52 protein-coding genes, 1 tRNA gene and 1 pseudogene (1 of these 54 cut by a window edge) are annotated in these 56,142 nt (G+C 62.8%); 25 read left to right on the top strand and 29 right to left on the bottom strand.

Annotated features, from left to right (window positions below; genetic code table 11):
• Nucleotides 1-75 precede the first annotated feature (75 nt).
• Nucleotides 76-357, top strand: coding sequence for a BolA family protein (locus tag FAA86_RS07955; protein ID WP_113461457.1), 282 nt, complete (start codon nt 76-78; stop codon nt 355-357).
• A 12-nt stretch (nt 358-369) separates the two neighbouring features.
• Here FAA86_RS07955 and FAA86_RS07950 read toward each other — a convergent pair whose 3' ends face one another.
• Genes FAA86_RS07950 through FAA86_RS07940 form a run of 3 tightly spaced genes read right to left on the bottom strand, consistent with a single transcriptional unit; the run spans nt 370 to nt 3,385 of the window.
• Nucleotides 370-1,674 carry an HlyC/CorC family transporter gene (locus FAA86_RS07950; RefSeq protein ID WP_113461458.1) on the bottom strand — a complete coding sequence of 435 codons (1,305 nt, stop codon included), beginning with the start codon at nt 1,672-1,674 and terminating at the stop codon, nt 370-372.
• The gene (gene aroB / locus FAA86_RS07945) at nt 1,671-2,798 is read right to left on the bottom strand and encodes a 3-dehydroquinate synthase (RefSeq protein WP_136539572.1); all 1,128 of its coding nucleotides are present in this window, start codon (nt 2,796-2,798) and stop codon (nt 1,671-1,673) included. Before aroB ends, FAA86_RS07950 begins: the two co-directional genes overlap by 4 nt.
• Entirely contained in the window at nt 2,795-3,385 is a 591-nt protein-coding gene (locus FAA86_RS07940; protein WP_113461460.1) for a shikimate kinase, read from the bottom strand. Before FAA86_RS07940 ends, aroB begins: the two co-directional genes overlap by 4 nt.
• Before the next feature lie 144 nt (nt 3,386-3,529).
• On the opposite strand from FAA86_RS07940, the gene FAA86_RS24540 reads away from it, so the two are divergent.
• The 5 genes from FAA86_RS24540 (at nt 3,530) to FAA86_RS07920 (ending at nt 7,320) form a co-directional block, all read left to right on the top strand.
• Entirely contained in the window at nt 3,530-3,682 is a 153-nt protein-coding gene (locus FAA86_RS24540; protein WP_167494918.1) for a hypothetical protein, read from the top strand.
• A 12-nt stretch (nt 3,683-3,694) separates the two neighbouring features.
• Nucleotides 3,695-4,636: a site-specific tyrosine recombinase XerD gene (gene xerD, locus FAA86_RS07935; protein ID WP_136539570.1), complete on the top strand. Its 942-nt coding sequence runs from the start codon at nt 3,695-3,697 to the stop codon at nt 4,634-4,636.
• A gap of 62 nt (nt 4,637-4,698) precedes the next feature.
• On the top strand, nt 4,699-5,652 hold the full coding sequence (locus tag FAA86_RS07930) for an acetyl-CoA carboxylase carboxyltransferase subunit alpha (protein ID WP_113461462.1): 954 nt from the start codon (nt 4,699-4,701) through the stop codon (nt 5,650-5,652).
• A gap of 182 nt (nt 5,653-5,834) precedes the next feature.
• Nucleotides 5,835-7,082 (top strand): L,D-transpeptidase family protein, encoded by a 1,248-nt coding sequence (locus tag FAA86_RS07925; RefSeq protein ID WP_136539568.1) that lies wholly within the window; start codon nt 5,835-5,837, stop codon nt 7,080-7,082.
• A 4-nt stretch (nt 7,083-7,086) separates the two neighbouring features.
• Nucleotides 7,087-7,320 (top strand): sulfurtransferase TusA family protein, encoded by a 234-nt coding sequence (locus FAA86_RS07920; protein ID WP_136539566.1) that lies wholly within the window; start codon nt 7,087-7,089, stop codon nt 7,318-7,320.
• Between the two features lie 4 nt (nt 7,321-7,324).
• Here FAA86_RS07920 and FAA86_RS07915 read toward each other — a convergent pair whose 3' ends face one another.
• Both FAA86_RS07915 and FAA86_RS07910 read right to left on the bottom strand, forming a co-directional pair.
• Nucleotides 7,325-8,488: a CobW family GTP-binding protein gene (locus tag FAA86_RS07915; RefSeq protein WP_136539564.1), complete on the bottom strand. Its 1,164-nt coding sequence runs from the start codon at nt 8,486-8,488 to the stop codon at nt 7,325-7,327.
• A gap of 8 nt (nt 8,489-8,496) precedes the next feature.
• Entirely contained in the window at nt 8,497-9,576 is a 1,080-nt protein-coding gene (locus tag FAA86_RS07910; protein ID WP_136539562.1) for a D-alanyl-D-alanine carboxypeptidase family protein, read from the bottom strand.
• Between the two features lie 188 nt (nt 9,577-9,764).
• Here FAA86_RS07910 and FAA86_RS07905 point away from each other — a divergent pair, with 188 nt between their 5' ends.
• The 3 genes from FAA86_RS07905 to FAA86_RS07895 all read left to right on the top strand — a co-directional run bounded on the left by FAA86_RS07905 (nt 9,765) and on the right by FAA86_RS07895 (nt 11,426).
• Complete coding sequence (locus FAA86_RS07905) at nt 9,765-10,931, top strand: M20 aminoacylase family protein (RefSeq protein WP_136539560.1); 1,167 nt, start codon at nt 9,765-9,767, stop codon at nt 10,929-10,931.
• Between the two features lie 60 nt (nt 10,932-10,991).
• A tRNA-Arg gene (locus tag FAA86_RS07900) sits at nt 10,992-11,068 on the top strand.
• Nucleotides 11,069-11,198: 130 nt separating this feature from the next.
• Entirely contained in the window at nt 11,199-11,426 is a 228-nt protein-coding gene (locus FAA86_RS07895) for a hypothetical protein (RefSeq protein WP_136539558.1), read from the top strand.
• A 12-nt stretch (nt 11,427-11,438) separates the two neighbouring features.
• On the opposite strand, the gene FAA86_RS07890 is transcribed toward FAA86_RS07895, so the two are convergent.
• The 3 genes from FAA86_RS07890 to FAA86_RS07880 all read right to left on the bottom strand — a co-directional run bounded on the left by FAA86_RS07890 (nt 11,439) and on the right by FAA86_RS07880 (nt 12,393).
• Nucleotides 11,439-11,627 (bottom strand): hypothetical protein, encoded by a 189-nt coding sequence (locus FAA86_RS07890; RefSeq protein ID WP_113461468.1) that lies wholly within the window; start codon nt 11,625-11,627, stop codon nt 11,439-11,441.
• Nucleotides 11,628-11,702: 75 nt separating this feature from the next.
• Nucleotides 11,703-11,891: a hypothetical protein gene (locus tag FAA86_RS07885; RefSeq protein WP_136539556.1), complete on the bottom strand. Its 189-nt coding sequence runs from the start codon at nt 11,889-11,891 to the stop codon at nt 11,703-11,705.
• Nucleotides 11,892-12,006: 115 nt separating this feature from the next.
• Nucleotides 12,007-12,393, bottom strand: a complete 387-nt coding sequence (locus FAA86_RS07880) for a hypothetical protein (RefSeq protein ID WP_246035021.1) — start codon at nt 12,391-12,393, stop codon at nt 12,007-12,009.
• 88 nt (nt 12,394-12,481) lie between these two features.
• On the opposite strand from FAA86_RS07880, the gene FAA86_RS07875 reads away from it, so the two are divergent.
• From FAA86_RS07875 to FAA86_RS07865, 3 genes are all read left to right on the top strand, one after another.
• A complete protein-coding gene (locus FAA86_RS07875) occupies nt 12,482-12,745 on the top strand; it encodes a hypothetical protein (protein ID WP_136539554.1) in 264 nt (87 codons plus the stop codon).
• Nucleotides 12,746-12,845: 100 nt separating this feature from the next.
• Nucleotides 12,846-13,373 (top strand): sigma-70 family RNA polymerase sigma factor, encoded by a 528-nt coding sequence (locus tag FAA86_RS07870; protein WP_136539552.1) that lies wholly within the window; start codon nt 12,846-12,848, stop codon nt 13,371-13,373.
• The gene (locus FAA86_RS07865; protein WP_136539550.1) at nt 13,370-14,461 is read left to right on the top strand and encodes a DNA topoisomerase IB; all 1,092 of its coding nucleotides are present in this window, start codon (nt 13,370-13,372) and stop codon (nt 14,459-14,461) included. Before FAA86_RS07870 ends, FAA86_RS07865 begins: the two co-directional genes overlap by 4 nt.
• A gap of 63 nt (nt 14,462-14,524) precedes the next feature.
• Here the strand turns inward: FAA86_RS07865 and FAA86_RS07860 are convergent, their stop codons facing one another.
• On the bottom strand, nt 14,525-15,025 hold the full coding sequence (locus FAA86_RS07860) for a YciE/YciF ferroxidase family protein (protein WP_113461472.1): 501 nt from the start codon (nt 15,023-15,025) through the stop codon (nt 14,525-14,527).
• Nucleotides 15,026-15,190: 165 nt separating this feature from the next.
• Here FAA86_RS07860 and FAA86_RS07855 point away from each other — a divergent pair, with 165 nt between their 5' ends.
• Entirely contained in the window at nt 15,191-15,940 is a 750-nt protein-coding gene (locus FAA86_RS07855; RefSeq protein WP_246035020.1) for a BON domain-containing protein, read from the top strand.
• A gap of 6 nt (nt 15,941-15,946) precedes the next feature.
• Here FAA86_RS07855 and FAA86_RS07850 read toward each other — a convergent pair whose 3' ends face one another.
• A complete protein-coding gene (locus tag FAA86_RS07850; RefSeq protein WP_136539548.1) occupies nt 15,947-17,794 on the bottom strand; it encodes a heavy metal translocating P-type ATPase in 1,848 nt (615 codons plus the stop codon).
• Between the two features lie 108 nt (nt 17,795-17,902).
• Between FAA86_RS07850 and dxr the strand changes: the two genes are divergently transcribed.
• Nucleotides 17,903-19,081: a 1-deoxy-D-xylulose-5-phosphate reductoisomerase gene (gene dxr, locus FAA86_RS07845; RefSeq protein ID WP_136539546.1), complete on the top strand. Its 1,179-nt coding sequence runs from the start codon at nt 17,903-17,905 to the stop codon at nt 19,079-19,081.
• 8 nt (nt 19,082-19,089) lie between these two features.
• On the opposite strand, the gene FAA86_RS07840 is transcribed toward dxr, so the two are convergent.
• From FAA86_RS07840 to FAA86_RS07820, 5 genes are all read right to left on the bottom strand, one after another.
• Nucleotides 19,090-20,208, bottom strand: a complete 1,119-nt coding sequence (locus tag FAA86_RS07840; protein ID WP_136539544.1) for a serine hydrolase domain-containing protein — start codon at nt 20,206-20,208, stop codon at nt 19,090-19,092.
• A 78-nt stretch (nt 20,209-20,286) separates the two neighbouring features.
• Nucleotides 20,287-21,501, bottom strand: a complete 1,215-nt coding sequence (gene hemA, locus FAA86_RS07835; protein WP_136539542.1) for a 5-aminolevulinate synthase — start codon at nt 21,499-21,501, stop codon at nt 20,287-20,289.
• 220 nt (nt 21,502-21,721) lie between these two features.
• Nucleotides 21,722-22,522 carry an FAD binding domain-containing protein gene (locus FAA86_RS07830; protein WP_136539540.1) on the bottom strand — a complete coding sequence of 267 codons (801 nt, stop codon included), beginning with the start codon at nt 22,520-22,522 and terminating at the stop codon, nt 21,722-21,724.
• 11 nt (nt 22,523-22,533) lie between these two features.
• Entirely contained in the window at nt 22,534-24,900 is a 2,367-nt protein-coding gene (locus FAA86_RS07825) for a xanthine dehydrogenase family protein molybdopterin-binding subunit (protein ID WP_136539538.1), read from the bottom strand.
• A gap of 114 nt (nt 24,901-25,014) precedes the next feature.
• Nucleotides 25,015-25,503, bottom strand: coding sequence for a (2Fe-2S)-binding protein (locus FAA86_RS07820; protein ID WP_054149870.1), 489 nt, complete (start codon nt 25,501-25,503; stop codon nt 25,015-25,017).
• 320 nt (nt 25,504-25,823) lie between these two features.
• Here FAA86_RS07820 and FAA86_RS07815 point away from each other — a divergent pair, with 320 nt between their 5' ends.
• The 3 genes from FAA86_RS07815 to FAA86_RS07805 all read left to right on the top strand — a co-directional run bounded on the left by FAA86_RS07815 (nt 25,824) and on the right by FAA86_RS07805 (nt 32,357).
• The gene (locus FAA86_RS07815; RefSeq protein ID WP_006724501.1) at nt 25,824-26,087 is read left to right on the top strand and encodes a glycine zipper domain-containing protein; all 264 of its coding nucleotides are present in this window, start codon (nt 25,824-25,826) and stop codon (nt 26,085-26,087) included.
• 145 nt (nt 26,088-26,232) lie between these two features.
• Complete coding sequence (locus tag FAA86_RS07810; protein WP_136539536.1) at nt 26,233-28,167, top strand: autotransporter assembly complex protein TamA; 1,935 nt, start codon at nt 26,233-26,235, stop codon at nt 28,165-28,167.
• A gap of 26 nt (nt 28,168-28,193) precedes the next feature.
• Nucleotides 28,194-32,357, top strand: coding sequence for a translocation/assembly module TamB domain-containing protein (locus FAA86_RS07805; RefSeq protein WP_136539534.1), 4,164 nt, complete (start codon nt 28,194-28,196; stop codon nt 32,355-32,357).
• Between the two features lie 25 nt (nt 32,358-32,382).
• On the opposite strand, the gene FAA86_RS07800 is transcribed toward FAA86_RS07805, so the two are convergent.
• Nucleotides 32,383-32,808 (bottom strand): Lrp/AsnC family transcriptional regulator, encoded by a 426-nt coding sequence (locus FAA86_RS07800; RefSeq protein WP_102020963.1) that lies wholly within the window; start codon nt 32,806-32,808, stop codon nt 32,383-32,385.
• 121 nt (nt 32,809-32,929) lie between these two features.
• On the opposite strand from FAA86_RS07800, the gene rocF reads away from it, so the two are divergent.
• The 4 genes and pseudogenes from rocF to FAA86_RS07780 all read left to right on the top strand — a co-directional run bounded on the left by rocF (nt 32,930) and on the right by FAA86_RS07780 (nt 35,686).
• Nucleotides 32,930-33,865, top strand: a complete 936-nt coding sequence (gene rocF, locus FAA86_RS07795; RefSeq protein ID WP_136539532.1) for an arginase — start codon at nt 32,930-32,932, stop codon at nt 33,863-33,865.
• A 21-nt stretch (nt 33,866-33,886) separates the two neighbouring features.
• A pseudogene (locus FAA86_RS07790) lies at nt 33,887-34,237 on the top strand (methyl-accepting chemotaxis protein); the annotation flags it as partial.
• Nucleotides 34,237-34,713 carry a chemotaxis protein CheW gene (locus FAA86_RS07785; RefSeq protein WP_136539530.1) on the top strand — a complete coding sequence of 159 codons (477 nt, stop codon included), beginning with the start codon at nt 34,237-34,239 and terminating at the stop codon, nt 34,711-34,713. The pseudogene FAA86_RS07790 and the gene FAA86_RS07785, both read left to right, overlap by 1 nt.
• A 127-nt stretch (nt 34,714-34,840) precedes the next feature.
• Entirely contained in the window at nt 34,841-35,686 is an 846-nt protein-coding gene (locus FAA86_RS07780) for an asparaginase domain-containing protein (protein WP_136539528.1), read from the top strand.
• A 67-nt stretch (nt 35,687-35,753) separates the two neighbouring features.
• Here FAA86_RS07780 and FAA86_RS07775 read toward each other — a convergent pair whose 3' ends face one another.
• From FAA86_RS07775 to FAA86_RS07735, 9 genes are all read right to left on the bottom strand, one after another.
• Nucleotides 35,754-37,406: an OFA family MFS transporter gene (locus tag FAA86_RS07775; RefSeq protein ID WP_136539526.1), complete on the bottom strand. Its 1,653-nt coding sequence runs from the start codon at nt 37,404-37,406 to the stop codon at nt 35,754-35,756.
• A gap of 63 nt (nt 37,407-37,469) precedes the next feature.
• Nucleotides 37,470-37,814 carry a formate dehydrogenase subunit delta gene (locus FAA86_RS07770; RefSeq protein WP_113461485.1) on the bottom strand — a complete coding sequence of 115 codons (345 nt, stop codon included), beginning with the start codon at nt 37,812-37,814 and terminating at the stop codon, nt 37,470-37,472.
• Complete coding sequence (gene fdhD / locus FAA86_RS07765) at nt 37,804-38,625, bottom strand: formate dehydrogenase accessory sulfurtransferase FdhD (protein ID WP_136539714.1); 822 nt, start codon at nt 38,623-38,625, stop codon at nt 37,804-37,806. Before fdhD ends, FAA86_RS07770 begins: the two co-directional genes overlap by 11 nt.
• 40 nt (nt 38,626-38,665) lie before the next feature.
• The gene (fdhF, locus tag FAA86_RS07760; RefSeq protein ID WP_136539524.1) at nt 38,666-41,548 is read right to left on the bottom strand and encodes a formate dehydrogenase subunit alpha; all 2,883 of its coding nucleotides are present in this window, start codon (nt 41,546-41,548) and stop codon (nt 38,666-38,668) included.
• Nucleotides 41,549-41,699: 151 nt separating this feature from the next.
• Nucleotides 41,700-43,256: a formate dehydrogenase beta subunit gene (locus FAA86_RS07755; RefSeq protein WP_136539522.1), complete on the bottom strand. Its 1,557-nt coding sequence runs from the start codon at nt 43,254-43,256 to the stop codon at nt 41,700-41,702.
• A complete protein-coding gene (locus FAA86_RS07750; protein WP_136539520.1) occupies nt 43,253-43,732 on the bottom strand; it encodes a formate dehydrogenase subunit gamma in 480 nt (159 codons plus the stop codon). Before FAA86_RS07750 ends, FAA86_RS07755 begins: the two co-directional genes overlap by 4 nt.
• 127 nt (nt 43,733-43,859) lie before the next feature.
• Nucleotides 43,860-44,795 carry a LysR family transcriptional regulator gene (locus FAA86_RS07745; RefSeq protein ID WP_136539518.1) on the bottom strand — a complete coding sequence of 312 codons (936 nt, stop codon included), beginning with the start codon at nt 44,793-44,795 and terminating at the stop codon, nt 43,860-43,862.
• A gap of 30 nt (nt 44,796-44,825) precedes the next feature.
• Complete coding sequence (locus FAA86_RS07740) at nt 44,826-45,191, bottom strand: ArsR/SmtB family transcription factor (protein ID WP_136539516.1); 366 nt, start codon at nt 45,189-45,191, stop codon at nt 44,826-44,828.
• Nucleotides 45,192-45,271: 80 nt separating this feature from the next.
• Nucleotides 45,272-46,204 (bottom strand): L-lactate dehydrogenase, encoded by a 933-nt coding sequence (locus FAA86_RS07735; RefSeq protein ID WP_136539514.1) that lies wholly within the window; start codon nt 46,202-46,204, stop codon nt 45,272-45,274.
• Between the two features lie 171 nt (nt 46,205-46,375).
• On the opposite strand from FAA86_RS07735, the gene FAA86_RS07730 reads away from it, so the two are divergent.
• The 4 genes from FAA86_RS07730 to FAA86_RS07715 all read left to right on the top strand — a co-directional run bounded on the left by FAA86_RS07730 (nt 46,376) and on the right by FAA86_RS07715 (nt 51,719).
• Nucleotides 46,376-47,302, top strand: a complete 927-nt coding sequence (locus tag FAA86_RS07730) for a LysR substrate-binding domain-containing protein (RefSeq protein ID WP_246035019.1) — start codon at nt 46,376-46,378, stop codon at nt 47,300-47,302.
• A 102-nt stretch (nt 47,303-47,404) separates the two neighbouring features.
• Nucleotides 47,405-48,829: an aldehyde dehydrogenase gene (aldA, locus tag FAA86_RS07725; RefSeq protein WP_136539512.1), complete on the top strand. Its 1,425-nt coding sequence runs from the start codon at nt 47,405-47,407 to the stop codon at nt 48,827-48,829.
• 31 nt (nt 48,830-48,860) lie between these two features.
• Entirely contained in the window at nt 48,861-50,078 is a 1,218-nt protein-coding gene (locus FAA86_RS07720) for a mandelate racemase/muconate lactonizing enzyme family protein (protein ID WP_136539510.1), read from the top strand.
• Nucleotides 50,079-50,090: 12 nt separating this feature from the next.
• Nucleotides 50,091-51,719, top strand: a complete 1,629-nt coding sequence (locus tag FAA86_RS07715) for a GMC family oxidoreductase (RefSeq protein WP_136539508.1) — start codon at nt 50,091-50,093, stop codon at nt 51,717-51,719.
• 54 nt (nt 51,720-51,773) lie between these two features.
• Here FAA86_RS07715 and FAA86_RS07710 read toward each other — a convergent pair whose 3' ends face one another.
• From FAA86_RS07710 to atpA, 4 genes are all read right to left on the bottom strand, one after another.
• The gene (locus FAA86_RS07710; RefSeq protein ID WP_113461495.1) at nt 51,774-52,181 is read right to left on the bottom strand and encodes a F0F1 ATP synthase subunit epsilon; all 408 of its coding nucleotides are present in this window, start codon (nt 52,179-52,181) and stop codon (nt 51,774-51,776) included.
• 70 nt (nt 52,182-52,251) lie between these two features.
• Nucleotides 52,252-53,715, bottom strand: a complete 1,464-nt coding sequence (gene atpD, locus FAA86_RS07705; protein ID WP_113461496.1) for a F0F1 ATP synthase subunit beta — start codon at nt 53,713-53,715, stop codon at nt 52,252-52,254.
• A gap of 24 nt (nt 53,716-53,739) precedes the next feature.
• A complete protein-coding gene (locus tag FAA86_RS07700; RefSeq protein WP_136539506.1) occupies nt 53,740-54,618 on the bottom strand; it encodes a F0F1 ATP synthase subunit gamma in 879 nt (292 codons plus the stop codon).
• 29 nt (nt 54,619-54,647) lie between these two features.
• A protein-coding gene (gene atpA, locus FAA86_RS07695) for a F0F1 ATP synthase subunit alpha (RefSeq protein WP_113461498.1) crosses the window boundary here: on the bottom strand, nt 54,648-56,142 show its 3' portion. It continues 35 nt past the right edge of the window; the window shows 1,495 of its 1,530 coding nt (coding positions 36-1,530); its start codon lies beyond the right edge, outside the window — the gene reads right to left on this strand; the stop codon is at nt 54,648-54,650.

The following is a 56,142-nucleotide window of genomic DNA, read 5'->3' as shown; positions in this document are numbered from 1 at the left end:
GCGAACAAGAATTGACAAACCGGTTTGTTGCGCGCTTTGTGGGGCTTTTTGCGAAGCAGCAGAAAGAGGCAGATCATGTCGGTGAAGAGCCGGATCGAGACTCGTCTCACCGAGGCTTTCAGCCCCGAACGCCTTGTCGTCATCGATGAGAGCCACCACCATGCGGGCCATCAGCCCGACATCACCGGCACCGGCGAAACCCATATGCGCGTGCGGATCGTGGCATCGGCCTTTTCCGGCATGACGCGGCTCGCCCGCCACCGGGCTGTCACCGACCTTTTGAAACCCGAGCTCGACGCCGGCCTGCATGCGCTAGCCATCGAGCCGGCCGCCCCCGGCGAACCGACCCGCTGGTGACCCCGGAGCCGATCATTCCGCCGGTTCGGGGGTGTCGATCGGACGAATGCGCAGACGGGTAATGCGGTTCTTTTCTCGCTTCAGGACGATGAAGCGCTTGCCATAGAAGGTGAAGGCCTGACGTTCCTCCGGGATCGACTTCGACTCGTGGATGACGAGACCGGCAATGGTCGTCGCTTCCTCGTCCGGCAGCTGCCAGTCCATCGCGCGGTTGAGGTCGCGGATCGGCACGCCGCCATCGACCACGATCGAACCGTCGCTGTCCTGGCGCACGCCCTGGATTTCAAGATCGTGCTCGTCGGAGATATCGCCGACGATTTCTTCCAGAATGTCCTCGAGCGTCACGACACCCTGCACTTCGCCGTATTCGTCGACGACAACGGCGAAATGGGTCTTGCGGCGCAGGAAGGCGTTGAGCTGGTCCTTGAGGTTGGTCGTATCCGGCACGAACCAGGGCTTCTGCGCAATCTTGACGATGTCGATGTCCTGCGGCTCGACATTGGGCTCCGCAAGCGCACGGATCAGGTCCTTGGCATGAATGACGCCGATGATGTTGTCGGTCGCACCACGCCAGACCGGCATGCGGGTATAGGGGCTTTCGAGAATGTTGCGGATCGCGACTTCCGGCGGCTCGTCCGCATTGACCGCGCGCATGGCGGTGCGGTGGATCATGATGTCGGACACTTCGAGTTCGCCGAGATCGAGAACACCACCCAGACGGTCGCGGTCGGCCTTGATCACAGCGCCTTCGCGATGCAGCAGTGCGACAGCGCCGCGAAGTTCCTCATGGGCCGAGAGCATCGAGGCTTCACCGGAGATCGACACGCCGAACAGGCCGAGCAGCTTGCGCACGATCCAGTTGACGAGGCTGGACAGCGGACCGACCACGGCCACGAAGGGGCGCACCAGCGGTCCGACGAAGAGCGCGAAACGCTCCGGCGCGGAGATCGCCCAGCTTTTCGGGAGGACTTCCGAGAAGATGACGAGCAGCACGGTCATCAACAGTGTCGCAATGGCCACCCCGGAATCGCCGAAGAGGCCGAGGAACAGGCTTGTTGTCAGCGACGAGGCGAGAATGTTGACAAGGTTGTTGCCGATCAGAAGGGCGCCGATCAGACGGTCACGTCGCTCGATCAGCCGGTTGACGATCCCGGCGCGATCATCCCCGTTGAGCTCGATGCTGTGCATGCGTGCCCGCGACGTGGCGGTCAGCGCCGTCTCCGACCCGGAGAAGAAGCCCGAACAGCAGATCAGCAGGAGGATGGCGACGAGGGTCAGCCAGTATTCGGCCAGTCCGGAAAGGATTTGCTCGATCATGATGGACGCATCTCCTCAATGAAACGCTGAACTTCGGAGGCCGGCACATCGTCCGCGACAAAGGACTGGCCGAGGCCTCGGGTGAGGATGAAGGTAAGCTTGCCGCTTTTCACTTTCTTGTCCTGGGCGATGGCATCCATCAGGACGTCGGTCGGCGGCAGCTCGCCCGGGATCTGATCCATCCGGGTCGGCAGGCCGACGGCTTTCAGATGCGCTTCGACCCGGTCCGCGAGGTCGGGGCTAACAAGGTTCATGCGGGCGGAGAAGCGATGGGCGAGCACCATGCCGATCGAAACGCCCTCGCCATGCACGAGCCGGCTGCTGTCATACTGTGTGGCGGCTTCCAGCGCATGACCGAAGGTATGGCCGAGATTGAGGAGCGCCCGGCGGCCGTTCTCGCGCTCGTCGGCGGCGACCACATCGGCCTTGGCCTGGCAGGAGACGGCGATTGCCTCAATGCGAGCCGCACCGCCGGCAAAGACATCGCGCCAGTTCTTCTCCAGCCATTCGAAGAAGTCAGGCTTGTCGATCAGGCCGTATTTCGCCACTTCCGCATAACCGGCGCGGAACTCGCGCTCAGACAGCGTGTCGAGCACGTCGGTATCGGCCAGTACGAGATCCGGCTGATTGAAGATGCCGATGAGGTTCTTGCCCTGGCGGGCATTGATGCCGGTCTTGCCGCCGACGGAGCTGTCGACCTGGGATAAGAGCGAGGTCGGGATCTGCACGAAACGCACGCCGCGACGCACGATACCGGCGGCAAAGCCCGTGAGGTCACCGATGACGCCGCCACCGAGCGCAATCACGGTATCGTTGCGCTCGATGCGCGCTTCGAGCAGCACGTCGCAGACCTTGGTGAGATAGTCGAAGCTCTTGGTCTTTTCGCCGGCCGGAAGCGTGACGGAGACGGCTTCGATGCCATCGGTCTGCAGGCTGTCCATGAGACCATCGAGATAGCGCGCGCCGACATTCTCGTCGGTGACGATCGCCGCACGGCGTCCCTTGATGCGGGTCGAGATCTCGCCGCCGGCACGGGCCATCAGGCCCGGTCCGATCAGGATGTCATAGGAGCGCTCGCCCAGCGGTACATGCACCAGGCGTTCCGATGTCTCGACCTTCGTCATTGCGTCTTGTCCTTGCCGATATACTCGATCACCGAGGTCAGAACCTCGTTGGCGATCACTTCCTTGCGCACGTCGCGCGACTGGACGGTGATGTCTGCCAGCGCATAGATCGGATAGCGCTTGTCCATCAGGTCCTTCAGCGTCTGCTTGGGGTTTTCCGTCTTGAGCAGTGGGCGATGATCGCGCTTGTTGACCCGTTCCCAGAGCACGTCGAGATCTGCGTTCAGCCAGACGGAGAGGCCGCCGCGCTCGATCTGCTTGCGGGTCTTCTCGTTGATGAAGGCGCCGCCGCCGGTGGAGACCACACGCGGGCCTGTTCGCAGCAGGCGCTTGATGACCCTGGTTTCCAGCGCACGGAACTCCTCTTCGCCATAGGCGGCAAAGAGCTCGCTGATCGACATTCGCGAGACCCGCTCGATCTCGGTATCGGTATCGACGAAGGACAGGCCGAGCTGCTGCGCCACGATACGGCCGATCGCCGACTTGCCCGCACCCATGAGGCCAACGAGAACGAGATTGCGTTTGCCGAGCGCCGCCTTGGCGCGCTCGCCCAGACTGGGAGCAAGGTTGAGGATCGTTTCGGTCATCGGCCTGTTCACGACTGTTTCATGACCTATTGACATATAGAGGGCTAGCGTCAAGCCATGGCTGCAAATCCGCAAGGCCTGTCCCGGCCTTGGTAAATGCCATGTTCCGACCTATTTATTCGAACGACCGGCCGAGGACCGACCATGCCCACACTGTTTCGCTTCCTGTTCATCTGCGGGACCATCGTTGGCCTGGTCTATCTGACACTGTGGTCCTTTGCGGTCTTTGTTGAACCGCGTGAGCGGGATGTGACGGTGCGCATCCCGTCGGAACGGATCAACCCGGTCGAGCAATAGCAGGGACCATGCATGTCGGATCTGAGCCAAGCACGCGTCGAAGCCTTTCTGGAAATGCTGAGCGCGGAGCGCGGGGCAGCCGAGAACACGCTTGCCTCCTATCAGCGGGATCTGGACGACCTCTCGGATTTCCTGTCCGGCCGAAAGGTGAGCCTGGGCGCGGCGACGCGGGAAGATCTGGCCGCCTATCTCTCCGATCTCTCCCGCCGCGGCTTCCAGCCGACCTCTCAGGCACGGCGCCTCTCGGCCATGCGCCAGTTCTACAAGTTTCTCTACGCCGAGGGCCTGCGCGGCGATGATCCGACGGCCATCCTCGATGCACCGCAAAAGGCCCGCTCTCTGCCCAAGGTGCTGACCGTCGACGATGTGACGGGGCTGCTGTCGCTTGCCGAGCAGGAAGCAAACCTGGAGGGGCCCGATCAACCGGCACGCATCCGCCGGCTTGCCCTTCTCGAACTGCTCTATGCCACTGGCATGCGCGTCAGCGAGCTTGTGTCCCTGCCGGTCAAGGTGCTGACCCAGGAGGGACGCTTTCTTCTGGTCCGCGGCAAGGGCAACAAGGAGCGCCTCGTCCCGCTCTCGCGCACGGCGATCGAAGCTTTGGCGCGCTATGGTAAACTAAGAGCAGCCGATCCGGCCCATGCCGACAGTCCCTTCCTCTTCCCGGCCAAGAGCAAGGAGGGGCATGTGCCCCGCCAGGTCTTTGCCCGCGAACTGAAGGATCTCGCGATCCGGGCTGGTTTGTCGGCGAATGCAGTCTCTCCGCACGTGCTGCGGCATGCGTTTGCCAGCCATCTTCTCGGCAACGGAGCGGACCTGCGCGCGGTGCAGGAACTGCTTGGCCACAGCGACATTTCCACCACGCAAATCTACACGCATGTGCTCGACGAGCGCCTGCAGCAACTGGTGCATACGCATCACCCCCTTGCAAAACAGGCCAAAAACCCCGATTAGGACCGGCAAAGCCGGTTCCTGCGGGCGGCGAGCGCCAGGAACGAACGATCGGAAGTGAGTTCATGCACAACTATCTAGACTTCGAAAAGCCCATCTCCGACCTCGAGGCCAAGATCCGCGAACTGAAGAAACTCGCGGACGAGGACGAGAGTATCGACACCTCGGAAGAGATCAGCCGGCTGGAAAGCCGCGTCGACGAGGCGATGGTGGAGATCTATTCGAAGCTCAACGCCTGGCAGAAGACCCAGGTCGCGCGCCATCCGCAGCGGCCGCATTTCGTCGACTATGCCGAAGCCCTCTTCACCGAATTCACGCCACTGGCCGGCGACCGCAAGTTCGCCGAAGACGCCGCCATCCAGGCCGGCCTTGCCCGCTTCCGCGGCCAGCCGGTCGCCGTGATCGGCCAGGAAAAGGGCAACGACACCAAGTCGCGCATCAAGCACAACTTCGGCAGCCCGCGCCCCGAAGGCTATCGCAAGGCGATCCGCGTGATGGAAATGGCAGACCGTTTCGGTCTGCCGGTGATTTCGCTGATCGACACGGCAGGCGCCTATCCGGGCGTCGGCGCCGAAGAGCGTGGCCAGGCGGAAGCGATCGCCCGCTCCACCGAAATGTGCCTCTCGCTGAAGGTGCCGATGGTCTCCGTCGTCATCGGCGAAGGCGGCTCGGGTGGTGCGATCGCCATTGCGACCGGCAACCGCGTCTACATGCTGGAGCATGCGATCTATTCGGTCATTTCGCCGGAAGGTGCAGCCTCGATCCTCTGGCGCGACTCCACCCGCGCCAAGGAAGCAGCGACCAACATGAAGATCACGGCGGAAGACCTGAAGGGTCTCGGCATCATCGACGCGATCATTCCAGAGCCCGTCGGTGGCGCACACCGCGCTCCGGACCGCGTGATCGGCATGACCGGCGACGTGATCGCCAGTGCGCTGGCCGAACTGACCCCGCTGCCGGGTGATCAGCTGCGCGCGGACCGCCGCCAGAAATTCCTCGATATCGGCCGCAATCTCTGAGCCATCTGGCTCAAATTGTGGCAATTTGCCATCACTCCGCCGCTTTGCCAGAATAGCGCCGGATGAAGAATGGCGAAATCGACCGCCATTGGTTTATAATTTGTGAAGAAAGCAGTTCTACACTCCGCGTGAAATGGCTCGTTTCGAGCCGCAACATGTGTTTCTGGAAAGAGCCTTTGAGCATGCGCTTGACATCGACGGCCCTGGTTCTGCTTTTCGCCGCCGCCCTTGCCGGCTGCAATGATACGTTGGAGAGCGCGGCCTATGACACGCCGCGGGTTGCCAACAAGGTGCAGCAGCCTCTGCCTGCGCGCCTCGTCGCCGAAATCCAGAAGAAGGGCATGGATCGCAACTCTCCGATCATGCTGCGCATCTTCAAGGAGGAAGGCATTCTCGAGGTCTGGAAGGCCAAGACCAACAACCGGTTCGACAAGGTCGTAGAATACGATATCTGCGCCTGGTCCGGCCGTCTCGGCCCGAAGGTGAAGGAAGGCGATCGGCAGGCGCCGGAAGGCTTCTACCCGCTGACGCCCTATCACCTGAACCCGAACTCCAAGTATTTCCTGGCGATCAACACCGGCTTCCCCAACCAGTTCGACCGTGCGAACGGTCGCTCGGGCACGCATCTGATGATCCACGGCGCCTGCTCGTCGTCGGGCTGCTATTCGATGACCGATGCGCAGATGCTGGAGATTTATGCCTTCGCCCGCGACGCCTTCAAGGGCGGCCAGCAGGCAGTGCAGCTGCAGGCCTTTCCCTTCCGCATGACGGCGGAAAACATGGCGCGCCACCGCCACAGCCCGCATTACGATTTCTGGAAGATGTTGAAGGTCGGTTATGACCACTTCGAGGTGACCAAGCGTCCGCCGGAGGTCAATGTCTGCGAAAAGAAGTATGTCTTCAACCAGTCTGCGCCGGCAGGCACGAGCTTCAATCCGCAGGGCGCCTGCCCGCCGATGAGCACGCCGCCGGCTCTGTCGGTCGCTCTCAACGGTTTCAACGAAGCCTATGACGCGGCCTATGCCAAGGCGCTGAAGAAATACGATGGCAAGATCTGGTACGACCCGACGGAAGCCGAGCGCAAGGCGCTGGTGGCAGACCTTCGCAAGTCGCGCTCGCATGATCTGGCATTTGCACCCACGGGCTCTGCCCTGAAGGCCGGCAAGCTGCTCGATATCGACGATGTCGATCCGGCCAAGCTCGCTGCGGTCAATGGTGCAGCCGCCGTCAACCAGATGGCGACCAATCCCAATGGCGACCCGCAGGCCCAGGCCGCCCAAGTACCCAATCAGGCGGCCTCAACGGCAGGTGCAGCGCCGACAACAGGCGCAGTCCCGGTGCCGCAGCCAAACCCGCTGGCACCTCCGCCGCAGACGGCTGAGGCTCCCACGGAAGCCGGTCCGAAGAAGCCCTTCTGGAAGCTCTGGTAACGGCATGACCGAAGCGTCGGTCTATGACCTGAGGGGGCTGAAATGCCCCCTTCCCGTTTTGAAGACCCGCAGACGCATGGTCGACCTGAAGCCCGGCGACGAACTGATCGTCGAAACCAGCGACCCGCTGGCCGGCATCGATATCCCGCATTTCTGCAATGAAGACGGCCACCAACTCCTGGCACAGGAGCGGCTGGATGGCGGCCATCGCTTCCACATCCGCAAGGGCGGGGACTGACGGCCTAGAACTTGAGGCCGGGCACGGAAAGCGGATTGTCCATCATCGCCGCACGATCGGGCCGGTCGATCGAGACCTTACCGGTGAAGGCGCCGAACAGATCCCGCACATAGCTTTCTGACAGATCCCGGGTGATCAGCACCAGCCGCGTCTTGCGGTTTGACCCCTCGGGCCAGGCCGGCAGGCGCACGGGCGGATGGAAGATCGATTGCACGCCATGCAGCACCAGTGGCTTTTCCGGCCGATCGGTGAGTGCCACGATCGCCTTCATTCGCAACAGCTTTTCACCATGCGTGGAGCGCAAGAGGTCGATGAACATGTTGATCGCCATCGGATCGATCGGCTCGTCATGGACGATGGCATAGGAGCGGATCGAGGCCCCGTGGCGGTTCACGTCGTGATGGTAACGGCCGTGGTCATGACCGTGGTGATGATGCCCGTGATGATGTCCATGGTCATGCGTGTGATCGTGGTGATGGTGATGATCAGCCGCCGCTGCCATCTCATCCTTCAGCCAGCGATCGACATCCGCGATCTTGGTGGCGGGATCATAGAGCCCGTTGACCAGCATCGCGGCCGATCCGGCCTCTGCCGCATCGCCATCGGTGATCGGCGCGCGAGGATTGAGCGCCAGCAGGCGCTGCGTGATGGCTGCGATCGTCCCGGCATCGGCCAGCGTCTGCTTGGTGAGGATCAGCCGGTCGGCAACCGCCACCTGCTTGTAGGCTTCCGGATAGGTATCGATGGTCGAGAGCCCATTGACCGCATCGACCACGGTCACGACGCCATCGAGATCGAAATGCTGGGCAATCGCCGGATGGCCCATGACCGACTGCATGACCGGTGCAGGATCCGCGAGCCCCGTTGTTTCGATGACAATGCGCGACAGCGGCTTGATCTTGCCCGTCTGCATGCCGTCGATCAGCTCGGCCAGCGTATCGACGAGTTCGCCGCGCACGGTGCAGCAGAGGCAGCCATCGGACAGTTCGACAACGGCGTCGTTCGACGACTCGACGAGCAGATGGTCGATGCCGACTTCACCGAACTCGTTGATGATGACGGCCGCATCCTTCATTGCCGGATCCTTGAGGAGCCGGTTGAGAAGCGTCGATTTGCCCGCACCGAGGAAGCCGGTCAGGATGGAAACGGGAATGCGGGTCTCAGTCATGGATCAGCTCAGAACGTGGGGCGCGGCTTCGGGATCGGCACATTGGCGATTTCGCCCTTGGCGGTGGCGACAGGCTCGCTGCCGGGAATGAGGCCCGCGAAACTCATGGCCGGCGGACGACCCATTTCCCGGATATAGGGCGACAAGAGCTTCATGCGTCCTGCTTCATCCCGGCCTTCGCTGCGCACCTTGCGGGCCTGCGGATTGCAAATTTCGGCACTGATGTCGGTCACCTGATCCAGACCCTCGCCATAGGGCGCCAGCTGCTCCAGCCGGTTTCCGGCAACCGAGGTCGTCAGCCCCTTCTGCAGGAGATCGGCCGAAATATCCGCGCGCGCGCCGAGGCTGTCGGCGCCGAGCACGACGGAGATCACCGTGCGGCCGTTGCGCGTGGCGGACGATACCTGGTTGAAGCCGGAGGCACAGACATAGCCGGTCTTCATGCCATCGGCACCCGGGAAGCGGCCGACCAAGAGATTGTAGTTCGGATAGTCCTTCTTGCCGGTGGTCACGCCTTCGAGCGCGAAATAGCTGGCATATTCGGGAAACTCGCGGCGGATCGTCATGGCAAGAAGCGCCATGTCACGCGCTGTCGTATACTGCCCCTTGCCGGGCAGCCCGTTCGGATTGACGAAGCGCGTCGAGGTCATGCCGAGCCGCTGCGCTTCCTGGTTCATGCGCTGGACAAACGCGGCTTCGCTGCCGCTGACGGTTTCACCGATCGCCACCGCCACGTCATTGGCGGATTTGATGATCAGCAGTTTCAGCGCGCTGTCGAGCGTCAGCTTCGAGCCCGGCTTGAAATACATCTTGCTCGCCGGCTGGTCGGCGGCATGTTTGCTCATCACGACCACCGTTTCCGGCGAGAGCTCGCCCGACCGCATGGACCGGAAGGTTGTATAGGCCGTCATCAGCTTGGTCAGCGAGGCCGGATACCATTTCCGGAAGGCTTCCTGATGCGCGATCACCCGGCCGCTGCCGACATCGACCAGCATCTGGGGATTTGCAGCAGCCATGCCCGGCAGGACCATCGCGACCAGAGAGGCGGTTACCACCAGGCGGCGAACGGCTTTGGTTGCGGACAACATGCTGGGACGCTTCGTGAGCACGACTTCGATCCTCGTCTTTTGCTGATCTCTCGCCATCGGGGCGACAATGTCCTATGTAGCGAAGCAATGGCAAAGCCCATTGAATACGTCAATTGAAAGGCGCACATTCGTGCCCGACAATAACGTGATCCGCAGTGCGGAATGAAGACTGAACCCGGGACGAAAGAATGCCGATTCTGAACAGAGCCTCCGAACTCCAGTCGGAGGCCACCGAATGGCGCCGCCATCTGCATGCCAATCCGGAAATCCTCTATGATGTCGAAAACACGGCCGCTTTCGTGGAAGCGAAGCTGCGCGAATTCGGTGTCGACGAGGTCGTCACGGGCCTTGGCCGCACCGGCGTGGTCGGCATCATCAAGGGTGAGGGGGAAGGCAGCGGCCGCACGATCGGCCTGCGCGCCGACATGGACGCACTTCCGCTCGACGAGATCACGGGCAAGCCCTGGGCTTCGACGATCCCTGGCCGGATGCATGCCTGCGGCCATGACGGACATACCGCCATGCTGCTTGGCGCGGCCAAATATCTGGCCGAGACGCGCAACTTCTTCGGTCAGGTGGCCGTGGTCTTCCAGCCCGCCGAAGAAGGCGGGCGCGGTGCGCTTGCCATGGTCGAGGACGGTCTGATGGAGCGTTTCGGCATCGACGAAATCTATGGCATGCACAACATGCCCGGAAAGCCGCTCGGCTCCTTTGCCATTCGCAAGGGTGGCATCATGGCAGCACCCGACAAGTTTTCGCTGAAGGTGACGGGCCTTGGCGGCCACGCCGCCGAACCGCACAACACGGCCGACACGATCGTCATAGGCGCACAGATCGTCAATGCCTTGCAGACCATTGCGGCCCGAAACGCCAACCCGCTGCGCTCGGTCGTCGTTTCGGTCACCCAGTTCCATGCGGGCACGACGCACAACATCATCCCGGAAGAGGCCTTCATTTCCGGCACCGTGCGGTCCCTCGACGAGGGCGTACGCGATCTCGCCGAGCGCCGCATCGGCGAAATCGCGAACGGCATTGCCGCAGCCCATGGCGCAACCATCGACTATGATTTCGAACGCGCCTGCCCCGTCACCGTCAATCACCCCGCCGAGACCGAGCATGCCGCCCGCGCCGCAATCGACGTGGTCGGATCCGACCGGGTCGACACGGATGTCGATCCGAGCATGGCGGGCGAGGATTTCGCCTTCATGCTGCAATCGCGGCCCGGCGCCTATATCCTGATCGGCAATGGCGACACTGCGGGCCTGCACAATCCGGCCTATGATTTCAACGACGAGGCGATCGCGACCGGCATCTCCTACTGGGTGCGTCTTGCCGAGCAGCGTCTGCCGCGCTGAGGTCTCACGCACGCAAAACCGCTTGGCTAGACGCCTGCGCTTTTGTATGGAGGAGGAAGTGGTCCCGTAGCTCAGCAGGATAGAGCATCAGATTCCTAATCTGAGGGTCACGCGTTCGAATCGCGTCGGGATCACCATCATTTGCCTGGCAATTTCCTACCCTCGTGAATCTAGGGTTGCGTTCTGACCGTTATACGGCATGATGGTTCCATGCCACGCCGACGGGTGCTTACTCTTTTTTCGTCGGCTCCGAACGGAGGGAATGCCATGGCATCGAGCCCCCCCGGCAGAGACCAAGAAGAACATGTCATCATCGAACGCGCTATGCGGCGGCTCTATGGCTCGCGGCAGGAAGATGCGCATTCGAGGCAGAACGCGGCCGAACTGGTCGGCTATCTGGTAAAGACAGGGATCAGGGATGAGGACGAGATCGTAGAACTCGCCCGCATCGCGCATGGGAAACGTTATGATCCCGACAACGGAAGCTTCCTGTAACGGGAAGAACCGCTAGTTGCGGCCGCCGAACTTGCGGGTGTCCGCGCTCTCATCCTTGCGATAGAGTTCATGTGCCGCAGCGTCGCTGTTGAGACGCTCGCGGTCACTCAGGCGCCGCTGGCGCATGATGGAATAAAAGATCGCGCCGCCGAGCAGAACCGGCCCGAGCATGACGACGAAAAGCCAGAAGTAGTTGATCATGGAGTGCCCTTTCTTGAATGGACCCTGACGTGTCAGGGAGCCAACCCGGGGCATGCGCAAAAGGTTCCGGGGAGATCAGGAACCGGACGGAACGTCCTTCATCTTTGCGTCGATCGCAGCTTGCAGTTCTTCTGCCAGATCAAGGAGACGGGGCGGAACATCTTCGCGCCGCATCTCTGCCATGAGCACGTCCAGCCTGTCGCGCACGATGCCACCGGTGCGGTCTCGACGTGCCTCCATGGATGCGGGTTTCGTTTTCTCCAAAGGGACCTCCAAAGTCGTACGCTGTGCGAAACATCGACATGTCTCGCTTCAAACTCAGGTTACGTCATTTTGTTTGTTTTAGATCATCATTAACTTGCCCGCGGCTGACATCCTGTCACGCAGGGTCTTCACCAAATTCGGGGAACGCAGCAAGAAGGGCATCCCGGTCTTCATATCCCACGGGATGAGATTGGAGCAGCACGCTGATGCTGTCCGTTACATCAACCGGCCCGTCATGTTCAAGCTGGATGCGCTCTCCCGAGGCGAGCACCAAGGTCGCCTCCGACCGGAAGCCCTGGCGGATCAACCAGTCACGCGGAGCCTGCAATTCCACCGTTGCCGTGTAACGAGCATCCTGCTGTTCGACCGTCACGTGATAGCTCATGGGGAACAGGCGCTCTCCGATCAGCAACTGGCCTTGGCCGTCTACATTCATGATGCGTCTGTCCTGATTTTCCGTTTCGATTTGGCGACTAACACTCCATTCCACCCATTGTTCCATGTGAAAACCCTAAGGACGTTGGGAACCTAGGGTCAGGGAGCACGTTCATCGAATGAGCTTTCACGGAGGAAAGGGAGCGACAGTAACCATGAGTAGCGCAAGCCAGACCACGAACCACGACGAGATCCGTCGATGGATCGAAGACCGTCAGGGTACACCGTCCCGGGTTAAGGACAGTGGCGAAGGCGGCATTCTGCGCGTCGACTTCGGCGAGCCGGAGGAAGCGCTTGTGCCGATAGAATGGGATGAATTCTTCCGGATCTTCGAAAAGAGCGACCTTGCTTTCCTCCATCAGGACAAGACGGAAGATGGCAAGCTGAGCCGTTTCAGCAAATTCGTAAGCCGTAGCTGACCTTTGTCCCCGGTCTTGAACGGCCGTTCACATTTTTGGGAACCATGCCGTGCGACGCGCGTTCTCGCGTCATTGTGCCTGGGACCACAGACATCGGAGGATGGCGATCTTGACGACCCGTAAAGCCGAGCTTGCCACACAATCTGAAGTCGTTGAGCTGATTCCCGCCCTGCGCGCTTTTGCGCGGACCTTTTGTCAGAGACCGGAGGAAGCGGACGACCTCGTTCAGGAGACTCTGACCAAGGCGCTGGCCAATCTCGACAAGTTCGAGCCTGGGACCCGCCTGAAGTCCTGGCTCTTCACCATCATGCGCAACACCTTCTGCACGCGCGTCAAGAAAAGCAGCCGCGAGACTGTGGGCCTGCCGGACTCCATCAGTGCAAAGCTGACGACCGAGGCGAGCCAGGAATGGACCGTCCAGGCAGACGAAGTACGCCGTGCGCTCAATCGCCTTCCAGAACATCACCGCGAAATGCTGGTTCTCATCGTCATGCTTGGCGAACGTTACGAAGACGCAGCCGAAATCTGTGGCTGCGCGGTTGGTACGGTGAAGAGCAGGCTCAGTCGCGCCCGGCAGCAATTGCGACGCGAGCTCGGTGAAATGGGCACGGACAGTCCCGTCGGATGACTGAGGCAGACAATCAGGACCTTGCCATCGATGGACCACCGCCATCCGAAGAGGCGGTGGACGAGCTTTCCGAAATCGGTCTTGTCTATGGCACCGATTCCGTACCCGGGATCACCCGTCGCAGACGCGGCAAGGGATTTTCCTATCACCTCCCTGACGGCACCAGCGTTGCAGCCGAAGACGTTCTCGCCCGCATCCGCAAACTCGCCCTTCCCCCCGCTTACGAACGCGTCTGGATCAGCATGGATCCGCGCAGCCATCTGCAAGCCACCGGTTACGATGCACGCGGTCGCAAGCAATATCGCTACCATCCCGATTGGGCCGCATGGCGCAGCGAGCGCAAGTTCGATGACCTCATTTCCTTCGGGGAAGCGCTTCCCTCGATCCGCCGTCGCATCGCGCGCGACCTCGCCGAACATGCGGACGAAAGCTATTTCCTGCTGTCTGCCCTGATCAGCCTTCTGGATGTCACCTATATGCGGGTCGGCAACCGGACCTATGCGGAAGAAAATCGCACCTATGGGGCGACGACCCTGCAGAAGCGCCATCTCACCTTCGAGCCCGACGGCATTCGTCTGAGCTTCCTCGCCAAGGGCGGCAAACGCGTTCGCCGCAAATTGCGTCACCCACGGCTTCAGAAGATCCTCGAGGAAATCGCCGACCTGCCCGGTCGCGACCTCTTCTCCTGGCGCGACCAGGAAGGCCATCTGCACCGCGTCGATTCCGGCCGGCTCAATGCCTATCTGGCGGAGATCACCCGCTCGAAGCTTTCGGCCAAGACATTCCGCACCTGGGGCGGGAGTGTCGCGGCCTTCAGCGAGGCCTGGCGTCTGATTGGCAGCGGGGAGCGACCGACGATCCGTCAGATGTGCCAGGTCGCGTCAGACAGGCTGCACAACACGCCCACCATCTGCCGGACAAGCTATGTGCACCCGGCGATCCTCGGGCTGGCGGACAAGTCGGAAGATCTGGATGCGGTGCGCGCCATCATCCTCGATGCGCCGGCGCGGCAACTGCTGAGAGCGGACGAGAATCGGCTGATGGCATTCCTGCAGGCCGTCCCGGCGATCAAGAAGGCCGAGGCCTGAGCGGAAAACCAAAAGACAAGGGGCCGGCAGAACCGGCCCCTCTTTCATGCCATAAGATCAGTCTCAGGCCGCCTGCTTCTGGGCAGCGGCATTGACGGCTTTTTCAGCGAGCTTGGTCAGTGCCTCGTCCGTCTTGGATTCTTCGGCGAGCGTCTCGTCGAGAAGCTTCACGGCGTCCTTGTAGCCGAGCTGCTGAGCCCAGGCACGCAGCGTGCCATAGCGGCTGATCTCGTAATGTTCGACAGCCTGGGCGGCAGCCAGCAGGCCGGCGTCGAGGGCCGGCGAACCCTTGAACTCTTCCATGATCTCTTCGCCCTCTTCGACGATGCCGTCGATGGCGGGGCAGGTCTTCGCACGCGGACGCTTGCCGATGATTTCAAACACCTGCTGCAGGCGTTCCACCTGGCCTTCGGTCTCTTCCTTGTGCTGCTGGAAGGCAGCCTTCAGCTTCTCGTCCTGAGCGCCGCGGGCCATTTTCGGCAGGGCCTTCAGGATCTTGCGTTCGGCGTAATAGATGTCCTTCAGCGTCTCGTGAAAGAGGTCTTCGAGTGTCTTTGTAGCCATTGTCGGTATCTCCTCGGTTATCGGTTATGGCGACAAAAGAACCGGCCGGATGGCGCTTTGTTCCGGAAGGGTTTTTCCACAAATCGCAGGAACGATCGGGAGGCTCGCGCGGTTAGCCTAGGAGGTGACGCAGCGCGTCACGCTTCCAATCCAAAGGAGGAAACTATGGTCAATCGCAACGACAATTGGGATTCCGATTACGGTCGAAACCGCAATGCCCGCCGCGGCCCCACCGGCGACTATGCCCCCGGTGAAAGCGGTTTCGTGCGCGGCTACGACGAGAGCCGGCCCGATGCAGATCGTTACAACGCCGAGCGCCAGCGCGACTTCGGCATGGACGGCGGCTACGGCGCCAGCGGATCGCGCTATCCCCGCATGGGCCGCTCCGACTGGACCACCGACGATCTCGGTTATTACGGCGATCTGAGCGACCGCGGCTACGGCGACGATACACGCCGCTATGCCCGTGGCGCGGGCCGCGGCTACTATCCGTCGGACAACCCGTCCTATCGCGGTGGCTATGGCCGCACGGAACGGAACCGCGATCGCGATGAGGAGCGCGGCTTCATGGACCGCGCCGGCGACGAGGTTGCCTCCTGGTTCGGTGACGACGAGGCGGCACGCCGCCGCGAGATGGACAGCCACCGCGGCAAGGGTCCGCGCGGCTATCGCCGATCCGACAGCCGCATTCTGGAAGACGTCAACGACCGCCTGTCCGATGATGGATCCGTCGATGCCTCGGACATCGAGGTGACGGTGAAGGACGGCGAAGTGACCCTATCGGGCCATGTGACCGACCGCTGGGAAAAGCGTCGCGCCGAAGACTGCGCCGACGATGTCAGCGGCGTCACGCATGTCCAGAACAACCTGCGGGTTCGCACCTCCGGCGAAGGCAGCGTTGTCACCCAGGCCTGACGGCCTTCAACCGCGAAGGGCGCGCAGAGCATTGAGGATGACGGCAACGTCGATCACTTCCTGCAGAAGCGCGCCCTGAACCGGTGTCAGATAACCGAAGGCGGCCATCACCATGGCACCGCCTGAAAGCACAAGCCCGGCAACCGCACTTTGCCGGGCTATGTTTCGAGATCGCCGCGCGATGCGGCAGGCAAGCGGCAGGCGCGAGAGATCATCCGCCAGGAGCACCACATCCGCGGCTTCCGACGACGCGGCTGAGCCCCGCGCCCCAATGGCAACCCCGACATCGGCGAGCGCCAGCGCCGGCGCATCATTCACCCCATCCCCCACCATCATCACGACACCCTGATCCGCTTCACGGCGGATGAGCTCCACCTTGCCTTCCGGGGTGAGATCCCCCGCCACGGCATCGAGAGCCAGGGTGGCCGAGGCCTGTTCGGCGACATCAGTCCGATCGCCTGAGGCCATTACGATCCGGCGCACGCCACCCTCGCGGAAGGCTTGGATCGTCGTCTGTGCATCCGGCCGCAGGGGATCGGAGAGAAGAATGAGCCCGGCGGCGCGTCCCTCGACACCGACGGCCACCACGGCCGTGCCACTGGCGACCCCGGCACGACTGAAACCTGTCCCAGGGTTCAGCTGTGACAGCACATAGCCTGAGCCTCCCAGCACCACGCGCCGCCCGTCGACCCTCCCTGCCAGTCCACGACCGGCGTCCTCGACCACGTCGAGAGGCAGGGTCAGCGCCAGCCCTCGGGACGCCGCAGCGCGCACCAGTGCTTCGGCTGCGACATGCCCGGAGGCCTGATCGAGCGAGGCCGCAAGGCGCAGGACCTCATCGGCCGCAAAACCCTCTTCCGCCCTGACATCGGCGACCTCAGGCCGAGCCGAGGTCACAGTGCCGGTCTTGTCGACGACGACGGTGGTGACCGCAGCCAGCGCCTCGAGCGCGCCAGCGGTCTTCACCAGCACGCCATGCGAGGCGGCACGCGACATGCCCGCGATGACGGCCACGGGCACGGCGAGGATCAGCGGACAGGGGGTGGCTACGACCAGCACGGCGAGTGCCCGCGTGGCCTCACCGCTCCACCACCAGGCGCTGCCGGCAAGAAGCAGCGTGATGCCGAGAAAATAGAGAGCATAACGATCCGCCAGACGCGCCATGGGCGCGCGGCTCGCCTGCGCCTGTTCGACGAGGCGCACGATTCCGGCATAGGTGCTCTCTTTCGATTCACGTAGCACCAGAAGATCGAAGGCATCGCCTAGCACGGTACAGCCGCTCGGCACTTCATGGCCCATCTGGATGGGCACCGGCAGCGATTCCCCCGTCAGCGCCGAAAGATCGAGCACGGCCGTTGCTGCCAGCAGGCGCCCGTCGACCGGCACCACCTCGCCCTTGCGCACCAGGATCCGGTCCTGCGGCTTGAGCGCCTCGATCGGCACGCTTTCGAGCGTTTCACCCTGATAGCGCATGGCCGTGCGCGAGACACGGCCGAGCAGGGCCGTCATGTCGCGGCGCGCGCGTCCCTCCGCAAAGCTTTCCAGCAATTGGCCGCCGGCATACATCACGGCAACGATGGCAGCGGCGAGGTTTTCGCCGAGGGCAAGGCCGACGCCGATCGACAGGGCCGCGATGGCATCGACGCCCGTGCGGCCGTTGAGAAGCGCCCGGAGGGTGTCGGCGACCAGAACGACGAAGACGGAGCCGGCCCCAACCAGCCAGATCAGGGCAGCCTGTTCGGGACGGGCGGCGAGATAGAGGACCCCACCGCCGGCGAGACAGAGGAAGGCAAGTGCCGCGAGAAGGACCGGCAGGCTCTCACGCAATCGTGTCGGCTGCAGAAAGTCCCGCACTGTCCAATTCCTTAAAGCACTGGCGAAAGGTCCAACCGGACCTCTCTTGCTGCTCTTGCCTTTCCCTTGTAGAGCCTTCTGAGCATGAAGCAATCGGACCTAAGCAGCATGATCGACAGCGACCGGCCCCGCCGCCTTTCAGTCCTCGGCTCGACGGGTTCGATCGGCGTGAACACGCTCGATGTGATCGAGCAACTTGGTGGCCGCCACAGCTTCGAGGTCATCGCGCTCACCGGCAATGGCAATCTCGATCTGCTGGCCGAACAGGCTCGCCGCACCGGCGCGAAGCTCGCCGTCACCGCCGACGAAAGCCAGTATAGGACGCTCAAGGACCTGCTGGCGGGCTCCGGCACCGATGTCGCAGCCGGCACCAGTGGACTGGACGAGGCCGCCGACATGGAAGCCGGCTGGGTAATGGCGGCGATCGTCGGGACGGCAGGTTTGGCGCCGACCCTGAAGGCTGCCGCCCGCGGCGCCGATATCGCGCTGGCGAACAAGGAGTGTCTCGTCTCCGCCGGTCCCCTCTTCGTCGAGGCGGTGAAAAAGGGCGGCGGACGCCTGATCCCGGTCGACAGTGAACATTCCGCGATCTTCCAATGTCTTGAAGCCGATCAGCGCCACGCGCTGGAGCGGATCGTGCTGACGGCCTCCGGCGGCCCCTTCCGCAGCCACACGCGCGAGCAGATGGCGAATGTGACGGTGCAGACGGCCCGCACGCATCCCAACTGGTCGATGGGCCTGAAGATCTCCGTCGGCAGCGCCTCGATGTTCAACAAGGCGCTGGAGATGATCGAGGCCAAGCACCTTTTCGATGTCCGGCCCGACCAGATCGAGGTCGTCGTGCATCCGCAGTCGATCATCCATTCCATGGTCGGCTACACCGACGGCTCCGTCATCGCCCAGCTTGGCGTGCCGGACATGCGCACAGCCATCGGCTACGCGCTCACCTATCCGAAGCGCCCGGCGCTGAATGTCGACCGGTTAGACTTCGCAAAGCTCTCGCGTCTCGATTTCGAGGCGCCGGACGAGACGCGCTTTCCGGCGCTCCGGCTTGCCCGCACGGCGCTGGAGCGCGGCGGATTGCAGGGCGCGATCCTCAACGCTGCCGAAGAGACCGCCTTCAACGCCTTCGTCGAAGACAAGATCCGCTTCCTCGACATGGCCGAGGTGGTCGAGACCGTGATGGACGCGATGGTCGAGGGCGTGCCGGCTGACACGATCGAGGACGTCTATGCGGCGGACCGCGAGGCGAGGCGGAAGGCAGCTGAGGTTATCGCGGCACGGTAAGCAGCCGCCTACCGACCATACACCGCCGCGCGCAACATTTCTGGATAGGCACCATTGCAGCCTTCCAGCGCGTTGTTGGTGAGGCTGACGACGGTGAGCCGCTCCGCGGGATCGATGAACCAGGTGTTCCCGTAGACGCCACCCCACTGGATCGCTCCCTTCGGCAGGGCAGTCATCGCCGCGGCGGGATCCGTGACCAGGCCGCCGACAAAGGTGAACCGATAGCCCGGCTCGCCCTGGATCTCGCCGATCTGGTTGGAAAGCGCAGCACGTGCCATCTCGGTCGAAAGCAGATGGCCGCCGTGCGTCCGCAGCATTTCCAGGAGCTTCATGACGTCATGCGCCGTGCCGGCCATGCCGGCGCCACCGGACTGGAAGGCCTTCGGATTGAAGATGCGGCCCGGAGAGAAGACCGTTCGCCAGTTTTCCTCGTCGCCGCTGACCCACGGGTCCGGCATGCGAACGGGTCGACCTGGATGATCGGCATAGGCAACCGCAAGCCGGGCAGGATCGGTCACGTGAAAGCGGGCATCGGCCATGCCAAGCGGGCCGGCCACATGCTGGATGACGGCCTCTTCAAGGGTCCCGCCATGGATAGCGGCGAGGACACCGCCGAGAATATCCGTGGCGAAGGAATAGGCCCAGCGCGAACCAGGCTCGAAGGCGAGCGGGATGGCATTGTGGCGGCTGAAATTGTCTTCGAGGCTCAGATTCGTATTCCCGAGGCCGAGCGTCATCCGCTGTCCTTCCGGCAACAATTCGAGCGCGGGATCGTAGAGCAGGCCGGACGTGTGCGTGAGCAGATGCCGGATCGTGATCGCGCCTTCGCGCCCATCGGGCGCCTTGGGTCTGAACCAGGGCAGGTATTGCGAGACGCGATCGTCGAGCTTGAGCAGCCCCTTCTCGACCATGACAAGCGCCGTCACGGCGACCATCGGCTTGGTGACGGAGGCGTAGCGGAAGATCGTGTCGAGACGGGCAGGCAACCCCGCTTCGCGATCGGCAAAGCCGGCAGCCTTTTCAAGGATCGGCTGACCATCCTGATAGACCAGAACGACGGCGCCGGTGATGCGCTCTTCATCGACCACCCTGTCAACCAGGGCATTCACACGATCGGCAATGCTCACGTTCTCAAAACCTCCCAAAGAAAAATGCGGGCTCCGTTTCCGAAGCCCGCATCTTTATGAAGGTCTGCTCTGGGTCGATCAAGCCACCGCGCGGGCGAGCGCGCAGCGCGACCAGAGTTGATGCAGCGAACCGACGAGATGTTCGAGATCGGCATCGGTGTGCAGCGGCGTCGGGGTGATGCGCAGCCGCTCGGTCTTTTTCGGAACCGTTGGATAGTTGATCGGCTGCACATAGATGGAACAGTTGTCGAGCAGCAGGTCGGAGATCCACTTGCACTTGGCCGCATCGCCCACCATCACCGGTACGATATGGCTCGGGTTCGGCATATGCGGGATACCGGCAGCATCGAGCATCGAGCGCAGGCGGCGCACGCGCTCCTGATGGGCGAAGCGCTCGATCTGGCTCGTCTTCAGGTGACGGATCGAAGCCACCGCACCGGCAGCAAGCGCCGGCGGCAGCGCCGTCGTGAAGATGAAGCCGGAGGCAAAGGAGCGGACGAAATCGCAAAGTGCGGTCGAGGCAGCAATGTAGCCGCCCATGACGCCGAAGGCCTTGCCGAGCGTGCCTTCGATAATCGTCAGGCGGTCCATCAGGCCTTCGCGCTCGGCGATGCCGCCACCATGGGCGCCGTACATGCCAACCGCGTGCACTTCGTCAAGATAGGTCATCGCGCCATACTTGTCGGCGATGTCACAGATTTCCTTGATCGGCGCGATATCGCCGTCCATCGAATAGACGCTTTCGAACGCGATCAGCTTCGGCGCGTTGGGATCGGCAGCAGCAAGCTTGGCTTCCAGATCCTTGACGTCGTTGTGCTTCCAGATGACGCGCTCGGCCTTGGAATGGCGGATGCCTTCGATCATCGACGCATGGTTCAGGGCGTCGGAGAAGATGATCAGGCCCGGGATCTTGGCGCCGAGCGTGCCGAGCGTCGCCCAGTTCGAGATGTAACCGGAGGTGAAGATCAGCGCCGATTCCTTGCCATGCAGGTCGGCGAGCTCGCGCTCGAGAAGCACGTGATAATGGTTGGTACCGGAGATGTTGCGGGTGCCACCGGCACCGGCGCCACAGTCGTCGATCGCCTGCTTCATGGCATCGATCACGAGCTGGTTCTGCCCCATGCCGAGATAGTCGTTGGAGCACCAGACGGTGACTTCCTGGGTGCCGTTTTCGGTGTAGCGGGTCGCGCGCGGAAAATTGCCGCGCTGGCGTTCCAAATCAGCGAAGACGCGGTAGCGGCCTTCCTCGTGAAGCCCCGCGAGCTGATCCTTGAAAAACGCCTCGAAATCCATGCCTAAACTCCAGTCTACGACACTCTTTTGTGTCTCTACGGCGCCGGGGTCAACCCCGCCATTGTAAATTCATTCTAAACTGCGACAAATGGCGCGAACATTAGAACAGTTGCACATAGATACTAACGGTTTGTGCCGAAGCAAACTTGATCTGCGTCAAACTCAGAGAAAAAGGACGGCCGGAGCCGCCCTTTCTCGTTTCGTCTGAAATTGGTGCCCTTCAGGAGGCCTGAACGGCCCGTTTCGCCATCACCCGGATGAGATTTGCCCGGTATTCCGCCGTGCAATGCAGATCCGACATCAGCTCCGACGAATCGATCTCGACACCGGCGACGGCATCGGGCGACCAATTGGCCGAGAGTGCCGCTTCCAGCCCGGAATGACGGAAAACACCGCTCGCCCCGGCACCGGTGACGGCGACGCGCACGCCGCCTGACCCCTTCGAGACGAAGACACCCGTCATCGCATAGCGCGAAGCCGGATTGGCAAACTTGGCATAACCCGCCTTTTCCGGAGCATCGAAGCGGATCGCCGTGATGATCTCGTCCTCGGCAAGCGCGGTCTCGAACAGGCCGACGAAGAAATCGTCGGCCGCGATCTCGCGGGTATTGGTGACGACGGTGGCACCAAGGCCGAGCACGGCGGACGGGTAATCGGCGGCCGGATCGTCATTGGCGACGGAGCCGCCGATCGTGCCCATGTGACGCACGTGCGGATCGCCGATCATCGAAGCGAGGTTCGAGATCGCCGGGCAGACGGCGCGGATCGCCGAGGAAGAGGCGACGTCCGCATGGGTGACGGCCGCACCGATGGTGACGCGGCGCCCCTCGACCTTGATGCCCTTCAGAGCCTCGATATGCCTGAGGTCAACGAGGTCCGACGGCTGGGCGAGGCGCTGTTTTAGCGCCGCGATCAGCGTCTGCCCGCCGGCGATGAACTTGCCGTCTTCGGCGCCGGAGAGCAGTTTGCCGGCATCCTCGATGGAAGAGGCGCGGTGGTAGCTGGTTGGATAAAGCTGCATGGTCCTCTCCCTTATTCGGCTGCCTGGCGGGTCGCATTGGCCTGGAGCGCGCTCCAGACGGCAAGCGGCGTCGCCGGCATGTTGAGGTTGTTGTTGCCGATTGCATCGGTGATCGCGTTGATCAGCGCTGGCGGAGACCCGATGGCGCCCGCCTCGCCGCAGCCCTTGATGCCGAGCGGATTGCCGGGGCAAGGCGTGTTCTGGTGCGAGACATTGAAGGACGGCAGGTCATCGGCGCGCGGCATGGCATAGTCCATGTAGCTTGCCGTCAGAAGCTGGCCCGTCTGCGGATCGTAATGCACGCCTTCGAGCAACGCCTGGCCGATCCCTTGCGCAATGCCGCCATGCACCTGGCCCTCGACGATCATCGGATTGATGATATTGCCGAAGTCGTCGGCGGCGACGAACTGGATGATGTCGGTCTTGCCGGTATCCGGATCGACCTCGACTTCCGCGATGTAGCAGCCGGCCGGGAAGGTGAAGTTTGAGGGGTCGTAGAAGGCCCCCTCCTTCAGACCGGGCTCCATGCCCGACGGCAGGTTGTGGGCGGTGTAGGCGGCGAGCGCCACCTGGAACCACGGCACCGACTTGTCGGTACCCGCAACCTTCAGCTCGCCATTCTCGATGACCACATCGCTCTCGTCGGCTTCCATCAGATGCGCGGCGATCTTCTTGGCCTTCGCTTCGACCTTGTCGAGCGCCTTGACGATCGCCGACATGCCGACGGCGCCGGAGCGGGAGCCATAGGTGCCCATGCCCATCTGCACCTTGTCGGTATCGCCATGCACGATCGAGACATTGTCGATCGGTACACCCAAGCGCTCGGCAACAAGCTGGGCGAAGGTGGTTTCGTGACCCTGGCCATGGCTATGCGAGCCGGTCAAGACTTCGACCGTGCCGACGGCGTTGACGCGGACCTCGGCGGATTCCCACAAGCCCACACCGGCCCCGAGCGAACCGACGGCCGCCGACGGCGCGATGCCGCAGGCCTCGATATAGCAGCTCATGCCAATGCCGCGCAGCTTGCCGCGACGAGCGGCTTCCGCCTTTCGGCCTTCAAAACCGCTCCAGTCAGCCGCCTTCATCGCCGCTTCGAGCGAGGCGTCGTAATCGCCCGCGTCGTAGCACATGATGACCGGCGTCTGGTACGGGAAGGTCCGCACGAAGTTCTTGCGGCGCAGTTCTGCCGGCGAGATGCCGAGTTCGCGGGCTGCCGTCTCTACGGTGCGTTCGAGGAGATAAGTTGCCTCGGGACGACCGGCACCACGATAGGCATCAACCGGCACCGTATTGGTATACACGGTCCGCACATTCGCGTGGATCGCCGGAATCGCATACTGGCCAGACAGCAGCGTTGCGTAGAGATAGGTCGGAACCGACGACGAGAAGAGCGACATGTAGGCGCCGAGATTGGCGATGGTGTCGACCTTCAACCCGATGATCTTGTGGTCCTTGTCGAAGGCCATCTTCACCTTCGACACATGGTCACGACCATGCGCGTCGGTAAGGAAAGCCTCCGTCCGGTCAGCGGTCCACTTGACCGGCACGCCGGTCTTCTTCGACGCCCAGAGACAGACGACCTCTTCCGGATAGATATAGATCTTCGAGCCGAAGCCACCGCCGACATCCGGCGCGATGACGCGCAGCTTGTGTTCGGGCGCGACATTGTAGAAGGCGCTCATCACAAGACGTGCGACATGCGGGTTCTGCGAGGTCGTGTAGCAGGTATAGTGATCTTCCGCCGTGTCGTAGATGCCGAGCGTCGCGCGCGGCTCCATCGGATTGGGCGAGAGGCGATTGTTCAGGATCTCGATCTCGGTGACATGGGCAGCACTGGCAATCGCTGCATCGGCCGCAGCGCTGTCGCCGATCTCCCAGTCGAAGATCAGGTTGCCGGGGGCTTCCGGATGCAGTTGAGGCGCACCCGGTTTCAGCGCATCGACGGCACCGGTGACAACAGGCAGCTCTTCATATTCGACCACCACCGCTTCCGAGGCATCGCGCGCCTCGCCGAGGCTGTCGGCAATGACGATCGCAACCGCGTCACCGACGTAACGCACGGTCTCATGCGCCAGGGGACGCCAGGCACCCATCTTCATCGGCGTGCCATCCTTGGAATGGATCATCCAGCCGCAGATCAGGTTGCCGATACCATCGGCCAAGAGCTGCTTGCCGTCGAGAACGTCGATCACGCCAGGCATGGCCTTTGCAGCGGTGACGTCGATCGACGTGATCTTCGCATGCGCATAAGGCGAACGGACGAAATAGGCATATTTCATGCCCGGGACGACCATGTCGTCAGTATACCGGCCCTTGCCGGTCAAAAAGCGCTTGTCTTCCTTGCGCGCCACGCGCGCGCCGATTCCTTCAACACCCATTGTCTTCTCCTCCAGAGAAACAGGAATTCAGGCAGTCGGACAGAGGCAATTGCAGTCGGCATCACAGAGGCCTTGATCAGGTCTCGGTCGCGGCGACCGGAACTGCCGAAGTCCTTATTCGGCGGCCTGGCGGCCGGCGGTCATCGCTTCATTGGCCGAGAGCACAGCCTTGACGATGTTGTGGTAGCCCGTGCAGCGACAGATATTGCCTTCGAGCTCATGGCGGACGGTGGCTTCATCGAGCGCACCGTTGTGACGACAGATCATATCGAGCGCCGTCATCACCATGCCCGGCGTGCAGAAGCCGCATTGCAGGCCGTGGTGCTCCTTGAAGGCTGCCTGCACCGGATGCAGCTCGCCGCCGGAAGAGAGACCCTCGATCGTGGTGATCGACGATCCCGACGCCTGGACGGCCAGGATCGAACAGCTCTTGATCGACTTGCCGTCCATATGGACGACGCAGGTGCCGCATTGGGTGGTGTCGCAGCCCACATGCGTTCCCGTCAGACCAAGTTTCTCGCGAATGAAATGCACGAGCAGGGTGCGATCCTCGCATTCCCCGCTCACTGTCCGGCCATTCACCGTCAGTGTCACTTTAGCCATGTTGTTCCTCCTCGTGTCTCTCCCGGACACGAGAGGCATGGTGTGAGTTTTATGTGACATGTGCAACCGTCCAGAAGGTCGCAAAAGAAAAATTTGTGTTCCGCATTGCAGCATCAAACCGCCTGTAAATCCTGGGTTCATCTTCGATGTCTCATGGAATGGAACCACCCTTGCGGGTGTGAGCTGCGACCATGGACTTTCACAAGGTCGCAGCTATTCTAATGGAAGCCGAAAGCCGCTGGGGGAGAGCTCAGGCGGATTGGCACGCTGTCAGAAGCGGGACCGGCTGGACCGGACGCGTGGAACTTGGAGAGATAAAGATGAAGAAAGCTCTTGTGCTGATGCTGGTCGGCCTGTCGGTCGCAGGCTGCACCCAGACTGAACGGGGTGCCGGGATCGGCGCCGCTTCCGGCGCGATCATCGGTGGCATTGCTACCGGCAATGTCCGTGGTGCAGCCGTCGGCGCCGCCATCGGTGGCGTTGCAGGCGCCGTGATCGGCCGCGTGTCCGAGCAGCCGGGCCAGTGCTACTACCGCGACCGCTACGGCAACCGCTATATCGACGCGTGCCCGCGCAGCTACTAAGACCGTCGCAAATGAAACAGGGCGGGGAGATCACACTCTCCGCCTTTTTTCATGATCGCTCAAAAAGGGGGTATGCGTTTACACGCATTTACGCCTAAGTTGTCCGACGGGTGGAGGACGCCTGACAGATCGCGATGAAAGCGACATGCGTAGACCGAGTGGATGGACATTGCCGAAATTGAGTCTTGCGTTGCGATTGGGGCTGCTGTTGTCAGTCGCCAGCCCACTCCTGCCCGGTACCGGCCCCGACGCCGCCGCATTCGAGCTCTTCGGCATTCGCCTGTTCGGAGAGGACGAAGCCGACCGCGATATCATTGATCCCCTTGATTATTCGATCACGCTCGACACCGGTGACGCCGACCGCGCGCTCCGCAAATCTCTCGAGCGGACCTCGCTTCTCCTCGCCGAGGAAGACGACCCCGTCTCGGGTGATCTCGGACTGGTCATCAAGGCGCGTGACGATCGCGATCGCCTGATTGCGACGCTCTACGAAAATGCCCGTTATGGCGGCATCGTCTCGGTGACGATCGATGGCAGGGACATCGACAGCCTGCCACCCAATCCAACCTTCGACCGGTCTCGTCCGGTGCCTGTGTCCATCACCATTCAACCGGGCGTGCCCTTCACGCTGGGCGAGATCCGCCTGGAGGGCGCTGCCGCCGGGCTCGACCCGACCGAGTTCGACCTTGTCCCCGGAGAGGAAGCCGGATCGCACAAGATCCTACGAGCCGCCGAGCAGGTGGCGGAGCGCCTGCGCGAAGAAGGACGGCCGCTCACGGAAGTTGCCCGGCGCGAAGTGGTTGCCAATCACGAGATCAAGACGGTGGATGTGACCATCGCAGTCCAGGCCGGCCCCGTGGCGCCCCTGGGTCCTGTCACGGTGAAGGGCGCAAGGGCGGTCGATCCCGGTTTCGTGCAGTATTACTCGCGGCTGAGAGCCGGACAGACCTACTCGCCCGAACAGCTGCGGAAAGCCGCAGAACGCTTAAGAGAGCTTAGCGTCTTTTCCTCCGTCACCATCAACGAGGCAGAGGAGCTGGATGGCGACGGATCGCTGCCGATCGGCATCGTCGTCTCCGAGGGCAAGCATCGCTATTTCGGCATCGGCGCCAGCTATTCCTCCGTCGATGGCGGCGGCATCGAAGGCTATTGGGGGCACCGCAATCTCTTCGGACAGGCGGAATCGCTGCGCATCGAAGGATCTGTGCGCGGCCTCGGAGAGCTGGAGAATGTCAGCGACGTCTCCTCGCTCGACTACACGGCCGGTATTACCTTCATCAAGCCCGGCGCCTTCGTCCCCTCCGGCACCCTGGAAGCAAGCATTCGCGGCAGCACGCTCGAAACGGATTTCTATGACGCGGCAACCGTCACCGGCAAGGTCGCCTATTCCTACGAGCTGACCGACGTCGACACAGTGAGCGCTGGCGTCTCTCTGGCCTATGACAGCATCGACGATGCCTTCGGCGACGACAATGAATACCTGACCTTCGGTGTGCCGATCGGCTATATCAGGGACACCCGCGACAACCGGCTGAACGCAACCGAGGGCCATTATGGCACCGTGACGCTGACACCGAGTTATGACTTCTTCGGCCAGACCTTCTTCACGTCGCTCGAAGGCTCGATCTCGGCCTATCTCGGATTTGGCGAGGAAGATCGCTTCGTTCTGGCCGGCCGGTTGAACGCCGGCACCATTGTCGGCACCGACGACCTCTCGGCCATTCCGGCCACCCGGCGCTTCTTTGCCGGCGGTGGCGGCTCCGTGCGCGGCTATTCCTTCCAGGAAATCACGCCCCGCAATGCCGCCGACGAAGGCACGGGCGGTCGCTCCTACATCACCGCCAATCTGGAAGCGCGCATCGGCATCACCGATGCCATCGGGATTGTGCCTTTCCTCGACATCGGAACCGTCGCCGACAACACGGTGCCCGATTTCAATGACATCAAGATGGGGGCGGGCGTCGGGCTGCGCTATATGACACCCTTCGGGCCCTTGCGCCTGGACGTCGCGGTGCCTCTGGACCCATACGACGGCGGTAGCCGTTATGCCATCTATGCCGGCATCGGTCAGAGCTTCTGACCGACGAAGACAGGACGAATGAAAGCATGATCTGGTTGAAGCGCATCCTGACCTGGACGCTCCGTCTCATGGGCGCGCTGGTCGCCGCCCTGATTGCGCTTGTGGTGGTGGTGATCCTGGTCGGCGGCTTCTCGCGAACCGGCAGCCAGTTCCTCGCAGACCAGATTGCCTCCCTGATCTCGACCGACAACCAGCAAATTACGCTCACCGGCACTGGCCCGCTGCTCAGCAGCGAATTCTCGGTGGACCGCTTGACCATCTCAGACCGGGAAGGTGTTTACGCCTCGGTCGAGGATCTGACGCTCGACTGGACGCCGCGGGATCTTATTCGCAAACGCTTCACGGCAGAACGCATCGCGGCGCGCGAGGTGACCATCAGCCGCGCGCCCTTGCCATCGGAAGAGCCCCAGCCGGAGACGGACGAGCCATTCTCGCTCCCGGTCGGCATCGATATCGAAACCATCGACCTGCCGCTGATCAATATCGGGGCAGCCCTTGCGGAACGCGACTATGCTCTCTCGGCCCAGGGCTCCCTCGAGATCCTCGGCGATACGATCGCAAGCCGCCTGACGGCGACGCGCATCGATGAGCCGGGCAACAATGCGGTGGTCGACCTCCTCTATGCGCCAAACGACAATCAGCTGCGCATCAACCTCGACTACCAGGAGCCGCCCGCAGGCCTGCTCGGACAGCAACTGCAATTGCCGGGACAGCCTGCGCTGGCGATCGAGGTGGATGGCGACGGACCGCTCGACAACTGGGCCGGCCAAATCATCGCCTCTCTCGACGGCGAACGCACGATCACCGTCGACACAACGCACAGGCTCGAGGCGGACGGGACGCGCAAGATCACCGCGGATGGCGGCGGCAATTTCGCAGGCCTTATGCCGCCGGAACTGCGCGACATCTTCGCTGGCGAAACCTCGATTGACCTGGCTGCCGCACTTGGCACGGACGCATCGGTGGCCATCGAAAGGGGCCGCTTTGAAACCGCCTCTGCAGAAGTGACGGCGGCAGGACGCTACGACCCGACGGGTGCCAATGACATTCGCCTCACCGCGCGGGCGACCGGCGATCCGATTGCCATCACCTCGCAATCGGCCGCCTTCACCGGCGGGCTCAGGCTCCGCAACCTCGACCTCTCCGTGCAGGGGCAGGCTCCTTCGGCCGCAATCTCGCTGAATGCGGATCTCGCCGAGCTTTCCGCGCCGCAAGGCACGCTTTCCGACGTGACACTGACGGCTCAAAGCGACAGCTTCGATCTCGCCACCCGGCAAGGGCCGATGAATATCACCGTGTCGGTGCAGGGAACCGACATCACCGACCCTCAGATCAGACCCTATATTCGTGCGCCGCTGACCATCACCGCGCCCTTGACGATTGCGAGCGACGCAATTTCCTTCGAGGATCTCGTCTATGACAGCAACGGCCTCGATGTTCAGGCATCCGGCCGCTACGCGCTGGACACCAACAGTTTCGCCGGTCGCGTGGCGGTACAGGCGGAAGCGGACGTGCTCCCACCAGAGGTCGCCGGACGCATCAACGGCCCGGTCGACTTTTCCGCACGCGTCGATTTCGTTGCTCCTCGGGCGGTCTCCTTGCGGGACATCGTCCTCTCCACCGACATTGCCCGCGCTGAAGGCTCCCTGTCACTCGACCAGGACGGCGTTCTGGCAACCGATCTGACCGGCCAGCTGCGCGACCTCGGTCTTTTCGTCGACCGCATTCAGGCACCGGCCTCCTTCAACCTCTCCGCCTCCGGGCCTCTGGATGCGCTTGAGGCCAACCTCAACCTGTCGGTCGAAGAAGGACAGGCAGCAGGCTACAAGATCGAAGATCTGACCCTCCAGCTGGACGGCGTTGCCAATCTGGATGCTCCGAGCGGCAACCTCAGTGTCAGCGGCCAGATCGACGGCAAGCCACTGGAAGCCACGGCGCAGGTTGTCAGCGCCGACGGCCGCACCAAGGTCGACAACCTCGATTTGGCCATCGGCCCGAACCGCCTCACGGGCGCGCTCGATCTCAGCCCGGACTTCCTCCCGACGGGAGACATATCATTCGACTTCCCCGACATCAGCCTGCTTGCAGCCCTCGCCGGGCAGACAGTCGGTGGTGACCTAAAGGGCGACATCACCCTTCGCTCCGAGGAGGGCCGTATTGCGGCAGATATCGAAGCCTCCGGCTCCAAGATCACGCAGGGCGACCTCACGATCAGCGAACCGCGGATCGACTTGACAGTAAATGATGCCGCCGCCCTGGCAGCAGAAGGCGATATCAAGGCCTCCAGCATTGTCTCAGGCGCCAACCGCCTCGACGACGCCGCAGTCACCTTCAGCCGGACCGGCCTTGATACCGACTTCAACCTGACAGGCAGCTATGACAATGCGCCGGTGGTTCTGCGCGGGGCGCTGGAACAAGGCGCGCAAGGACTGTCGGTAGACATCGAGGAGCTCAAGGCCAGGCCGCGTGGTCTCCCGCTGTCCCTCGGTTCTGCGTCCTCGGTCGAAGTGACCGACGGCGGCGTCAGAATTGGCGAGACCGTCATCTCGGCCGGTTCAGGCAGAGTGACACTCTCCGGTACGGTCGGCGAACAACTCGACCTGACCGCGAATATCGAGAACCTGCCAGCCACCCTCGCTGCGACCTTCGCGCCGACACTCGCGCCAGAAGGTACGATCTCCGGAACGGTGGACGTTAGCGGCACGACCGCGGCGCCGATCGCGAGCTACGACCTCAATTGGCAGAATGCAGCCATTGCCCAGACACGGGCGGCCGGGCTCGCGCCCCTCGGGATCACGGCCAATGGCCGCTTCGAGAACCAGACACTCACCCTCGACAGCCGCATCAGCGGCGGCGGCATCGGACTGACCGCCAATGGACGTGTGTCGCTGCAGAACGGGACGGGTCTCGACATCCGCGTGAACGGCAGCGTTCCGCTTTCGGCCGCAAACGGGCAGCTTGCTGCCCAGGGCTTCGTGGCCGAAGGCACCGCCAATGTCGACCTCACCATCGGCGGCACGGCGGCCAGCCCGCAGATCTCCGGCACGGTCTCCACCAACGGTGCCCGCATCGTGGATGTCCGGAGAAATCTGGCGATCGAGCAGATCGCAACCACGATCAACCTGACGGGTACGCGCGCCGAGATCGGCAGCCTGACGGGCAACTTCGCAACGGGCGGCCGGATCTCTGCCAGCGGATCGATCGATATCGCAAGCCCGGGCTTACCCGCCGACCTGTCGGTCAACCTCGACCAGGCGGTCTATGTCGACGGCAATACCGTGACGAGCACGGTGAACGGCAGGCTCACACTGACCGGCCAGCTGTTGAACGGTCCGACGCTCGCTGGCACCGTCAACCTGGAGCGCACCTCGATCACCCTGTCGGAAAGCCGTCCCGCCAGCCTCCAGGCTCTCGACATCGAACACCGCAATGCGCCCCCTGCCGTCCTGCGCCAGCAGCGCGATCAGGACCCGGCCGACGGTCGCTCGGCGAGCGCACCGATCGCGCTCGATCTCACCATCTCGTCTCCAACGCAAACCTTCGTGCGCGGACGCGGCATCGACGCCGAACTGGGCGGCACGATCCGGCTGACGGGCACGGCGGCCGCGCCTGTGGTCTCCGGTGCCTTCGAACTGCGGCGCGGGCGCATGCAGATCCTCACGCGCCGCCTGGAAATCACCAGGGCCACGATTACCTTCGGCGGCGACCTGGTCCCGCTGCTCGATCTGGAGGCCACGACCAATTCCGGCGACGCCACCATCGTCATCCGGCTGACGGGTCTCGCCAGCAATCCGGAGGTCAGTTTCACCTCGTCGCCGGCCCTGCCTCAGGATGAGATCCTCGCGCAGCTGATCTTCGGCCAGTCCCTCTCCAGGCTCTCGCCGCTGCAGATCGCCCAGCTGGCCGATGCAGCCGCGCAATTGGCAGGCGGACGCGGCACGTCGCTGTTCCAGTCGCTGCGCAGCACGCTTGGCATAGACGACCTCGACATCTCCACCGACGAGACCGGCGGCACCAGCATCAGCGCCGGCAAGTACCTGAACGACAGGACCTATCTCGAGCTGGAACAGAGCGGCAGCGAAGGCGCGAAAGCCATCATCAACCTGGACATCGGCCGAGGCTTGAAGCTGAAGGGTGAGGCCGGTGGATCCGGAGCAGGCGGCGGTATCTTTTACGAGAAGGAATACTGATCGGGGACAGGACGCGGAGGTCCGATCAGGCGACCTTGCTGGTCTTCAGCAGGATGTTGGATTCGGTGAAGTTAATCCCCTCGATCAGACGAATCCGCCGCAGTGTCTCGTCGAAACTGGCAAGATCCCGCTCTTCGAGTTCGGCGATGAAGTCCCATTTTCCGTTCGTGCTGTGCAGCGAGCGGACCTGCGGCATGCCCCGAAGCTGATGCGCCACGCGGTCCGCGAACTTGCCGACCACCTCGATCATGATGATCGCCCGGACACCCGTCGGCTGGATCTCGCTGCCGGTGAGGATGGTGAAGGCGGCAATCGTCCCATTCGCGACAAGCCTATCTATGCGAGCCGAAATCGTCGCCCGCGACGCCCCGGTCATTGCCGCGAGCGAGGCGACGGGCAGGCGGGCGTTCTGGCGGAGAGCGCCAAGGATGCTGCGATCGAGATCATCCATAATGCAAACTGTCACATGCTGGTTGCGATATGCGCAAACTATAGAGCTTTGTGACGATGTTCCACCTTTTTGATAACGCCGCTGTCGTTGATCATGCGGCTCCAGACATTGAGGACGAGAGATGCAGAAGCAAGAAAAGACGGTCGCGCTGATCGGAGTACCGCTGGAAGAAGGGTCTGGTCGCGGCGGCTGTGCCATGGGCCCGGCGGCCTATCGGATCGCCGGCATTGCTTCGGCGCTGGGCGAGCTCGGTTACGCGGTCGAGGACCGGGGCGACCTGCGCCCGCAGCCGGCCGCCGATCTTGCACCCATGGATCGCGCCAAACACCTGCCGGTCGTCGGCGCCTTCACCCGCGCGATCGAGGCGGAGACCTATGCGGCGGCGACGAGTGGCGCCGTTCCGATCCTGCTCGGGGGTGACCATAGCCTCTCGATGGGCAGCGTGTCCGGCATGGCGCGCTATGCAGCGACGCTGGATCGTCCTCTCTACGTTCTCTGGCTGGACGCCCACTCGGACTTCAACGCGCCCGAGACCTCACCATCGGGCAACATCCACGGCATGCCGGTGGCATTTTTCTGCGGCAAGGCGGAATTCGCCCCGATCCTCCCCTCGGATCGTCCGCTGGTCGACCCCCGGCGGGTGTATCAGGTCGGCATCCGCTCGGTCGACGAGGAGGAACGTCGCCTGATCCGCGAGAATGCCGTGAATGTCTTCGACATGCGCGCCATCGATGAAGAGGGCATGGGCAGCATCCTCAAGCGGATTTTGGCCGATGTGCGCGATGCAGGCGGCCTCTTGCATGTGAGCCTTGATGTCGATTTCCTCGATCCGGATGTGGCGCCCGGGGTTGGCACGACCGTTCCCGGTGGCGCGACCTTCCGCGAGGCGCACCTGATCATGGAGCTACTGCATGACAGCGGTCTGGTCTCCTCGCTCGATCTGGTGGAGCTCAATCCCTTCCTCGACGATCGTGGACGGAGCGCCCGGATCATGGTGGAACTGGCAGCCAGCCTCTTTGGAAAGCGCATCCTGGATCGCCCGACGAGAGGCGGCTGATCCGAACTTGATGAAAGTCACAAGGAGATCAATGCCAACGTCATCGCGATCGTCGAAGCGTCGCGTGAACAGTCGACAGGGCTCTCCGAGATCAACAAAGCGGTCAATGCCATGGACCAGCACACGCAGCAGAATGCTGCCATGGTCAAGGAATCAACCGCCGCGAGCCACAGCCTTGCACAACAGGCCGCTTCCCTGCGCGAACTGGTGTCACAGTTTAGAATTGGGCAACACTCTTCGCATAAAGTCATGGAAGCGCGTCCCGATGCTTCACCTGTGGCATCCCCGGCACGCAAACTCATGGCGAGTGTCGCTCGCGCCGCAGGTGGCGCCGCTGCCGCCAAGGTACAGGAAGGTTGGGAAGATTTCTAATGGTAACTATCAGCTCCACCAGCTTCGGCAGCGAGACCCTCGAGATCATCGCCTTCCGGCTTCATGATCAGGAGTTCTGCGTCAAGACGACCACGATCCGCGAAATCCGCGGCTGGGCACCCTCGACGCCGATCCCGCATGCGCCGGCCGATGTCATCGGCGTCATGAACCTGCGCGGTTCCGTCATTCCGATCATCGACCTCGCTTACAAGCTGGGCATGAAAAGCACGGTTGCCAACGAGCGTTCGGCCATCGTCGTCGCAGAAGTCCACAACATGGTGATCGGCATGCTGGTCGACCGCGTTTCCGACATCCTGACCATCCCGTCGAGCCAGGTGCAGCCGGTTCCGGAAGTCTCCGCTTCCTTCGACAAGACCTTCTCCGAAGGCATCATCGCCAATGAAAACGGCATGATCTGCTTCCTGAACCTCGCCAAGATGTTCAAGGGCAGCGATCTGGAAGATCTGGCCGCCTGATCAGGCGACCGCCTCAGATTTTGGCAGGGCAGCGTTCACAAGCGCTGCCCTTTTCGCGTTCAAAGACCCCGTTGATCTCCGCCCTGCCCTGCCGTACCAGATGGCTGACGATCTGGGAGGCTTGATCATGAAACTGCTCTTGATCCACACCGGCGGCACGATCGGCATGGCCGAAACGCCGGATGGACTTGCACCCCGCAAGGGACTCGTCGAGGATGCGATCACCGTGCGCCTGCCGGATGGCGCAGAGCTCGTTGCCGATGTCTTCGATCCGCTGCTCGATAGCGCCGATGTCGGCCCGTCCCACTGGAACCGGATGCTGGAGACGATCCGCCGCCATCCCGGAACACCCGTCATCATCACCCATGGCACGGACACGATGGCCTTCACGGGCGCCGCCTTGTCCCAGGCTCTGGCCGGCGAGAACCGCCGCGTGATCCTCTGCGGCTCCATGCTGCCGCTCGGACAAAAGGGCGATGCCGAGGGCAATCTCGATCTGGCAATCAGAGCGGCCTCAGCTCAAGGACCCGGTGTATTCCTCGCCTTTGCCGGCAAGCTCCTGCCCGCCGCCGGCCTCGTCAAACACCACAGCCACGAAGGGGACGCCTTCCGCTCTCAGCCGCAGGCAGCACTTGGAGTGCCGCAGCGCCGGACCTTCATCGACCGCAAGCTCGCCATCCTCACGCTTTCGCCGGGTCTGCCGGCAGCGTCGCTCAAGGCGATTCTGGAAACCCTGGACGGAGCCGTGCTGCGGATCTTCGGCGCCGGCACGGCGATGAACGACGGCCAGTTGTTGAAAGTGATCGCGGATGCGGTTGCGGGCGGCAAACGGCTGCGGGCCATCAGCCAATGTGAGGCGGGAGGATTGGAACCCGGCGCTTACGCGGCCGGAGCGGGCCTCTGGGGCACCGGGATCGAGAACGGCGGAACCGAGACACCCGAAGCGGCCCTCATTCATCTCTGGCTGAACTAGCCCGCTCACCAAAGAGAAGAGGCGACCCCAGGGCCGCCTCTTCGGTGTTTCGCAAGTCGCTGATTGCTCAGCCGAAGATTGCAAGGCTGTTGCGCAGCGTGATCCAGACGCCCCACAGAAGCGGGATGCCAACGACCGCCCAGGCGAGCGCTGCCTTGGTGTCGAGACCACCCTTGCCGATGCCGAAGGAACCGGTGGGACCGGCGGACGCGGCAGCGGTCTTCGCCTGCAGCGAAGCCACTTCCTCGTCCGACATGAACCACTTGTCCGACAGCGGCTTGACGAAGGCATTCGCCACCAGACCGAGGGCCAGCATGCCGGCCAGGATATACATGGTGCTGGTATAGAGCTCCGGACCCGGTGCAACGCCAGCTGCGATCTGGGCTTCGCGGATGTAGTTGACCACGACCGGACCGACGATGCCGGCCGTTGCCCAGGCCGTCAGCAGGCGGCCATGGATGGCGCCGACGAACTGCGTGCCGAAGATGTCGGCGAGATAGGCCGGAATGGTGGCGAAGCCGCCGCCATACATCGACAGGATGATGCCGAAGGCGAGCACGAAGAGTGCCTTGGAACCCATGTCAGCCAGCGTCGGTGCCGCGGCATAGAGAATGATGCCGAGGATGAAGAAGGCGAAATAGGTGTTCTTGCGGCCGATCTTGTCGGACATCGACGCCCAGAAGAAGCGGCCACCGATGTTGAACAGCGAAAGCAGGCCGGTGAAGCCGGCAGCAATTGCGGCGATCTGGGCCTTCTGAGAGGCATCGAGTTCGGCGAAGGCCACGCCCGGCGCGCCGATGAGGTTGCCGGCGAAGATCTCCTGCAGCATCGGGGAGGCCATGCCGATAACGCCGATACCGGCCGAGACGTTGAGGCAGAGCACGGCCCAGATGAGCCAGAACTGCGGGGTCTTGTGGGCGTCGCGCAGATGCACGTGACGATGGGTGATCATCGTGCTCTTGGTCGCAGCCGGGGTCCAGCCCTCCGGACGCCAGCCGGCCGGCGGAATGCGGTAGCCGAAAGCACCGCCCATCATGAAGATGAAGTATATGATCGCCATGACGACGAAGGTCTGCCAGACGCCGACCGACACATCGGTCTTGAAGTACGCCATAAGCAGGTTGGCGAGCGGCGCACCGATCATCGCACCACCGCCAAAGCCCATGATGGCCATGCCGGTTGCCATGCCGCGGCGGTCCGGGAACCACTTGATCAGCGTGGAGACCGGGGAGATGTAGCCGAGGCCGAGACCGATGCCACCGATGACGCCGGCACCGACCCACATGAGCCAGAGCTGGTGAGTCATGACGCCGAGCGCGGCAATCAGGATACCGCCGCACCAGCAGCAGGCCGAGACGAAGGCAGCCTTGCGCGGGCCGACACGCTCGAGCCAGCCGCCCCAGATGGCGGCCGAGCAGCCGAGGAAGACGAAGAAGAGGGTATAGATCCAGCCGAGATCCGCGACGCGCCAGTTGCAGGCGGTGGTGAACAGGGCGCCGATCAGCGTCAGCTCAGAGCAGCTCGGATCTGGATTGGGGATCGCCCGGCTGAGCGGCAGCCAGAACACGCTGAAGCCGTAGGCCATGCCGATGCACAGATGGATGGCAAGGGCGGCCGGAGGCACGAGCCAGCGATTGAAGCCAGGTTTTGCGATAATTCTTTCTTTGTCCAACGGCCCGACTCCCGCCGGGCTGCCAGCGCTAACATCAGTGACTGCCATTACGTTTCCCTCCACTTTAAATAAACCGCTATTGAAAAATTCCCGGCTCGGATGAACTGAGATTCAGGCTGTCTGCTCCGGAACACTGGGTTCCGAAAGAGATTCTCCCGCGGCAGTCCCCTTGCCATGCGGGCTGATGGCCGCGTCGCCGGCACCAACGCCGACGGCGCTGCTGTCCGGCTCTCCCGGCCGCTTGATCAGGGCGGAGGCCTCGATCACCAGTGGCAGAAAACCGGCTTCGGCATCACCGAGCAGCTCGAAGAACCGACGGCGCATGCGCGGCTCCCAGAACTTGTTGATATGGGTTGCAACCCCTTCCGCACGGATCGCCGCTGGCTGCGACAGGAAGAAGGTGGCGATCTGGTTGGCCATCCGCACCAGTTTCTCGTCGGTGTGGCTATGCGACATGGCTTCGTTCTCCCCCATTAATCCGGTCTGACCGCGTAAAAACTTCAAAATCATTGCCTCTGGCGATGCCGACCAGCGTCAGGCCTGCCTCTTCCGCCGTGCGGATGGCAAGTGCCGTCGGCGCCGAGATGGCCGCCAGCAGCGGACTGCCGAGAATGGCAGCCTTCTGCACCATTTCGACGGACAGGCGGCTGGTGACGACGACCATGCCGCGAGACCGTTTCCAGCCGGCGCGGCAGACGGCGCCCACCAGTTTGTCGAGCGCATTGTGGCGCCCCACATCTTCGCGCAGCGCCAGCAGACCCTCGCCGGGCAAAAAGAACCCGGCTCCATGCACCGCACGCGTTTCGCGGTTGAGCACCTGCCCTGCTCCGAGCGCCTGCATCGCCTCGATGATATCGCCTTCCCGAAAGCGAACCTCGCTTCGGGGAACCACCGGCACCGGACGCGCCGCCTGCTCGATCGACTCGATGCCGCAAAGCCCGCAGCCGACCGGCCCTGCCATCCGACGCCGGCGGGCAACGAGCGCATCCGCCGTATTGTCTTCGAGCGTGATCTGCAGATCGATGCCCGGGCCCGCTTCGATGGCCTCGATCGACACGACCTGCTCCGCCCTTTCGATGATCCCCTCGGCAAGAGAGAAGCCGACGGCGAAGTCTTCGAGATCGGCCGGCGTTGCCATCATGACGGCATGGGTCGTGCCGCCATAGGAGAAGGCAATCGGCACCTCCTCCGGCACGATCCGCGTGGCAGGAGTGGTGACGCCGGAGCGAACCTGTTCGACAGCAAAGGCGCGGGAGACACCGATCATGTCCATGTTTCTCCCCTTTGCCCTTGCCAGCTCACCTGGCTCACTCCGCCGCTTCCAGCTTGCCGGCGATCCGACGTGAGCGGCGGCCGAGTTCTTCGTACTCTTCCTGCCATTCTGTTGGGCCGTTCGACGGCGAGACCTGAACGGCGGTCACCTTGTATTCCGGACAGTTGGTCGCCCAGTCCGAGAAATCGGTGGTGATGACGTTAGCCTGCGTATTGGGGTGGTGGAAGGTGGTGTAGACCACGCCCGGCGCCACGCGATCGGTGATCCGGGCACGCAGTGTCGTATCTCCGGAGCGGCTCGCAAGCTTGATCCAGTCGCCTTCCTTGATGCCACGCTGTTCGGCGTCGTGCGGATGGATCTCGAGAAGATCCTCCTCATGCCAGACGACGTTTTCCGTGCGACGTGTCTGCGCACCGACATTGTATTGCGAGAGAATGCGGCCGGTGGTGAGGAGCAGCGGGAAGCGCGGTCCGGTGCGTTCGTCGGTCGCCACATATTCCGTGCGGATGAACTTGCCCTTGCCGCGGACGAAGCCGTCGACATGCATGATCGGCGAGCCCACCGGGAACTTCTCGTTGCAGGGCCACTGCACCGAGCCCATCTTTTCCAGATAGTCGTAGGAGACGCCGGCAAAGCTCGGGGTCGTCGCGGCGATCTCGTCCATGATCTGCGAGGGATGCGCGTAGTTCCACGCGAGACCCATGGCCTGAGCCAGCTTCTGCGTCACTTCCCAGTCGGCATAGCCGTTCTTCGGCGACATCACCTTGCGCACGCGGTTGATGCGGCGCTCGGCATTGGTGAAGGTGCCGTCCTTCTCCAGGAAGGTCGAACCCGGCAGGAAGACATGGGCGTAGTTGGCCGTTTCGTTGAGGAATAGGTCGTGCACCACGACGCATTCCATTGCGGCGAGGCCGGCCGAGACATGCTTCGTATCCGGGTCGGACTGCAGGATGTCCTCGCCCTGGATGTAGATGCCCTTGAAGGTGCCCTCGACGGCCGCATCCAGCATGTTGGGGATGCGCAGACCCGGTTCGTTGTTGAGCGTGACGCCCCACAGCTTTTCGAAGGTTTCGCGGGTCGCATCGTCGGAGACGTGACGGTAGCCCGGCAGCTCGTGCGGGAAAGACCCCATGTCGCAGGAGCCCTGGACATTGTTCTGGCCACGCAGCGGGTTCACGCCGACACCCGGACGACCGATATTGCCGGTCGCCATGGCGAGGTTCGCGATTGCCATAACCGTGGTCGAACCCTGGCTGTGTTCGGTGACACCGAGGCCGTAATAGATCGCGCCATTGCCGCCGGTCGCGAAGAGACGGGCGGCACCGCGCAGTTCCTCGGCCGGAACGCCGGTGAACTTCTCGGTTTCCTCGGGCGAATGCTGGGGCTCGGCGACGAAGGCGGCCCAATCCTCGAACTCGGACCAGTCGCAGCGCTCGCGGATGAAGGCTTCGGCGAAGAGGCCTTCCGTCACGATGACATGCGCCAGTGCGGTGAGAACGGCGACGTTGGTACCGGGCTTCAGCGGCAGGTGATAGGAGGCTTCGACATGCGGCGTGCGTACGAGATCGATCCGGCGCGGATCGATGACGATGAGCTTGGCGCCCTGGCGCAGCCGCTTCTTCAGGCGAGACCCAAAGACCGGATGGCCATCGGTCGGGTTGGCACCGATCACCAGCACCACGTCGGAATGCTCGACCGAGTCGAAATTCTGCGTGCCGGCAGAGGTGCCGAAGGCCTGGCCGAGGCCGTAACCGGTCGGCGAATGGCAGACACGGGCACAGGTATCGACATTGTTGTTGCCGAAGCCGGCGCGGATCAGCTTCTGGACGAGGAAGGTCTCCTCGTTGGTGCAGCGCGACGAGGTGATGCCACCGATCGATTCGCGGCCATACTGGTACTGGATGCGCTTGAACTCCGAGGCGACATGGGCATAGGCCTCTTCCCAGGTCACTTCGCGCCAGGGATCGGTGATCTTTTCACGGATCATCGGGTTCAGGATGCGGTCCTTGTGGCTCGCATAGCCATAGGCGAAACGGCCCTTGACGCAGGAATGGCCTCGGTTCGCCTGACCGTCCTTCCAGGGCACCATGCGCACGAGTTCCTCGCCGCGCATTTCCGCCTTGAACGAGCAGCCGACGCCGCAATAGGCGCAGGTCGTCACTGCCGAATGCTCCGGCTGGCCGATCTCGATCACCGATTTTTCTGTCAGCGTCGCCGTCGGGCAGGCCTGCACGCAGGCGCCGCAGGAGACGCATTCCGACGAGAGGAAGGCTTCGTGTGCTCCGGGCGACACACGGCTGTCGAAACCGCGGCCTTCGATGGTCAGCGCGAACGTGCCCTGCACTTCCTCACAGGCACGCACACAGCGCGAGCAGACAATGCACTTGGAAGGATCATAGGTAAAATAGGGATTGCTCTCGTCCTTCGGCATCCACTGGGCATTGATCCCGCCTTCGGCCGAACGCGCCTTGACGTGGTTCTCGCCTTCGTAGCCGTAGCGCACGTCGCGCAGGCCCACGGCACCCGCCATATCCTGCAGTTCGCAGTCGCCATTGGCGGCACAGGTGAGACAGTCGAGCGGATGGTCGGAGATGTAGAGCTCCATCACGCCCTTGCGGATCGCCTTCAGGCGCTCCGTCTGCGTGTGGACGACGATGCCGGGGGCAACCGGCGTCGTGCAGGAGGCCGGGGTGCCGTTGCGGCCCTCGACCTCGATCAGACAGAGACGGCAGGAGCCGAAGGCATCGACCATATCGGTTGCGCAGAGTTTCGGAACCTGGATACCGGCCTCCATGGAGGCACGCATGATCGAGGTGCCTTCCGGGACAGTGATCTCGCGGCCATCAATGGTCAGCGTCACCAGTTTTTCCGAGCGGGACGCCGGGGTGCCAAAGTCGATTTCAGGAACGAGGGGCATAACGCTTACCTTTCCGCCGTCATCCTCGGGCTCGTCCCGAGGATCTGCTGCATCTGAACTTCGAGAGCCGGTTCAGCAATGAACGCCCCTCGCATGGCAAAATCTGTAGATCCTCGGGACGAGCCCGAGGATGACGAGAGAGAATGGGCCCTCATTCCGCCGCCTCCCGCACCGGAGTCGGTGCAAAATCCTGCGGGAAGTGAGTGAGTGCGCTCATGACCGGATAGGGCGTGAACCCGCCAAGCGCACAGAGCGAACCGAACTTCATGGTGTTGCAGAGATCCTCCAGCAGCACCTTGTTCTTTTCCGGCTCGATGCCCTGGGCGATCTTGTCGACCGTTTCGACGCCGCGGGTGGAACCGATGCGGCAGGGCGTACACTTGCCGCAGCTTTCGACGGCGCAGAACTCCATGGCAAAGCGCGCCTGCTTCAGCATGTCGGCCGTGTCGTCGAAGACCACCACGCCGGCATGACCGATCAGACCACCGGCGGCCGTGAAGGCCTCGTAATCGAAGATCGTGTCGAACAGCGACGGCGGGAAATAGGCGCCGAGCGGGCCACCGACCTGGACGGCCTTGACCGGGCGTCCGGAGATCGTACCGCCGCCGATCTCGTTGATCAGCTGGCCGAGCGGCAGACCGAAGGCCGTTTCATAAAGGCCGCCATGCTTGAGGTTGCCGGCGAGCTGGATCGGGATCGTGCCGTGCGACCGGCCGACGCCGAAGTCGCGGTAGAACTGCGCGCCGCGGTCCATGATGACGGGGATCGAGGCGAGCGACATGACGTTGTTGACGACGGTCGGCTTGCCGAACAGGCCCTGAAGGGCAGGCAACGGCGGCTTGGCGCGCACGATGCCACGCTTGCCTTCAAGACTGTTCAGAAGCGAGGTTTCCTCGCCGCAAACATAGGCGCCGGCGCCCATGCGCACTTCCATGTCGAAGGCGTAAGGCGAACCCATGACGGATGCGCCGAGGATACCCGCAGCCCTGGCAATCGCGATCGCCTCTTCCATGACGGCAATCGCATGCGGATATTCGGAGCGGGTATAGACATAGCCCTTGGTCGCGCCGACCGCGATGCCGGCAATCGCCATGCCTTCGATCAGGACGAAGGGGTCGCCTTCCATGATCATGCGGTCGGCAAAGGTACCGCTGTCACCCTCGTCGGCATTGCAGACGATATACTTCTGGTCGGCCTTGGCGTCGGCCACTGTCTTCCACTTGATGCCCGTCGGGAAGCCTGCGCCGCCGCGGCCGCGCAGGCCGCTGTCGGTCACCTGTTTGACGATGTCGGCCGGCGCCATCGCAATGGCATTGGCAAGGCCCTTGAGGCCCTGATAGTGGCGATAGTCGTCGAGCGACAGTGGATCGGTCACGCCGCAACGGGCGAAGGTGAGACGCGTCTGCCCCTTGAGGAAGGGGATTTCCTTGGTCAGGCCATGGCCGAGGGCATGCTCTCCACCGGTCAGAAAGCCGGCATCGAAAAGCGAAGCGACGTCCGAAGGCTTGACCGGGCCATAGGCCATGCGGCCGTGCTCGGTGCGGACTTCGACAAGCACTTCCAGCCAGAGCATGCCGCGCGAGCCATTGCGGACGATGCGCACATCCTGACCGCGCTGTGCGGCTTCGCGTTCGATGGCAGCAGCCACCTTGTCGGCACCGACGGCAAGCGCTGCAGCGTCGCGGGGGACGAAGACGGTGATACTCATGCCCGCACCTCCGCCATCAGATCATCAAGACAGTTCTCATCCAGTCGGGCATGGAGATGTCCGTCGAGCATGGCGGCCGGCGCCTGCGCGCAGAGCCCGAGACAGAAGACAGGCTCCAGCGTCACGGCGCCGTCGGCGGTTGTTCCGTGCCAGTCCACGCCGAGCAGCGACTTGATCTTGTCCGCAAGAGGCTCGCCACCCATCGACTGGCAAGCCTCGGCCCGACAGAGCTTCAGCACATGGCGGCCAGAGGGGCGGGCGCGGAAATCATGATAGAAGGTGATGACCCCGTGAACCTCGGCGCGAGACAGATTGAGGGCGTCGGCGATGATCTGCTTGGCCGGTTCGGGGATATAGCCGAACTCGTCCTGGATCCTGTGCAGGATCGGCAGCATCGGGCCTTCCAGATGCCGACAGTCAGCGATGATGTCGGAGATACGCGCCGCTTCATTCGAAACGGCAACACGGATATTCATGAGCCAGTCCTCCCAAACCGACAGGGCAAGGCAGTCACACGTCTCGCCATGGCGGGTCAGTTATGTTTGCCCGACGACGACTGTCGTACGAACTTGCCTTTTGTGAAGGATGGCCGCGAGAACGAGCTTAGGTCAATATTGGGTTATCGTCGTTCGATAGAAGATTTCTATCAAAGGCCTCAGCCGTAGCGAGCGATCGCGCCTCATGCAACAGCGCAGAGACGAGTGGCGTATAGGGCTCGCGATGCGTCGCAACGAGCCCGACCAGATGCGATGCATCGGGCTCCGTGATCGGAATCATTCTGATCTGCTGCGGAAAACCAAAGGATTCCGCAACGTTACGCGGCATGATCGAAGCCCATTGGCCGGTTCGGATATGGGAAAACAGGACGATCATCGAGTTGGACTCAAGCGTCGGCGTCACCGTAACGCCGGCCTCGGCCATGTGTTTGTTGATGATCCGGCGGTTCTGCATGTCCGCGGTCAATAGACAAAGCCGAAGGCTCGAAACTTCGGTCCAGGTCACCTCTTCACGGTCCGCCAGTGGTGCCCCGGCTGCCGTGATCAGGTGGTAACGCTCCGAATAGAGGGGAACCGAGGTCACCCGTCCGAGGGGCTCGTTGTCGAGATAGGTGATGCCGGCATCGATCTCGAGATCGTCGAGGAGACTCAAGACCTGCAGCGACGTGCGGGACAGCACAGAGAAGGTCACATTCGGATGCCGCCGTTGAAAAGGCTCGGTGATTCGCCGGACCATCGCAAGCGCCGTCGGAATGGCCGCAAGCCGGATATGGCCCGCCAGACCACGCCGCGCAGCCCGCATTTCCTCGCGCATGGTGCGTGTATCGCCGACGATGCGCCGCGCCCATTCGAGTACGCGCTGCCCCTCGGGTGTCAGGCCGAGAAAGCGTGATCCACGGACGACAAGCACCACCCCGAGCTGTTCTTCCAGCTGTCGAATGGCGGCAGACAGGGTCGGCTGGGTAATCCCGCATTCCTCGGCGGCGCGTCCGAAATGCTGCTGGCGCGCAAGCGCGATGAAGAATTCCAGCTTGTCGATCATGCTTTCTGCCCCCCGATTGCGCCGATGCGCTCAGGCGCCGGTATGGGCCTCAGCTTCACTGCGCTGCATCGGCAGCGGACCGCAATACATCTTGTAGAGCACGGAGATTAGTTCTGCGAGCTGCGGATCGGCAATGCGATAATAGATCTGCCGACCTTCGCGACGGGTCTGAACCACCTTGTCGCTGCGCAGCCGTGCCAGTTGCTGGGAGACCACCGCCTGCTGGATCCCGAGAAAATGTTCGATCTCCGTCACGGTCTTTTCGCCCTGGCACAGCATGCAAAGCATCAGGAGGCGCGTCTCGTGCGAGAGCGCCTTCAGGAGATTGCTCGCGGCCCGCGCTTTCGTCAGAAAGTCGTCGAGTGCCTCAGCGGTCAGTGGCGGCGTTTCAGTCATGACATGTCCAGAGATCGTGGCTGCGCATCGGCAGGCAAAACAGCGCGGCTGGTGTTAGGTTAACATATAGGATGCTTCACCTACAAAGGAATGGCGTCCGCTCGTTCCTTCAAAAGCGACGCACTGCGGTTCAAGGCGGCATATTCCTCGTCATCGAAGTCGGGGAAGAGATCCGTCAGCACCCCCTCGGCACCCACCACACGCGGGATCGAGAGCGCAACATCCGACACGCCGGCGACCTCGGGCGTCGAGATCGAGACCGACAGCACGTCGCGCTGATCGCGGGCGATCGCCTTGACGATACGCGCGAGTCCGGCGCCGATGCCGTAATAGGTCGACCCCTTGCCATTGATGATCTTGTAGGCCGCGTTGCGCACGCCATCATCGATCTGGGCGCGCACGTCCGCAGTCAGCGGCGATCCAACCTGGGCGGCGAAGGAGGAGAGAGGCACCGAACCGGCCCGCGCACTCGTCCAGGCGAGGACTTCGCTGTCACCATGCTCTCCAAGCACATAGGCATGCACCGATTGCGGCGAGATGCCCAGATGCCGCCCGACGAGGCTGCGGAAGCGCGCCGTGTCGAGAATGGTGCCGGAACCGATCACCCGCCGCGGATCGATGCCTGAGAGCCGCGTGGTGATCTGCGTCATGATGTCGACGGGGTTCGAGGCAATCAGCAGGATCGCGTCCGGCACCACCGGAAGCACCTCGGCCAGCACCGCCCGAAACACGGCGGCATTGCGCTCCAGGAGTTCCAGACGCGTTTCACCAGGCTTCTGGCTCACACCGGCTGCGAGGATGACCACACCGGCCCCCTCCAGATCGCGATACTGGCCGGCATTGACGACCGTCGACGACATGAAGGGCACCGCGTGGGCGATATCCTCGGCTTGCGCGATGGCGAGCGCCTCGTTTCGGTCGATCAGCACGATCTCGCTTGCAAGCCCCATCAGCGCCAGCGCATAGCCCGCAGAGCTGCCGACCATGCCCGCACCCACGATACCGACTTTCATGCTGTTTCCCCCGAAAGCACAAAATCCTGAAGGCTTATGTCATCGCTCAGACGACGACATCAACCATCTATAGCAAAAAGCATGACACATTCGCGTAAGAACTGCATAGCGCAGATCAAGCGCCTCTGATTTAATGCCGTGAAGGCTCTGAAGGGGAAATCACGAGAGATCATGAGACGGCTGCCGGCCCTGTCCGCGATGAAGGTTTTCGAGGTGGTCGGCCAGACGCGCAGCTTTACCCGAGCGGCGGAACAGCTGAACCTCACCCAGAGCGCCGTCAGCCGTCAGGTGCGCAATCTCGAAGAACAGCTCGGCGAAACCCTTGTCATCCGCCGCCATCATCACCTGGAACTGACCCCGTCCGGCGCAGAACTGCTCGCTTCGCTCCAGCAGGCCTTCCACACGGTCGAGATGACGGTGCGCAACATCCGCGAGAAGAGCAATCTTCGCCGGCTCAGGATCAACGTGCCTCCCACTTTTGCCAAGCGCTGGTTGCTGCCTCGACTGACGAGCCTCAGGGCCTTTCTGCCGGATGTCGACCTCAGCATCACGACGGATCTGGAAGACAACCTCTCCGATCGCGGCATGATCGACTGTGCCATCCGCTTCGGTGATGGTGAATGGCCGAGCCTGCGGTCGGAACGGCTCTTCGCCGAACGTCACATCGCGGTCTGCGCGCCGCATCTTCTGGCGGACTTGCGGGATGCAGAGGCGATCGACCTCTCCCGCTTCACCTTCCTGCATGTGCTGGCCTCGGCCGATCAGCGCTATCTCACCTGGCAGCGCTGGCTGGACGCGGCGGGCCTTGCCGAAACCGACACGCAAGGCGGACTGGAATTCGATCTTCTGGACCTGGTCATCGAAGCCGCCTGCAACGGATTGGGCGTGGCCGTAGCGGACCGCTCCATGGTGGCACCCTTGATGCAGACGGGCGCTCTGACCCAGGTTCTGGACGTCGAAGTCGAAGGGCACGAATCCTACTGGCTGGTGACCCGTACCGACAGCGCACAATCGCCGCATGTCGGAGCCTTCAGGCGCTGGCTGAGCCATGAAATCGGCGGAAGTTCTGTCGCCCTGCCAAGGCAGGCGAGCGCCTGAAACATTCCTTTTTGGAATGCTCCACCCGACAATAAGTCGCTTGCGAAGCAGGAAGACGGGCTTCCTACTTGGGGCGAACTGTCTGCTGTCGGAGTGCCCATCATGTCCCCCTTCCAGAACTTCATCGCCGGCTCCTTTCGCGACACCGGAGCCCGTCAGACCATCGAGGTGAAGAACCCGGCCAAGGGTGAGGTCTTCGCTTCGGTGACGGCAGCGACGGAAGCCGATGTCATCGAGGCGGTGGACGCCGCAGCAGCTGCCCAGAAGCCCTGGGGTCGCCTGCCCGCCATCGAACGCGGCAATGCGCTGCGCAGGCTGGCCGATGCGGTCGAACGCCATCAGCAGAAGATCGGCGAGGCGCTGGCACTGGAATCCGGCAAGAGCGTCGAGGACGCAATCGCCGAAGCTGGCTATGGCGTTGAACTGATGCGGTACCACGCCGAATGGGCACGCCGCGTCGAAGGCGAGGTGATCGAGAGCGACACGCCGGACGAGACGCTGATGCTGAAGCGCGCGCCGATCGGCGTCGTCGCCTGCCTGATCCCCTTCAACTTCCCGATCTACACGCTCGTCCGCAAGATTGCGCCGGCGCTGGTCACCGGCAATGCCGTGGTCGTTCGCCCCAGCAACAACACACCGACCTCGGCCTTCGTCTTTGCCGAAGCAATCAAGGAAGCGGGCCTGCCGAAGGGCCTGATCAGCATCATGGCCATGAGCCACGACGTGGCAGGCGTCATGTGCACGCGCCGCGAGGTCGGCATGATCACCCTGACCGGCAGCGTTGCCGCGGGCCAGGTCGTCCTCGACTACTGCAAGGCGAACATCGCCAAACCCTCGCTGGAGCTCGGCGGGAAGACGCCTGTCATCGTCGAGCCGGATGCCGATCTCGACGTGGTGACCAGGAGCGTACTGGCGGCAAAGACCGCCCATTGCGGCCAGGTCTGCACCTCCGTCGAGCGGCTCTATGTGCACGCCTCCGTGCACGGCGCGCTGCTTGCCAAGCTTAAGGACGCCTTCGAGCGCCGCCACTATGGCGACCGCGCCGAGGACGCGACACGGATGGGACCGCTTGCAACGGCCGCCGCGCGGCTGCGCGTCCATCACATGGTGGAGCGCGCCAAGGCCGACGGCGCCGTCATCGAAGTGGGCGGCTACCTCCCCGCGGGCGACGGCTATTTCTATCCGCCGACACTGCTGTCGGATTGCCGCCGGGACATGGAGATCGTTCAGGAAGAGGTCTTCGGGCCCGTGCTGCCGGTCATCCCCTACACCGATTTCGACGAGGCGCTGGCCATGGCAAGCGACCACCAGTTCGGCCTCGCCTCCGTCGTCTTCACCGAGAACTACCGCAAGGTGATGAAGGCTGCGAACGAGATGGAGGCGGGTGAGCTCTACATCAACCGCTTCCCGGCCGATCCCTACCAAGGCTACCACGCCGGCTGGAAGCGCTCTGGCCTCGGTGGCGACGACGGCAAGCACGGCATGCTGGAATTCACCCAGACCCGCCTCGTCATCCTGAAACACTGACCAGTCCGACCATTCCGCATCGGGGGCATCCATGAAAATCGCTTCGCTCAAGACACACGTTGTCGCAACGCCCGCGCCGCATATCGGCGGCATGTACTGGATCTTCGTCGAGCTGGACACGGCCTGCGGCATTACGGGCGTCGGCGAGATCTATTCGACCGCCTTCCACCCCTCGGGCATCGCCGTCCTGGTGGAAGACGTCTTCACCCGCTATCTGGAGGGTCACGACCCGCACCAGATCGAGCGCTTCTGGCGCGCCGCCTATTCGAGCGGCTTCACCCAGCGGCCGGACCCGACCATGGTGGGCATCATCTCCGGTCTCGAAATCGCCTGCTGGGACATCATCGGCAAGGCGGCGGGACGACCGGTTGCCGATCTGCTTGGCGGCCCGGTCTCGGACAAGCTGCGCGCCTATACCTATCTCTACCCGAAGAACGCCGCCGGCGAATATGACTACAACGATCCGGATCTTGCTGCCGAAGAGGCGATCCGCATGGTCGAGGCCGGGTTCACGGCAGTGAAGTTCGATCCCGCAGGCCCCTACACCAACTATTCGGGTCATCAGCTGTCGCTGCCCGTCATGGATCGCTGCGAGGAGTTCTGCCGCAAGATCCGCGATGCCATCGGCAACCGCGCCGACATCCTCTTCGGCACCCATGGCCAGATGGTCCCCTCCTCGGCGATCCGGCTGGCCAAGCGCCTGGAAAAATACGATCCGCTCTGGTTCGAGGAGCCCGTCCCGCCTGGCCAGGAAGCCGCGATGGCGGAAGTCGCCCGTGCCACCTCGATTCCAGTCTCGACCGGCGAGCGGCTGACGACGAAGTACGAATTCCAGAGGCTCTTGCAGCTTGGCTCGGCCTCCATCCTGCAGATGAATGTCGCACGCGTCGGCGGCTTGCTGGAGGCGAAGAAGATCGCCGGGATGGCCGAGTCCTTTTATGCGCAGATCGCGCCGCATCTCTATAACGGCCCGGTCGGGGCAGCCGCCTCGATCCAGCTCGCAGTCACCTGCCCGAACTTCCTGATCCATGAGGCTATCATGGATTTTGGCGGCTTCCACGCCGAGGTGTTGAAGACGAAACTCGGTTTCGACGATGGCTATCTGATCCCGTCGCGCGAACCGGGCCTCGGCATCGAGCTCAATCACGAAGTGATCGCCAAGCACACGCCCTATACCGGCGAGCGGCTCCATCTGCAGATGGCGCCGGAGCCGATGGACGTGAAGGCTTTCGCACCGGCCAAGGGCTAAAGGACCACGCCCATGATCTTCGATTTCATCGTGGTCGGTGCAGGCTCGGCAGGCTGCATCGTGGCAAGCCGCCTGAGCGAAAGCGGCCGCCACTCCGTCCTGCTGATCGAAGCGGGCGGCGAGGACAAGTCCTTCTGGTTCAAGATCCCCGTCGGTTATGCCAAGAGCTACTACAATCCGAAGGTCAACTGGATGTACCGCACCGAACCCGAGGCCAATCTCGGCGGGCGGCGGATCTATGCGCCCCGCGGCAAGGTGCAGGGCGGATCCGGCTCGATCAATGCCATGATCTTCGTCCGCGGAGCGCGGCAGGATTTCGACGACTGGCGCGAGGCCGGAAATCCCGGCTGGGGCTTTGACGACGTGCTGCCCTATTTCCGCAAACTGGAAACGCATGCCCGCGGCGAGAGTCCCTGGCATGGCGCAAACGGCCCGATCCACGTGACACCGATGCGCGGATCCACACATGCCGTCAGCGACGCCTTCCTGGAAGCCTGCAAGGAACTGGGCCTGCCCGAGAACGACGACTTCAACGGCGCCTCGATCGAAGGGGCCGGCGTCTACGACGTCAACACGAGGCGCGGCCAGCGCTCGCATTCGAGCGCCGAATATCTGCGCCCATCCCTGACCCGACCCAATCTTCTGATCGAGCGCGAGGCCCATGCAAGGCGCCTGCTGGCCGCGCCGGACGGCCGGGTGTCGGGTATCGAGGTCATGCAGCGTGGTAGTACCCGCAGCTTCAGCGCCCGCCGCGAAGTCATCCTTGCGGCAGGCGCCGTCGACACCCCGAAACTGATGCAGCTCTCCGGCTTCGGCGACGGGGCAACGCTATTTGCTCAGGGGATCGAGACGCGGAAACATCTGCCGGCCGTCGGCCAGAACCTGCAGGACCATCTCTGCGCGAGCTTCTACTATCGCTCCAGGCGCCCGACCCTCAACGGCGATTTCGCGAGCCTCCTTGGCCAGGCACGGTTCGGGCTGACCTGGCTGATGAAGCGCAGCGGCCCCTTTGCCATGAGCGTCAATCAGGCTGGAGGCTTCTTCCGAGGCGCGCCGGAAGAGGCGCGGCCGAACATCCAGGTTTACTTCAATCCGCTGTCCTACCGCATTCCGGACAATCCGCGCGCGGGTCTCACCCCGGAGCCCTATCCCGGCTTTTTGATCGCCTTCAACGCCTGCCGCCCGACCAGCAAGGGCACCGTGACCATCGCGTCCGCCAACGCGGCGGATGCACCGCTGATTCGGCCGAACTATCTGTCGACCGATCGGGACGTCGAAGAAGTTCTGCAAGGCAGCCACCTGATGCGGCGCATCGCCGGGGCCCGAGCGCTGGAAGACTGGGTGGAGGACGAGGTCTCGCCGTCGAAGGCGGTTCAGTCAGACGAACAGCTGCTCGACTATTTTCGCCTGAACAGCGGGTCAATCTATCACCTGTGCGGGACCTGCGCGATGGGCAGCGATCCCCAGCACGCGGTGGTGGATTCCCGCCTGAGGGTTCATGGCGTGCAGGGACTGCGGATCGTCGATGCCTCCATCTTTCCCAACATCACCGCCGGCAACATCAATGCGCCGACCATGATGGTGGCGGAGAAGGGGTCCGCAATGATCCTGGAAGACGCAGCGGCCAGGGTCGAGGCATGAAAAAAGCCGGGCTTGAGGGCCCGGCTTCAATCTGTCTTTGTCGTAACCAGCCTATCAGGCGGCGACGAGAACACCGTTCAGGTTGGTGAGCTCGGCGAGATACTGCTCGAGCTTTGTGCGGTGCTCGTGATGCTCCACACCTTCCAGATCCTTGCGGGCTTCGTCGATACGCTTGGTCAGCGTGTCCGGCGAGATTTCCGAGAGCGGAACCGCGGATTCGGCGAGCAGCGTGCAGCCGGTCGGCAGAACGTCGGCGAAACCGCCAAAGACCACATACTTGGACACCTGACCGGAAGCGAGCTTCACGGTTACCACGCCCGGCTTGATCGTCGTCATGGTCGGCGCATGATTGGCCATGACGGTCATTTCGCCTTCCGTTGCCGGGATGACGACTTCGCTCACCTGTTCGGAGAGGAGAAGACGCTCGGGCGAAACGAGCTCAAAGTTGAAATTGTCGGCCATGGTCGTTCACTTCTCTGATGAAGGATGGGCCGGCACGCGAGGGTTCCCGCGTGCCGGCAGTCCCTTGTGCTTAGGCGGCTTCGGCAGCCAGGCGCTTGGCCTTCTCGATGGCTTCCTCAATGGAGCCGACCATGTAGAAGGCAGCTTCCGGCAGATGGTCGTAGTCGCCATTGACCAGGCCCTTGAAGCCCTTGATCGTGTCTTCGAGAGCAACCAGCTTGCCCGGCGAACCGGTGAAGACTTCGGCAACGAAGAACGGCTGCGACAGGAAGCGCTCGATCTTGCGGGCGCGGGCAACGGTCTGCTTGTCGTCTTCCGACAGTTCGTCCATGCCCAGGATCGCGATGATGTCCTGAAGCGCCTTGTAGCGCTGCAGCGTCGACTGAACCTTACGAGCGACTTCGTAGTGCTCTTCGCCGATGATCATCGGGTCGAGCATGCGCGAGGTCGAGTCGAGCGGGTCGACGGCCGGGTAGATACCTTTTTCGGCGATCGAGCGCGACAGAACGGTCGTTGCGTCCAGGTGGGCGAACGATGTGGCCGGAGCCGGGTCGGTCAAGTCGTCGGCCGGAACGTAGATGGCCTGAACCGAGGTGATCGAGCCCTTGGTCGTAGTGGTAATGCGTTCCTGCATCTGACCCATGTCGGTGGCCAGCGTCGGCTGGTAACCAACCGCCGACGGGATACGGCCGAGCAGAGCCGACACTTCCGAGCCAGCCTGGGTGAAGCGGAAGATGTTGTCGACGAAGAACAGAACGTCCTGGCCCTTGTCGCGGAAGTCTTCAGCGATCGTCAGACCGGTCAGAGCAACACGTGCGCGGGCGCCCGGCGGTTCGTTCATCTGACCGTATACGAGCGCAGCCTTGGAGCCTTCGCCACCGCCGTGCTTGTTGACGCCCGATTCGATCATTTCGTGGTACAGGTCGTTACCTTCGCGGGTACGCTCACCCACGCCAGCGAAGACCGAGTAACCACCGTGCGCCTTGGCGACGTTGTTGATCAGTTCCATGATGAGAACGGTCTTGCCGACGCCGGCGCCGCCGAACAGGCCGATCTTACCGCCCTTGGCGTAAGGAGCCAGAAGGTCGACGACCTTGATGCCGGTGACGAGGATCTGGGCTTCGGTCGACTGCTCGACGTAAGCCGGAGCTTCCTGGTGGATGGCACGACGGCCTTCGGTGACCAGCGGACCGGCTTCGTCAACTGGCTCGCCGATGACGTTCATGATGCGGCCGAGCGTTTCCGGACCGACCGGAACCGAGATCGGAGCGCCCGTGTCGGTGACCGGCTGACCGCGGACGAGACCTTCGGTCGAGTCCATGGCGATCGTGCGGACCTGGTTTTCGCCGAGGTGCTGCGCAACTTCGAGAACGAGGCGGTTGCCGCCGTTGTTGGTTTCCAGCGCGTTCAGGATCGGGGGCAGTTCGCCTTCGAACGAAACGTCGACGACGGCGCCGATGACCTGCGTGACCTTGCCGAGAGCACCGGCTGCGGAGGTGACCGCCTTAGACTTGGGGGTAGCTGCCTTAGCCATTTATCTTACCCTCTTTCCTTAACCTCAGAGCGCTTCCGCGCCCGAAATGATTTCAATGAGTTCCTTGGTGATCTGCGCCTGACGCTGGCGGTTGTACGAAAGCGTCAGCTTGTTGATCATCTCACCGGCATTGCGTGTCGCATTGTCCATGGCGCTCATCTTGGCGCCCATTTCACCAGCGACGTTTTCGAGCAGGGCCCGGAAAACCTGAACCGAGATGTTGCGCGGGATGAGATCCTCGAGGATCGCAGCCGCATCCGGTTCGTATTCGTAGAGAGCCGATGCACCACCCTGCGGAGCAGCCTCGGCCGGAGCGGCCGGGATGATCTGCTGGGCAGTCGGCACCTGGCTGATCACCGACTTGAACTCGGAATAGAACAGCGTGCAGACGTCGAATTCGCCGCGCTCGAACATGCCGATGACCTTGCGACCGATGGCGTCTGCATTGGTGAAGCCGATACGCTTCACGTCACGCAGGTCCATACGCTCGACGATCATGCCAGCGAATTCGCGGCGCAGGCTGTCGTAGCCCTTCTTGCCGACGCAGAAGAATTTCACCGTCTTGCCCTGGGCCAGGAGCTTGCGCGCATGGTCACGGGCGAAACGCGAGATCGACGAGTTAAAGCCGCCGCAGAGACCACGCTCGGCGGTGCAGACGACGAGCAGATGCACGTCGTCATTGCCGGTGCCGGTCATCAAGCGCGGCGCGCTGTCGTCCGTACCCACTGCCTGCGCGATATTGGCCAGGACGGCGCTCATGCGCTGCGAGTACGGGCGGGCAGCCTCGGCCGCTTCCTGAGCGCGACGCAGCTTCGCCGCGGCGACCATCTTCATCGCCTTGGTGATCTTCTGCGTCGCCTTGACGGAGGCGATCCGGTTTTTCAGATCCTTAAGTGAAGGCATCCGTTATCCGTCCTTGGCTTGAGCCTGAATTAGGCGAAGTTCTTCGCGAAGGTGTCGAGGGCGGCCTTGAGCTTGCCCTTGGTGTCGTCGCTGATCGCCTTCTCGGTGCGGATCGTGTCGAGGATCGCCTTGCCTTCCGAACGGAGGTAGGAAAGGAAGCCCTGCTCGAACTTGCCGACCTGGTTGACCGGGATCTTGTCCAGGTAACCGTTGACGCCGGCGAAGATCACCGCGACCTGCTCTTCCGTCTTCAGCGGCGAGAACTGCGGCTGCTTCAGGAGTTCGGTCAGGCGTGCACCACGGTTCAAGAGGCGCTGCGTTGCAGCGTCGAGGTCCGAACCGAACTGGGCGAAGGCGGCCATTTCGCGATACTGGGCGAGTTCGCCCTTGATCGAGCCGGCAACCTGCTTCATCGCCTTGATCTGAGCGGCAGAACCAACGCGCGAAACCGACAGACCGACGTTAACGGCCGGACGGATGCCCTGATAGAACAGGTCGGTTTCAAGGAAGATCTGACCGTCGGTGATCGAGATGACGTTGGTCGGAATGAAGGCCGAAACGTCGTTACCCTGGGTTTCGATGACCGGCAGAGCCGTCAGCGAGCCAGCGCCGGCAGCGTCGCCCATCTTGGCGGCGCGCTCGAGCAGACGCGAGTGCAGATAGAAGACGTCGCCCGGGTAAGCTTCGCGGCCCGGCGGACGGCGCAGCAGAAGCGACATCTGACGGTAAGCGACAGCCTGCTTGGACAGGTCGTCATAAGCGATCAGGGCGTGCTGGCCGTTGTCGCGGAAGTATTCGCCCATCGCGCAGCCGGCGAACGGTGCGAGATACTGCATCGGAGCCGGGTCGGATGCGGTGGCAGCGATGATGATCGAGTACTGGAGAGCGCCACGCTCTTCGAGAACCTTCACGAACTGGGCAACGGTCGAACGCTTCTGGCCGACAGCGACGTAGACGCAGTACAGCTTGTCGTTCTCGGGGCCGTTGTCGTGGATGGCCTTCTGGTTGAGGAAGGCGTCCAGGATGATGGCGGTCTTGCCGGTCTGGCGGTCGCCGATGACGAGCTCGCGCTGGCCACGGCCAACCGGGATCAGGGCGTCGATGGCCTTGAGGCCGGTCGACATCGGCTCATGAACCGACTTGCGCGGGATGATGCCCGGAGCCTTTACGTCGACGCGCGAACGGCGGGTCGCGTTGATCGGGCCCTTGCCGTCGATCGGGTTGCCGAGCGCGTCAACGACGCGGCCGAGCAGTTCCGGACCAACCGGAACGTCGACGATGGCGCCGGTCCGCTTGACGATGTCGCCTTCCTTGATGTCACGGTCGGCACCGAAGATAACCACACCGACATTGTCGGCTTCGAGGTTGAGCGCCATACCGCGAATGCCGCCCGGGAACTCGACCATTTCGCCGGCCTGGACGTTGTCGAGGCCGTAGACGCGGGCGATACCGTCACCTACGGACAGAACCTGGCCGACTTCGGAGACTTCCGCCTCTTTGCCGAAGTTCTTGATTTGATCTTTC

Origin of the sequence: Rhizobium rosettiformans W3 (genome assembly GCF_004912135.1) — a bacterium.
GTDB lineage: Bacteria > Pseudomonadota > Alphaproteobacteria > Rhizobiales > Rhizobiaceae > Allorhizobium > Allorhizobium rosettiformans.
This window is presented reverse-complemented; position numbering and strand designations above follow the sequence as displayed.

Bases quoted from the DNA above. Each gene is read 5' to 3' on its own strand.
- rocF (WP_136539532.1), top strand. From the start codon at position 32,930: ATGCAGAAGCAAGAAAAGACGGTCGCGCTGATCGGAGTACCGCTGGAA.
- FAA86_RS07785 (WP_136539530.1), top strand. From the start codon at position 34,237: ATGGTAACTATCAGCTCCACCAGCTTCGGCAGCGAGACCCTCGAGATC.
- FAA86_RS07880 (WP_246035021.1), bottom strand. From the start codon at position 12,393: ATGGAACAATGGGTGGAATGGAGTGTTAGTCGCCAAATCGAAACGGAA.
- FAA86_RS07895 (WP_136539558.1), top strand. From the start codon at position 11,199: ATGGCATCGAGCCCCCCCGGCAGAGACCAAGAAGAACATGTCATCATC.
- FAA86_RS07890 (WP_113461468.1), bottom strand. From the start codon at position 11,627: ATGATCAACTACTTCTGGCTTTTCGTCGTCATGCTCGGGCCGGTTCTG.
- FAA86_RS07700 (WP_136539506.1), bottom strand. From the start codon at position 54,618: ATGCCTTCACTTAAGGATCTGAAAAACCGGATCGCCTCCGTCAAGGCG.
- FAA86_RS07940 (WP_113461460.1), bottom strand. From the start codon at position 3,385: ATGACCGAAACGATCCTCAACCTTGCTCCCAGTCTGGGCGAGCGCGCC.
- FAA86_RS07815 (WP_006724501.1), top strand. From the start codon at position 25,824: ATGAAGAAAGCTCTTGTGCTGATGCTGGTCGGCCTGTCGGTCGCAGGC.
- FAA86_RS07925 (WP_136539568.1), top strand. From the start codon at position 5,835: ATGCGCTTGACATCGACGGCCCTGGTTCTGCTTTTCGCCGCCGCCCTT.
- FAA86_RS07905 (WP_136539560.1), top strand. From the start codon at position 9,765: ATGCCGATTCTGAACAGAGCCTCCGAACTCCAGTCGGAGGCCACCGAA.
- FAA86_RS07745 (WP_136539518.1), bottom strand. From the start codon at position 44,795: ATGATCGACAAGCTGGAATTCTTCATCGCGCTTGCGCGCCAGCAGCAT.
- FAA86_RS07870 (WP_136539552.1), top strand. From the start codon at position 12,846: ATGGCGATCTTGACGACCCGTAAAGCCGAGCTTGCCACACAATCTGAA.
- FAA86_RS07950 (WP_113461458.1), bottom strand. From the start codon at position 1,674: ATGATCGAGCAAATCCTTTCCGGACTGGCCGAATACTGGCTGACCCTC.
- FAA86_RS07825 (WP_136539538.1), bottom strand. From the start codon at position 24,900: ATGGGTGTTGAAGGAATCGGCGCGCGCGTGGCGCGCAAGGAAGACAAG.
- FAA86_RS07805 (WP_136539534.1), top strand. From the start codon at position 28,194: ATGATCTGGTTGAAGCGCATCCTGACCTGGACGCTCCGTCTCATGGGC.
- aldA (WP_136539512.1), top strand. From the start codon at position 47,405: ATGTCCCCCTTCCAGAACTTCATCGCCGGCTCCTTTCGCGACACCGGA.
- fdhD (WP_136539714.1), bottom strand. From the start codon at position 38,625: ATGATCGGTGTCTCCCGCGCCTTTGCTGTCGAACAGGTTCGCTCCGGC.
- dxr (WP_136539546.1), top strand. From the start codon at position 17,903: ATGATCGACAGCGACCGGCCCCGCCGCCTTTCAGTCCTCGGCTCGACG.
- FAA86_RS07930 (WP_113461462.1), top strand. From the start codon at position 4,699: ATGCACAACTATCTAGACTTCGAAAAGCCCATCTCCGACCTCGAGGCC.
- aroB (WP_136539572.1), bottom strand. From the start codon at position 2,798: ATGACGAAGGTCGAGACATCGGAACGCCTGGTGCATGTACCGCTGGGC.
- FAA86_RS07740 (WP_136539516.1), bottom strand. From the start codon at position 45,191: ATGACTGAAACGCCGCCACTGACCGCTGAGGCACTCGACGACTTTCTG.
- FAA86_RS07915 (WP_136539564.1), bottom strand. From the start codon at position 8,488: ATGACTGAGACCCGCATTCCCGTTTCCATCCTGACCGGCTTCCTCGGT.
- FAA86_RS07710 (WP_113461495.1), bottom strand. From the start codon at position 52,181: ATGGCCGACAATTTCAACTTTGAGCTCGTTTCGCCCGAGCGTCTTCTC.
- FAA86_RS07920 (WP_136539566.1), top strand. From the start codon at position 7,087: ATGACCGAAGCGTCGGTCTATGACCTGAGGGGGCTGAAATGCCCCCTT.
- FAA86_RS07860 (WP_113461472.1), bottom strand. From the start codon at position 15,025: ATGGCTACAAAGACACTCGAAGACCTCTTTCACGAGACGCTGAAGGAC.
- FAA86_RS07715 (WP_136539508.1), top strand. From the start codon at position 50,091: ATGATCTTCGATTTCATCGTGGTCGGTGCAGGCTCGGCAGGCTGCATC.
- FAA86_RS07830 (WP_136539540.1), bottom strand. From the start codon at position 22,522: ATGCAGCTTTATCCAACCAGCTACCACCGCGCCTCTTCCATCGAGGAT.
- hemA (WP_136539542.1), bottom strand. From the start codon at position 21,501: ATGGATTTCGAGGCGTTTTTCAAGGATCAGCTCGCGGGGCTTCACGAG.
- FAA86_RS07955 (WP_113461457.1), top strand. From the start codon at position 76: ATGTCGGTGAAGAGCCGGATCGAGACTCGTCTCACCGAGGCTTTCAGC.
- FAA86_RS07775 (WP_136539526.1), bottom strand. From the start codon at position 37,406: ATGGCAGTCACTGATGTTAGCGCTGGCAGCCCGGCGGGAGTCGGGCCG.
- FAA86_RS07780 (WP_136539528.1), top strand. From the start codon at position 34,841: ATGAAACTGCTCTTGATCCACACCGGCGGCACGATCGGCATGGCCGAA.
- FAA86_RS07750 (WP_136539520.1), bottom strand. From the start codon at position 43,732: ATGAATATCCGTGTTGCCGTTTCGAATGAAGCGGCGCGTATCTCCGAC.
- FAA86_RS07875 (WP_136539554.1), top strand. From the start codon at position 12,482: ATGAGTAGCGCAAGCCAGACCACGAACCACGACGAGATCCGTCGATGG.
- fdhF (WP_136539524.1), bottom strand. From the start codon at position 41,548: ATGCCCCTCGTTCCTGAAATCGACTTTGGCACCCCGGCGTCCCGCTCG.
- FAA86_RS07865 (WP_136539550.1), top strand. From the start codon at position 13,370: ATGACTGAGGCAGACAATCAGGACCTTGCCATCGATGGACCACCGCCA.
- xerD (WP_136539570.1), top strand. From the start codon at position 3,695: ATGTCGGATCTGAGCCAAGCACGCGTCGAAGCCTTTCTGGAAATGCTG.
- FAA86_RS07755 (WP_136539522.1), bottom strand. From the start codon at position 43,256: ATGAGTATCACCGTCTTCGTCCCCCGCGACGCTGCAGCGCTTGCCGTC.
- FAA86_RS07730 (WP_246035019.1), top strand. From the start codon at position 46,376: ATGAGACGGCTGCCGGCCCTGTCCGCGATGAAGGTTTTCGAGGTGGTC.
- FAA86_RS07720 (WP_136539510.1), top strand. From the start codon at position 48,861: ATGAAAATCGCTTCGCTCAAGACACACGTTGTCGCAACGCCCGCGCCG.
- FAA86_RS07855 (WP_246035020.1), top strand. From the start codon at position 15,191: ATGGTCAATCGCAACGACAATTGGGATTCCGATTACGGTCGAAACCGC.
- atpD (WP_113461496.1), bottom strand. From the start codon at position 53,715: ATGGCTAAGGCAGCTACCCCCAAGTCTAAGGCGGTCACCTCCGCAGCC.
- FAA86_RS24540 (WP_167494918.1), top strand. From the start codon at position 3,530: ATGCCCACACTGTTTCGCTTCCTGTTCATCTGCGGGACCATCGTTGGC.
- FAA86_RS07770 (WP_113461485.1), bottom strand. From the start codon at position 37,814: ATGTCGCATAGCCACACCGACGAGAAACTGGTGCGGATGGCCAACCAG.
- FAA86_RS07735 (WP_136539514.1), bottom strand. From the start codon at position 46,204: ATGAAAGTCGGTATCGTGGGTGCGGGCATGGTCGGCAGCTCTGCGGGC.
- FAA86_RS07810 (WP_136539536.1), top strand. From the start codon at position 26,233: ATGCGTAGACCGAGTGGATGGACATTGCCGAAATTGAGTCTTGCGTTG.
- FAA86_RS07910 (WP_136539562.1), bottom strand. From the start codon at position 9,576: ATGTTGTCCGCAACCAAAGCCGTTCGCCGCCTGGTGGTAACCGCCTCT.
- FAA86_RS07820 (WP_054149870.1), bottom strand. From the start codon at position 25,503: ATGGCTAAAGTGACACTGACGGTGAATGGCCGGACAGTGAGCGGGGAA.
- FAA86_RS07800 (WP_102020963.1), bottom strand. From the start codon at position 32,808: ATGGATGATCTCGATCGCAGCATCCTTGGCGCTCTCCGCCAGAACGCC.